38 protein-coding genes and 1 pseudogene are annotated in these 42,548 nt (G+C 70.4%); 14 read left to right on the forward strand and 25 right to left on the reverse strand.

What is annotated here, in order from left to right; all coding sequences use genetic code 11:
- Positions 1-275 precede the first annotated feature (275 nt).
- From ACY34I_RS31905 to ACY34I_RS31925, 5 genes are all read left to right on the forward strand, one after another.
- Entirely contained in the window at positions 276-428 is a 153-nt protein-coding gene (locus ACY34I_RS31905; protein ID WP_462758895.1) for a hypothetical protein, read from the forward strand.
- Positions 429-498: 70 nt separating this feature from the next.
- A complete protein-coding gene (locus ACY34I_RS31910) occupies positions 499-3,594 on the forward strand; it encodes an FAD-binding and (Fe-S)-binding domain-containing protein (protein WP_462758896.1) in 3,096 nt (1,031 codons plus the stop codon).
- Positions 3,587-5,449, forward strand: coding sequence for a thiamine pyrophosphate-dependent enzyme (locus ACY34I_RS31915; RefSeq protein ID WP_462758897.1), 1,863 nt, complete (start codon positions 3,587-3,589; stop codon positions 5,447-5,449). Before ACY34I_RS31910 ends, ACY34I_RS31915 begins: the two co-directional genes overlap by 8 nt.
- Before the next feature lie 28 nt (positions 5,450-5,477).
- The gene (locus ACY34I_RS31920; protein ID WP_462758930.1) at positions 5,478-5,666 is read left to right on the forward strand and encodes a DUF1275 family protein; all 189 of its coding nucleotides are present in this window, start codon (positions 5,478-5,480) and stop codon (positions 5,664-5,666) included.
- A gap of 255 nt (positions 5,667-5,921) precedes the next feature.
- Positions 5,922-6,569, forward strand: coding sequence for a class I SAM-dependent methyltransferase (locus ACY34I_RS31925; RefSeq protein ID WP_462758898.1), 648 nt, complete (start codon positions 5,922-5,924; stop codon positions 6,567-6,569).
- On the opposite strand, the gene ACY34I_RS31930 is transcribed toward ACY34I_RS31925, so the two are convergent.
- Positions 6,556-6,909, reverse strand: a complete 354-nt coding sequence (locus ACY34I_RS31930; RefSeq protein ID WP_462758899.1) for a hypothetical protein — start codon at positions 6,907-6,909, stop codon at positions 6,556-6,558. The genes ACY34I_RS31925 and ACY34I_RS31930 overlap by 14 nt on opposite strands.
- A 67-nt stretch (positions 6,910-6,976) precedes the next feature.
- On the reverse strand, positions 6,977-7,510 hold the full coding sequence (locus tag ACY34I_RS31935; protein WP_462758900.1) for a hypothetical protein: 534 nt from the start codon (positions 7,508-7,510) through the stop codon (positions 6,977-6,979).
- Positions 7,511-7,673: 163 nt separating this feature from the next.
- Between ACY34I_RS31935 and ACY34I_RS31940 the strand changes: the two genes are divergently transcribed.
- Positions 7,674-8,420: a hypothetical protein gene (locus tag ACY34I_RS31940; protein ID WP_462758901.1), complete on the forward strand. Its 747-nt coding sequence runs from the start codon at positions 7,674-7,676 to the stop codon at positions 8,418-8,420.
- Positions 8,421-8,680: 260 nt separating this feature from the next.
- Here ACY34I_RS31940 and ACY34I_RS31945 read toward each other — a convergent pair whose 3' ends face one another.
- From ACY34I_RS31945 to ACY34I_RS31970, 6 genes are all read right to left on the reverse strand, one after another.
- Positions 8,681-11,686 carry a 3-keto-alpha-glucoside-1,2-lyase-like domain-containing protein gene (locus ACY34I_RS31945; RefSeq protein ID WP_462758902.1) on the reverse strand — a complete coding sequence of 1,002 codons (3,006 nt, stop codon included), beginning with the start codon at positions 11,684-11,686 and terminating at the stop codon, positions 8,681-8,683.
- Positions 11,687-12,139: 453 nt separating this feature from the next.
- A complete protein-coding gene (locus ACY34I_RS31950) occupies positions 12,140-12,394 on the reverse strand; it encodes a hypothetical protein (RefSeq protein WP_462758903.1) in 255 nt (84 codons plus the stop codon).
- An 86-nt stretch (positions 12,395-12,480) separates the two neighbouring features.
- Positions 12,481-13,056: a Dps family protein gene (locus ACY34I_RS31955; RefSeq protein ID WP_462758904.1), complete on the reverse strand. Its 576-nt coding sequence runs from the start codon at positions 13,054-13,056 to the stop codon at positions 12,481-12,483.
- Positions 13,057-13,367: 311 nt separating this feature from the next.
- Positions 13,368-13,847, reverse strand: a complete 480-nt coding sequence (locus tag ACY34I_RS31960) for a YcxB family protein (RefSeq protein WP_462758905.1) — start codon at positions 13,845-13,847, stop codon at positions 13,368-13,370.
- Positions 13,848-13,921: 74 nt separating this feature from the next.
- Positions 13,922-14,608 carry a response regulator transcription factor gene (locus ACY34I_RS31965; RefSeq protein WP_187413516.1) on the reverse strand — a complete coding sequence of 229 codons (687 nt, stop codon included), beginning with the start codon at positions 14,606-14,608 and terminating at the stop codon, positions 13,922-13,924.
- Positions 14,609-14,628: 20 nt separating this feature from the next.
- Positions 14,629-15,873 carry a sensor histidine kinase gene (locus tag ACY34I_RS31970; RefSeq protein ID WP_462758906.1) on the reverse strand — a complete coding sequence of 415 codons (1,245 nt, stop codon included), beginning with the start codon at positions 15,871-15,873 and terminating at the stop codon, positions 14,629-14,631.
- A gap of 201 nt (positions 15,874-16,074) precedes the next feature.
- Between ACY34I_RS31970 and ACY34I_RS31975 the strand changes: the two genes are divergently transcribed.
- The 4 genes from ACY34I_RS31975 to ACY34I_RS31990 are packed head-to-tail and all read left to right on the forward strand — an operon-like array spanning position 16,075 to position 20,970.
- Positions 16,075-16,488 (forward strand): DUF6220 domain-containing protein, encoded by a 414-nt coding sequence (locus ACY34I_RS31975; protein WP_462758907.1) that lies wholly within the window; start codon positions 16,075-16,077, stop codon positions 16,486-16,488.
- A complete protein-coding gene (locus ACY34I_RS31980; RefSeq protein WP_462758908.1) occupies positions 16,485-18,482 on the forward strand; it encodes a multicopper oxidase family protein in 1,998 nt (665 codons plus the stop codon). Before ACY34I_RS31975 ends, ACY34I_RS31980 begins: the two co-directional genes overlap by 4 nt.
- The gene (locus ACY34I_RS31985; protein WP_462758909.1) at positions 18,472-18,759 is read left to right on the forward strand and encodes a hypothetical protein; all 288 of its coding nucleotides are present in this window, start codon (positions 18,472-18,474) and stop codon (positions 18,757-18,759) included. The genes ACY34I_RS31980 and ACY34I_RS31985 overlap by 11 nt, the downstream gene beginning before the upstream one ends.
- 45 nt (positions 18,760-18,804) lie before the next feature.
- Entirely contained in the window at positions 18,805-20,970 is a 2,166-nt protein-coding gene (locus tag ACY34I_RS31990; protein ID WP_462758910.1) for an MMPL family transporter, read from the forward strand.
- Positions 20,971-21,109: 139 nt separating this feature from the next.
- On the opposite strand, the gene ACY34I_RS31995 is transcribed toward ACY34I_RS31990, so the two are convergent.
- Together ACY34I_RS31995 and ACY34I_RS32000 are read right to left on the reverse strand one after the other, a co-directional pair.
- Positions 21,110-21,490 carry a VOC family protein gene (locus tag ACY34I_RS31995; protein ID WP_462758911.1) on the reverse strand — a complete coding sequence of 127 codons (381 nt, stop codon included), beginning with the start codon at positions 21,488-21,490 and terminating at the stop codon, positions 21,110-21,112.
- Positions 21,487-22,263, reverse strand: coding sequence for an arsenate reductase/protein-tyrosine-phosphatase family protein (locus ACY34I_RS32000; RefSeq protein WP_462758912.1), 777 nt, complete (start codon positions 22,261-22,263; stop codon positions 21,487-21,489). Before ACY34I_RS32000 ends, ACY34I_RS31995 begins: the two co-directional genes overlap by 4 nt.
- Positions 22,264-22,677: 414 nt before the next feature.
- Between ACY34I_RS32000 and ACY34I_RS32005 the strand changes: the two genes are divergently transcribed.
- A complete protein-coding gene (locus ACY34I_RS32005; protein WP_462758913.1) occupies positions 22,678-24,945 on the forward strand; it encodes a phage holin family protein in 2,268 nt (755 codons plus the stop codon).
- A gap of 17 nt (positions 24,946-24,962) precedes the next feature.
- On the opposite strand, the gene ACY34I_RS32010 is transcribed toward ACY34I_RS32005, so the two are convergent.
- From ACY34I_RS32010 to ACY34I_RS32025, 4 genes are all read right to left on the reverse strand, one after another.
- Positions 24,963-25,541 (reverse strand): DedA family protein, encoded by a 579-nt coding sequence (locus tag ACY34I_RS32010; RefSeq protein WP_462758914.1) that lies wholly within the window; start codon positions 25,539-25,541, stop codon positions 24,963-24,965.
- Positions 25,538-26,302: an MBL fold metallo-hydrolase gene (locus ACY34I_RS32015; RefSeq protein ID WP_462758915.1), complete on the reverse strand. Its 765-nt coding sequence runs from the start codon at positions 26,300-26,302 to the stop codon at positions 25,538-25,540. The genes ACY34I_RS32010 and ACY34I_RS32015 overlap by 4 nt, the downstream gene beginning before the upstream one ends.
- Before the next feature lie 318 nt (positions 26,303-26,620).
- On the reverse strand, positions 26,621-27,034 hold the full coding sequence (locus ACY34I_RS32020; protein WP_462758916.1) for a VOC family protein: 414 nt from the start codon (positions 27,032-27,034) through the stop codon (positions 26,621-26,623).
- Between the two features lie 288 nt (positions 27,035-27,322).
- Positions 27,323-28,744, reverse strand: a complete 1,422-nt coding sequence (locus ACY34I_RS32025) for an MFS transporter (protein WP_462758917.1) — start codon at positions 28,742-28,744, stop codon at positions 27,323-27,325.
- Between the two features lie 244 nt (positions 28,745-28,988).
- Here ACY34I_RS32025 and ACY34I_RS32030 point away from each other — a divergent pair, with 244 nt between their 5' ends.
- Both ACY34I_RS32030 and ACY34I_RS32035 read left to right on the forward strand, forming a co-directional pair.
- Positions 28,989-29,270: a heavy-metal-associated domain-containing protein gene (locus tag ACY34I_RS32030; RefSeq protein ID WP_462758918.1), complete on the forward strand. Its 282-nt coding sequence runs from the start codon at positions 28,989-28,991 to the stop codon at positions 29,268-29,270.
- A 90-nt stretch (positions 29,271-29,360) separates the two neighbouring features.
- Entirely contained in the window at positions 29,361-29,627 is a 267-nt protein-coding gene (locus ACY34I_RS32035; protein ID WP_462758919.1) for a glutaredoxin family protein, read from the forward strand.
- Positions 29,628-29,784: 157 nt separating this feature from the next.
- Here ACY34I_RS32035 and ACY34I_RS32040 read toward each other — a convergent pair whose 3' ends face one another.
- The 11 genes from ACY34I_RS32040 to ACY34I_RS32090 form a co-directional block, all read right to left on the reverse strand.
- Complete coding sequence (locus ACY34I_RS32040) at positions 29,785-31,272, reverse strand: FGGY-family carbohydrate kinase (RefSeq protein WP_462758920.1); 1,488 nt, start codon at positions 31,270-31,272, stop codon at positions 29,785-29,787.
- 9 nt (positions 31,273-31,281) lie between these two features.
- Positions 31,282-32,394 (reverse strand): alcohol dehydrogenase catalytic domain-containing protein, encoded by a 1,113-nt coding sequence (locus tag ACY34I_RS32045; protein WP_462758921.1) that lies wholly within the window; start codon positions 32,392-32,394, stop codon positions 31,282-31,284.
- On the reverse strand, positions 32,391-33,398 hold the full coding sequence (locus tag ACY34I_RS32050; RefSeq protein ID WP_462758922.1) for an ABC transporter ATP-binding protein: 1,008 nt from the start codon (positions 33,396-33,398) through the stop codon (positions 32,391-32,393). The genes ACY34I_RS32045 and ACY34I_RS32050 overlap by 4 nt, the downstream gene beginning before the upstream one ends.
- Complete coding sequence (locus ACY34I_RS32055; RefSeq protein ID WP_462758923.1) at positions 33,391-34,455, reverse strand: ABC transporter ATP-binding protein; 1,065 nt, start codon at positions 34,453-34,455, stop codon at positions 33,391-33,393. The genes ACY34I_RS32050 and ACY34I_RS32055 overlap by 8 nt, the downstream gene beginning before the upstream one ends.
- Entirely contained in the window at positions 34,452-35,384 is a 933-nt protein-coding gene (locus ACY34I_RS32060) for an ABC transporter permease (protein WP_462758924.1), read from the reverse strand. The genes ACY34I_RS32055 and ACY34I_RS32060 overlap by 4 nt, the downstream gene beginning before the upstream one ends.
- A complete protein-coding gene (locus ACY34I_RS32065) occupies positions 35,381-36,310 on the reverse strand; it encodes an ABC transporter permease (protein ID WP_462758925.1) in 930 nt (309 codons plus the stop codon). The genes ACY34I_RS32060 and ACY34I_RS32065 overlap by 4 nt, the downstream gene beginning before the upstream one ends.
- The gene (locus tag ACY34I_RS32070) at positions 36,310-37,389 is read right to left on the reverse strand and encodes a LacI family DNA-binding transcriptional regulator (protein WP_462758926.1); all 1,080 of its coding nucleotides are present in this window, start codon (positions 37,387-37,389) and stop codon (positions 36,310-36,312) included. Before ACY34I_RS32070 ends, ACY34I_RS32065 begins: the two co-directional genes overlap by 1 nt.
- A gap of 30 nt (positions 37,390-37,419) precedes the next feature.
- Positions 37,420-38,952 (reverse strand): ABC transporter substrate-binding protein, encoded by a 1,533-nt coding sequence (locus tag ACY34I_RS32075; protein ID WP_462758927.1) that lies wholly within the window; start codon positions 38,950-38,952, stop codon positions 37,420-37,422.
- 46 nt (positions 38,953-38,998) lie between these two features.
- Positions 38,999-39,328, reverse strand: coding sequence for a hypothetical protein (locus tag ACY34I_RS32080; RefSeq protein ID WP_222870865.1), 330 nt, complete (start codon positions 39,326-39,328; stop codon positions 38,999-39,001).
- 21 nt (positions 39,329-39,349) lie between these two features.
- The gene (locus tag ACY34I_RS32085; RefSeq protein WP_462758928.1) at positions 39,350-40,312 is read right to left on the reverse strand and encodes a DUF6772 family protein; all 963 of its coding nucleotides are present in this window, start codon (positions 40,310-40,312) and stop codon (positions 39,350-39,352) included.
- Between the two features lie 337 nt (positions 40,313-40,649).
- Complete coding sequence (locus ACY34I_RS32090; protein WP_462758929.1) at positions 40,650-41,804, reverse strand: phospholipase D-like domain-containing protein; 1,155 nt, start codon at positions 41,802-41,804, stop codon at positions 40,650-40,652.
- A 375-nt stretch (positions 41,805-42,179) separates the two neighbouring features.
- Here ACY34I_RS32090 and ACY34I_RS32095 point away from each other — a divergent pair.
- A pseudogene (locus ACY34I_RS32095) lies at positions 42,180-42,548 on the forward strand (dihydrofolate reductase family protein); the annotation flags it as partial.

Below are 42,548 nucleotides of genomic sequence, written 5' to 3' on the forward strand. Positions count from 1 at the left end.
ACAAGAGACTCAGGATCACTAAGCTGATCAGGGACGCTCCGCCGCTACGGCTTTCGCTCATCCCACCCGGGCCGGCCGGGTACGAGATACCCCGCTGTCGTGGCTGAACTTGTGAGACGGCCGCACGGCGCTGCTCAACGCGCCTCCCCCGGTCCGGTGAGTGCCGCCGTCCGCTACCGGTGATGCGCACTTACGGCCGCCCGCCGCGACGGGTTAGACCAGGGTGACCGCTCGCCGGAGCGGGTTCTGCGTGCCCGGAAAGGGGGTCGAGCACCGTGCGGACCTACCGCCCCAGCCCGCGCCTCGACAACGTCGCGGCCGCGGACGCGATCCGCCGCCTCGACGTCCCGATGCCGGGCGGGGAGGACGTCGCGCCGCTGGTCGACGACCGGGGTGAGCCGGTCGATCGGGTGGTGCGCCGGCGATGAGAACGGGACCGGCCACGTGATTCGTCGCGGACCCGCGCGCCCGCATGCCGATCTTGACCGAGGTAGATCGATGAAGAGCAAGGAAGATCGGGTGCGCTCCGGACCGCCGCCCGGCTATGCGGCGGAGCTCGGGCGCGAGTTGCGCCGCGTCGTGCGCGGCGAGGTGCGTTTCGGGTCCGGTGACCGGGCCATGTACGGCTTCGACGCCTCGATCTACCGACAGCTGCCGATCGGGGTGGTGCTGCCCCGGCACGCCGAGGACGTCGAGGCGGCACTCGCGGTCTGCCAGCGGTATGGGGCGCCGGTGTTCGGCCGTGGCTGCGGTACGGCTCTGGCCGGGCAGGCGGTGAACGCCGCCGTGTGCTTCGACTTCTCGAAGTACATGAACCAACTCGTCCACCTGGACCCGCAGCGGCACCGCGCACGGCTACAACCGGGCCTGATCTGCACCCACCTGAACAGGGCGGCGCGACAGCATCGCCTCACGTTCGCGCCGGACCCGGCGACGCTGGACCACGCCACGCTGGGCGGGATGATCGGCAACAACTCCTGCGGCACGCATTCGGTGATGGGTGGCAAGACCGTGGACAACGTCCACGAGCTGGACATCATCACCTACGACGGGGTTCGTATGCGGGTCGGTGCCACCGGCGAGGACGAGATCGAGCGGATCATCGGGCTGGGCGGGCGCCGCGGTGCGATCTACGCCGGCCTGCGGCACATCCGGGACACCTACGCCGACGTGATCCGGTCCGGGATGCCGGACATCCCACGCCGGGTGTCCGGATACAACCTCGATCAACTGCTGCCGGAGAACGGCTTCCACGTCGCCCGCGCCCTGGTCGGCTCCGAGTCGACACTCGCGCTGACGCTGGAGGCGGACTGCCGGCTGGTCCCCTCGCCACCGGCACGGACACTGGTCGTCCTCGGCTATCCCGACATTCCCAGTTCGGGAGACGACGCCACGTGGCTGATGGAATTCGGGCCGATCGGGGTCGAGTTCACCAGCCGACACGTGGTGCGGAACCTACAGGCGAAGAAGATGGCCTACGGCGATCCGCGGCTGCTGCCCGCCGGCGAGGCCTGGGTGCTGGTCGAGTTCGGCGGCGACACCCAGGCGGAGGCCAACGACCGAGCCGAGCAGCTGATGGCCGCGCTGCGCCAGCGTCCCAACGCGCCCGAGCATCGGTGCTACGAGGACCCGCAGCAGCAGGAAGCGGTATGGGAGATCCGCAAGCACTCGGCAGGGACCACCCGCATGCCGATCGGGCTCGGTGGCCACGGCGGATGGCCGAACTGGGAGGACGCCGCCGTGCCACCCGAACGCCTGGGCGACTACCTGCGGGCGTACACCGATCTGCTCGACCGGTACGGCTACGACGGCGTGATCTTCGGCCACTGGGGGCAGGGCTGCATCCACTGCCGGCTGGACTTCGACCTACGCAGCGCCGACGGCGTACGCGAGTTCCGCCGGTTCATGGAGGAGGCCGCCGACCTGGTGGTGTCGTTCGGTGGCTCGCTGTCGGGAGAGCACGGGGACGGCCACGGCCGCGCCGAACTGTGGCCGAAGATGTTCCCACCCCGCCTGATGGAGGCGTTCGCCGAGTTCAAGCGAGTGTGGGATCCGCAGGGGCGGATGAACCCGCACAAGCTCATCGACCCGTACCCACTCGATTCGCACCTGCGGGAGGGCACGAGCTTCCGGCCGCGCCAGCTGGAGACGGCGTTCCGGTACCCGCAGGACGGCGGCAGCTTCGCCGAGGCCGTCGGCCGCTGCTTCGGCGTCGGGGTCTGCCGCCACACCGAGGGTGGCGTCATGTGCCCCAGCTTCATGGTGACCCGGGAGGAGAAGCACACCACGCGCGGACGGGCGCGGCTGCTGCAGGAGATGGCCGACTCCTCGGGCAGTGTCACCAGCGGATGGCGCAGCCCGGAGGTCAAGGAGGCGCTCGACCTGTGCCTGGCGTGCAAGGGGTGCAAAGGCGACTGCCCGGTCAGGGTCGACGTCGCCACCTACAAGGCCGAGTTCCTGCACCATCATTACGCCGGCAGGCTGCGGCCACGCCAGGCGTACGCCCTCGGGTTGATCAACGTGTGGGCACGGATGGCCTCGCGCGTGCCGCGGCTGGCCAATCTCGCCACGCACGCCCCGGTGCTCGGCACCGTGGTCAAGGCCGTCGGGGGGATCGCCCGCGACCGGGCGGCACCGGCGTTCGCGGCACGGACCTTCGTCTCCTGGTTCGCCGAACATCGCCCGCGGCACCCCGACGGGCCGGAAGTGCTGCTCTGGCCCGACACGTTCACGAACTACTTCGATCCTCGGGTCGGCGTCGCGGCGGTCGAGGTCCTCGAATCGGCCGGGTTCCGGGTCAAGGTGCCCAGCCGGAGGTTGTGCTGCGGCCGCCCCCTCTACGACTACGGCATGCTGAACCTCGCCCGGCGGTATCTGCGCGGGATCCTCGACGCGCTCTCCGACGACATCGAGCGTGGGGTGCCGCTCGTCGGACTGGAGCCGAGCTGCCTGGCCGTGTTCCGCGACGAGTTGACCACGATGTTCCCCGACGACGACCGTGCGCAGCGGCTCCAGGCACAGGCGTTCAGCCTCGCCGAGTTCCTCAAACGGCACGCGCCTGACTGGACACCGCCGCGGCTGCACCGGGACGCGTTCGTGCAGACCCACTGTCACCAGCACGCCGTCATCGGCTTTGACGCGGACCGCGAGCTGCTCGCGGCCATAGGCCTGAACGTGGAGATGGCTGAGCCCGGGTGCTGCGGCATGGCCGGCAGCTTCGGCTACGAAGCCGGCGAGAAGTTCGAGGTGTCGATGGCGGCCGGGGAACGGGTCCTGCTGCCCGCCATCCGGGCCCGCAGCGCCGCCACCGTGATCGTCGCCGACGGCTTCAGTTGCCGCGGTCAGATCCGTGCCGGCAGCGACCGGGAGGGGTTGCACCTTGCCGAGGTCGTCGCCATGGCTGCCCGCAGCGGCCCCCAGGGCCCGGCAGGCAGACCGGAGGAGCAGGGCATCAGCGTCCCGGCCCGCCACACCGGCGCAGGCGCACGCGTTGCCACGGCTGCGGCGCTGCTCGCCGTCGCAGGCGCCGCCGCCGTCACCCACTGGCGGACACACCACCGCCACCGCAAGAGGAGACCGAAGCGACATGGCTGAGGAACGCACGGCCGCCGACGCGCTCGTGGAGCGGCTCATCGACTGGGGCGTCGACACGATCTTCGGGCTGCCAGGCGACGGCATCAACGGGCTGGTCGACGCGCTGCGCAAGAAGACCGACCGGATCCGCTACATCCACGTCCGCCATGAAGAGGTCGCGGCCATGGCGGCGGTCGGCTACGCCAAGTTCACCGGCCGGCTCGGTGTCTGCTTCTCCACCTCCGGCCCGGGCGCCGCGCACCTGCTCAACGGGCTCCTCGACGCCCGCGTCGAACAGGCCCCGCTGCTGGCCATCACCGGCATGTCTTACCACGACCTGATCGGCACCAGCTACCTGCAGGACGTCAACACCGACTACCTGTTCAACGACGTCACCGTCTACAACCAGCGAATCATGGGCCCGGCCCATGTCATCAACGTCGTCGACTACGCCGTACGCACTGCCCTGGCCGAACGCGGACCCGCGCACCTGGCCTTCCCGATCGACTACCAGGCCGCCCCCGCCGGATCCGGCACTCGCTACATGCGCAACGTGCCCGGCCACACCTCCACCACCTGGCGCCCACCGATTCGGGTGCCGCAGGGCGAAGACCTGGAGGCCGCCGCCGCGGCCCTGGCCGGGCGGACGAAGGTCGCGATCCTGGCCGGCGCCGGCGCCCGCGGCGCGGGCGAGGAACTCGAAGCGGTGGCCGAGGTGCTCGGCGCCCCGATCACCAAAGCCCAACTGGGCAAGGACTGCGTGCCGGATGACAGCCCCTACACCACCGGCCCCATCGGGCTGGTCGGCTCCCTGCCATCCGAGGAGGCCCTCGAGCAGTGCGACGCGCCGCTCATCGTCGGTTCCACCATGCCCTACATCGAGTACTACCCCGCTCCGGGGCAGGCCGTCTGCGTGCAGATCGACGACAAGCCCGAGCGGATCGGCCTGCGCCACCCCGTCGACGTCGCCCTGGCCGGCGACGCCCGCGCCACCCTCGCCGCCCTGCGACCGCTGCTGTCCCGCAACGACAACCGGGACTTTCTGCACCAGGCACAGGCCGGGATGCGTGACTGGTGGGAGCTGATGGCCGAGCGCGGCTCGTCCCCGGACGTCCCGATGAAGCCGCAGGTCCCCGCATGGTCGCTCAACGAGGCACTCGCCCCCGACGCCATCGTCTGCGGCGACTCCGGCACCGTGACCACATGGGCTGCCCGCCAGATCAAGGTTCGCCGGGGTCAGGCCTTCAGCTTCTCCGGCACGAACTGCTCCATGGCGGCCGGTCTGCCGTACGCCATCGGGGCTCAGGCCGCCCAACCCGACCGCCAGGTCGTCGTCTTCACCGGCGACGGATCCTTGACCATGCAGCTCGGCGACGTGCTCACCGCGGTGCAGCACCAACTCCCGATCAAAATCGTCGTGGTCCGCAACGACACCCTCGGCCTGATCAAGTGGGAGCAGATGGTCTTTCTCGGCAACCCCGAATACGGCGTCGACGTCGCCCCGATGGACTTCGTCAAGTTCGCCGAGGCCTGCGGTGCCACGGGCGTCCGTATCGAGGACCCGGCCCGCTGTCCCGATCAGATGAAGCGGGCGCTGGCTGCCAGCGGCCCGGTCATCGTCGAATGCGTAGTCGACCCGCACGAACCCCCGATGCCGGCGAGGATCAAGAAGGACCAGGTCACCAAACTGGCGGCCGCGCTTCGCGCTGGTACGCCCAACCGCAACCGCATCGCCCTGCAAATGGTCAAGGACATCCTCGACGAATCCAGCTTCGACGCCAGCCCCGGCGGCTTCGTGCCCGACAGGCTCGGGCGGGCCCTGTCCGGCGCCGCGCGCCGACTGCGCGACCGCGCCGACGACGAAGACCAGGCATGAGGGAAGGCCGGGGCCGGAGAAGCGTCTCATCAGCGCGCTCACCGGCACCGCGCCGGCGCCGAGCTACCTCGCTCTCGGCCACGCCTTTCCGCCAAACATGACCGGCAACACCGTCCTGCTCGGCCTCGGCGCCGCCACCGGTGACCGGCCCGCCGTGAGTCGGTCGGCGACCGAGCCGTGCGCGTACGTCTTGGTCGCGGTGGCGCTCGTCCGCTAGGGGCCGGATCAGCCCAGGCGCCGCCGAGGCGGCGGCCGGTGCCCTGACCGGCAGATCCCGCGGCGTCGTCGCCCGGTATCCCTCCGCCGCGTCCGCCACGGCCGCCGGCGAGGTCGAAGAGTCCGCCCAGTCAATTCCTGATCATGAAGGTTCCTGATCGAATTGGTCGGCGTCTGGTTGTGTACTTGGAAAGTCGACACAGGCAGAAGTAGGACTGCACCCGCCCCACCTCGCCAACGTGGAAGGACTACCGTCATGAGCAGCACCGCCAAGGGCAGGACCGGTGAGACCCCGGCCGCGAGGCAGCGGCGGGTCTGGGACCGGACCGCACCCAGCTACGACAGGCAGATCGCGTTCCTCGATCGGACCCTGTTCAGTGGCGGCCGGGAGTGGCTGGGCGCCCGCGCGCGTGGTCGGGTGCTGGAAGTGGCCATCGGCACCGGCCGGAACCTACCGCACTACCCCGCCGACGTGACCCTCTCGGGGATCGAACTGAGCCCGGCGATGCTGGACATCGCCCGGCAGCGGGCCGCCGACCTCGGCCGTACGGTCGACCTGTACGAGGGCGACGCGGAGCGGCTGCCGTTCGACGACGCCTCGTTCGACACGGTGGTCTGCGCCCTGTCGCTGTGCACCATCCCCAACCCGGTGAAGGGGATCAGCGAGATGAAGCGGGTCCTCGTACCGGGCGGCCGGCTGCTCCTGCTGGACCACGTCCGTAGCACCTGGCCACCGGTTCACGCCGCCCAGTGGCTCCTCGAACGGTTCACCATTCGCGCGGCCGGCGAGCACTTCACCCGCCGCCAGCTACCCCTGGTACGGGCAGCGGGTTTCGAGATCGTCAAGACAGAAAGGTTGAAAGCCGGCACCGTCGAACGCGTCCACGCGGTCAAGCCCAACTGATCCACTGCCGCAACAAGGACTGCTCGGCCGGATTGGCGGTAAGGTCCAGCGCCCGCCTGTCCGCCTCGTGCGCCTCGTCCGGGCGGCCGAGATCGCGCAGCAGTTCAGCCCGCGTGGCGTGCCACAGGTGATAGCCGCCGAGGGCCTGGCGGAGTTCGTCGACTGCCGCCAACGCGGCATCGGGCCCGGCCACATACCGCAGGGCGACGGCCCGGTGCAGCATGGTGACCGGCGACGGGGCGAGCCGGTCCAGCATCGTGTAGAGAATCAGGATCTGCGGCCAGTCGGTGTCCTCCCACCGGCCGGCCTCGGCGTGCACCGCGACGATCGCGGCCTGCAACTGATACAGGCCCCGGCCATGTCGAGGTCAGCGCGCCGAGGATGCCTTCCGGTTGTGCAACCAAGGCCTACGCGAGATCCAAAAGGTGCATTTCGCCGCCGCGGATCATCCAGTCGTCCCAGTAGCCGAGTCGCCCGCACGCGACACAGCGGCTCGTGATGGCGATCGCACGGATTCCGTCCCCATCGGCGTAGAGGGAGTAGCTGACCGCAACGTTGAAGTCTTCTTCGTCGCCGTCACCGCGGCACTCGCAGACCATGATGGCGGATCTGGCGTCATCCCAGTACTGGCCGCTGTCCGCGATGAAATGCTGTGCACCGCAGTCGCGGCAGATGCGCTTCGCTGCGTGCTCCTCGAGATCACCACGAACGCCGAAGACATGTCCGCCACAGCCCGCGCAGGTGCACAGCCGTACCTCGTGCACGTCGTATCCCTCAGCGCCCTGCGCCATGGCGTACTCGGTGAGGTCCTCGACGGTTTCACCTGTCGGCCAACCGCCGACCTCGCTGATCACCACAACCGCCATCTCACCATGCCGAGGCATGTCGTCCCCGAGTCCGCACCCCAGCGGGACCCCGTTTTCCATCGGTGCGACCTGCACGCTTCCGCCGTCGACCGCGCGTTACGGTCCGTGACGAACGCGCGGTGTCACTCGTTGCGCAGCCCTGCCGATGAGCGAGTGCCGGAAGGTATGCCCGGACCTGCTCGATCGACGGCAGCCGGCCGCCTGACGGGCTGCCGCGCCGGCAGGCGATGATCGTGGGATGGGCATTCCAGCATCCCTGCGCGAATCGCTGCACGATCCTCTGTTCTGGGCGCGGTACACCTTCGCCGCGGAGGACGGACCCGGCGCCGATCGGCTCGGCGCCCTTGAGGAGCTGCTCGACGAGGAGAACGAGGATGACGAGGACGATGGCGAGCGGGACAACGCGCTCAACGTCGTCTTCGACGTCGGTGGCGGCCATCTCATCCTGCTCGACGTCAACACCCAGCTCGGCTCGTACGAACTTGGCATCACCGGACCTGGTTCCGCCGAGCCCACCGGGCTGGGCTGGGACGATTTGGCGCACTGGCACCCGTACGCGCTGCGCTGGTCGGAGCTCGATCTGATCTGCCGGGCAGTCGCCGTGCGAAATCCGCTGCTGTCGCACCCCGGGGTGCCGCTGGCCTTGCTCTGCCGGTTCGCCGCGGTCTTCGAGGACGACGACGTGGACGCTGCGGTCACCAGCGTCGACTCGGCGTACGGCGCACTGCGGCCCCAGGACTGGGACGGCTACTGGCCCAGCGGCGCCGACTGGCTCGAACGCGCCGACTTCCGCGGCCAGAAGGTGGTGTGGCACCGCGACGAGGCAGGCAACCTGTGGGCCGAACAAGACGACGACCACGACGCCGACTTCTACAGCACACGGGTAACACCACCGGCGGCGGCCGAGGAGCATTTCCCGCATACCCAGCTGAGGAAGCTGCTGGCCGCCGTCGCGACCACGGTAGCGACCGGGTCCCGGCCTTAGCCCCTGGAAGCGGCGCCTTCGCACCCCGCGGGGAATGCGAAATGTGGGTTCGGCGGTGAACGTCTCCTGGTTGTCCGCGAAGTGGGCCAGTTCGCGTCGGGCCCAGGCGAGCACTTCGGCAGAACGTGCGCGACGGTTCAAGGCCGCTGGGCCGTCGAGGATGTCTCGCCAGAACGCCGTCCGCTGCGGCAGCCGCCACGCGGCCGGCCGGGCCCGGCGTACCGGTACCCGGCCGTCCGCGTTCTGGCCGCTGGCGGAACCTACAGGTCAAGCGGCTCGATCCAGATGTTGCGGTACTGGACCGGGTTGCCGTGGTCCTGCAGCCGGATGGCGCCGGCTGCCGGGCCCTCGGGCCGGCTGCCGCCGGTCGGACCGAGGATCTCGACGTCGTCCTGCACCGTGACGCCGTTCCACACCACGGTGACGCGCGCGTTCTCGACCTTGTTGCCTGCCGCGTTGTAGCGGGCCTGCCGGTAGACGATGTCGTACGTCTGCCAGGTCTGGGGCGGCAGCGCCGCGTTCACGTCGGGGGCCTTCTGGTTGTAGATGGCCGCGGCGTCGTTGGTCTGCGGCGGGTCGATGCCGAACGAGTCCAGCACCTGGATCTCGTAACGGTCCTGCAGGTACACGCCGCTGTTGGCGCGCGCCTGCCCGGTCACGTCCGGCGGGTACAGCGGCAGGTTGAACTCGACGTGCAGGCGGAAGTCACCGAAGGCCTGCAGGGTACGCAGGTCCCCGTTCCGGACGGTCATGGCGCCGCCGGCGACCGGCCATTGGGGTTCCCGCCCGTCGCTGTGCTGCCACTCGGTGAGCTCGCCACCGTCGAACAGCGTGATGCGCTTGCCGTGCGGCCGGACGGCGAGCACGTCGAGGTTCACGTGCCCGGAGTCCGCGGCCTCCTTGCGGTACTCGACCACATTGCGGCCCTTGTTCAGGCCGACAGTGGTGGTGACCGTTCCCCACTCCTCCCAGGTGACGGTCGAGGGGAAGACCGTCTGCTCCACACGCTTGCCGTTGACGTACAGGCTCAGCTGTTTCTCACCCGAGTAGGGGTTCGGGCCGTTGCTGTAGCGCATCGCCAGGTCGTACGTCCCAGCCTCGCGGACATCGACCGAAATGCTGGTCGACGAGCCGTTCTGCGCGAACCCGGCGGCGAAGCCCGCGCCGGAGTAGGCGGCGTGGTCGGTGGCCATGCCGACAGCGACCGTCCGGCCCTCCTCGGCCTCGAAGAAGGTCTGCGGCTGCACCACGCGGCCCGGGATCTCGTTGAGCGTGTACCAGGCTTCCGTGTTCCACAGCTCCTCGCCGTCGGCGGACGAGAAGGGACGTGGGGAGCGCACGTGCACCACGCGGTTCTCCTTCAGGCCCGGGATCTGCAGCTTGACCGTGCGGCGGTCGGCCGACAGCTCGGCCTTGGTCACCTTGAGCGTCTCCAGCTCGAGCTTGGGCCCGCCGTACTGGCTCGTCGCACCGTAGCGCCACTGCGTCACCTGGTACGCGTCGGCGAGCTTCTGCGCGGTCTCGGCGGACAGCGGCTTGGTGTACTCCAGCTCAAACCCGACATGCGAGGCGCGCATCTGCTTGACCTCGAAGACCGAGGTGCCGTTGGGCGTGAGCTTCTGCAGGCCGTAGGTGAGCTTGCCCTCCTGGCCCCAGTTACCGCCGGCACCCAGGCCACCCACGTAGAGCGCGCCGTCGGGGCCGAGGGCCACCTCGTTGATGCCGGACTCCAGGCCCTGCGTGTGCCGGAACACCGCGCCCTGGTACTGGCCCTCGATCTCCTCGAGGAAGACCCGCTGTAGGCCGCCGTAGGTCACGTCACCGACGACCAGTTGTCCCGCGTACGGTCCCTGCTTCAGCAGCACGGGCGTGGACGGCGAGTTACCGATCTCGTTCTGCGGGAGCCAGACGATGGGACGGGTCACCGCCTTGTCGTCGTACGGGCCCGCGGGCGTGGTGTAGTGGTTGTAGAAGGCTCCTTGCTGGATCTGGACCAGCTTGTTCGCCGGCAGCCAGCCCCCCTGGTTGTCGGTGACGAGGACCTCCCCGCGTGGGCCCCATCCGATGCCGTTGGGGGTGCGCAGGCCGCCGGCGACATACGTGATCTCGCCGGTCGCGGCGTTCACCTTGATCGACGTACCGCGGTTGCGCGCCGGCTGGGGCACCGTGGTGGCGCCACCCAGGTTGATGGCGACTGACAGGTTGAGATAGAAGTACCCGTCCCGGTAGAGCAGGCCGAACGCGAACTCGTGGAAGTTGCGGCCCCACGGCCAGGTCGCCACCGTCCGGTAGTCATCCGCGACGCCGTCGCTGTCGGTGTCGCGCAGGGCGGTCAGCTCGTGCTTCTGGCTGACGTAGACGGTGCCGTCGACCACCGCCACCCCCTGGGGTTCGCGCAGTCCCTGGGCGAACTTGCGGTAGGTGACCTGTTCGGGGCCGGTCTTCCCGGTGGCGCCCTCGACCATGTAGACCTCGCCGGCCACGTTGTCGGTGCCGCCCCAGGTGGAGATCACCAGGTCGCCGTCGGGCATGAAGGCCATGCCGGTGACCTGCGGCTGGAAGCCTTCGGGGCGCAGGTCGGTGAGGGTGTAGCCGGGGTGCACCCGGTCGAGGGGCAGGCCGTCCCCGGCCGAGTCGGTCGCGCCCTCGCAGTACTTCCACCCGGGGGCGGTGACGCGTACGACGTCGGCGTCGGTGCTCAGCGCGGAGGTCGGCACGAGCTCGAAGCCCGTTGCGCCAGGGCGACGCCACTCGAGCCGCAGCACCTGGCCGCCGCCGTTCTCGAAGAACTCGACGAACAACGGGTGCAGGCCGGCGCTCAGGGTGACCGACCCTTCCTTGGCGGTCTCGCCGTGCAGGCCGTCGTGGTCGACGACGAGCCGGTCGTCGATCGTCAGGCGCGACCCGTCGTCGCTGGTGAGCCGGAAGGCGTAGTCGCCGTCGGTGGGCACGGCGAGGTTGGCGATGACGTGGCTGATGAATCGGTCGGACAGGCCGAACTCGTCCGTGGTGGTCCAGTTGATCTGCGGCATCAGCTTGTCGACGTTCGGCGTCTGTGCGGGCTTGAGGGTGCACAGCGCGGACAGCGGGGCGCCCATGTCGTACGAGCGCAGGGTGACGCCTGGTTCCTGCGGCGGGACCTCGGCGGTGCCGGGTGCGGCCATGGCCTGGGTGACGGGGGCTGCGGCGAGCAGGGCCGCCAGAGCGGCCCCCGCGGCCGCGAGCACGGCTCGCCGGCGCCGGTGCCGCCGGCTCGGTGCGGTCATGGTTCCTCCTGGTGGTGGCGGTGAGGCCCGGCAGGGAAGGAGTCGGGTAGCTTTTCTCCCCCTGACCGGTCGTTACGACCTCGCGAGGCAAAAGATCGATGGTCGACACCCTAATCTTTAGATTCAAATAGCTCAACTTTTAAATGGATGAACAAAAGCGACGTCCAGAAGTCGCCGTCCCCGAACGCACGGAGGCCCAGGTCGACGGGTCGACCTGGGCCTCCGGCGGATCAGGGCGTCATCACCGGGTACTGCTGCTCATCCAGCGCGTCGAGCACGTGTTGCGAAACCAGGCCGTCGCCGATCCGAGCCGAAACGCCAGCGCGGGGGCCGTTGGCCGAGGACGGCGACGGCCCGTGCGGCCTCCGCGCTCTGGTGGCGGGCTTGGCGTTACGGACGGGCGGCGAGGGCGGTGGTAGGCCGCAGCCGCGCGTCCGCGCGGCTCAGCGATCATCAGCCGCGCAGCCAGATCGAGGCCCGCCCGATGTACGCGAGCTGTGCGGCGAAGGCGACCAGTGCGCCCGCCACACCGAGCGCGATCGCGAACGTGGCGGATCCGCCGGCCGCTCCGGCCAGCAGGGTCGCGCCCAGGCCGATCAACAGTGCGACGAAGCCCAGCCCGACCAGTGAGGCGGACAGCAGCGACAGGAACACGGTCGCCCGCCCGACGGACTCGGTCATGGCGGCGCTGCGCGAGGTCTGGAGCACGAAATGCTCGGTGGTCAGGGCGGTGAGCAGCCGACGACGGGTTCGTCGGCGATGACGGCAGGCGCCGAGGTCGAGCCCGCCGTTGACTAGACCCGGACGACGGGGGTGTCGACGAGGTGCTCGGCGATGAACCACGTCTGGAGTTCGTTGGTGCGGATCACGTTCGACACCAGCAGATCGTTGCTGCCGTCGTCGCCACCGTCCGCCACCCGCGCCGCAGCATCATGTGCGTCGGTGAGGATCAGCTCGTGCGCTTCCAACAGGCGCGAGAGCATCGCCGGAACTTCCTCGGCACCGTTGGGCGGGCGCGGCACCCGGGTCAACTCAGCCACGTGCCGCGGGTCTCCAACGGCGATCCCGCCGAGCGTCTGAATGCGCTCGGCAATCATGTCGATCAATTCAAGCTGTTCGCCCGCGTGTTTGTCGAGCAGCAGGTGAAGCTGGTAGAACGTCGGCCCGCGCATGAGCCAGTGGTGCTTCTTGTAAAGCGAGTGCAGGATCCGGCTGTCGGCGAGGATCCGGTTCAGGCGTTCACACGAGTACATTCGCGCGTCGTACGAAAGACCGACCGGTAGCTGGCGCAGCGTCCCGAATGCCTGGATTTCCCGGCCATGCTGGTGCAGTCGGGGCTGGCTGTCCGAACGCTCCTGCTGTTGGGCCATGCTGTCTCCTCCGATGCCTGTCAGCCGCTCCGCACCACGCCGCCGGCCGCCGGCCGTCCGCCAGTTGCGGTCGGCAGGCGATCTGCCCCGAGCGTAGGTGGCGGGATCCCCCGAGAGGGCCATATTCCGAGGCTCGCGAGCACCCCGGACCGCAGCGGGGCCTGCGTCACCTCGGTCCGCTCGTTCCCGAATCATTCCGGTCAACCGCTCCCCCCGGCTCGCCTACGCTGGCGATGGGATTGCCGGGCCAGACGGCGGAACTGCGCGGATGGCCGTAATGGGGTTCGGTGGCATGAGCGCGATGGGGACGGTCACTTGCCGGCCGGATGCAACCCGTTGACGAACGCGCCGAACTCGGCCCGCTGCTCCTCGGTCATCGGTTCCTTCGGGACCGTGATCGCCTGGATCTTGCCGAACATGATGTACCAGACCTCGGGGGTCTCGATGACCCGGTCGAGGCCAGCCCACCGAAGCCGCGACTCGACGAGCGGGTAGGTCAGTGTGACCCACTCGTCGTCCAGCGTCAGGTGAAGCCCGTCCCTGATGACGTTGGACTGTATACGCACCGACCGAGCCACCGTGATCGGTGCGATCGCGAACACGAACAGCAGTCCGAGGACCAGGGCGACGTAGGCCAGCGACGTGGACGGGTCCAGCGCCACCAGGGCGAGGCCGAGGACGATCAACACTCCGCCCAGGATGCGGACGAGCCTCAGTTGCGGACGGAGGATGAACTGCAGTGTGCGGCGTAGCTGTTTCTCGTCATAGGGGACCCGCATGGAGATCTGCATCGCCGCATCCTAGATCCACGATCAAGGGGTGCTGCCGGCGCCGGGCACCGGCCTGATCACCGGGAGACCATCGTTCAGGGGTGCGGCGGACGATCAGCGCTGACCAGTCCTGTCTGGTAGGCGATCACCACCAGTTGCGCACGGTCGCGCGCACCCAGCTTCGCCATCGCGTGGCTGACATGGGTGCGCGCGGTGGCCGGGCTGAGAAACAACTCGGCACCAATCTCGGTGTTGCTCAGGCCCTGCCCCACCAGGGCCAACACTTCGCGCTCGCGTTGGGTCAGCACCGCGAGCCGGTCCTCGGCGGCCTGCGCGGCTGTGCGTCGCGCGGTGAACTGGCCGATGAGGCGTCGGGTGATCCGCGGCGCGAGCAGCGCGTCTCCGGCGGCGACCACCCGGATGGCGTGCAGGAGCTCGGCCGGTCCGGCGTCCTTGAGCAGGAAGCCGCTGGCGCCGGCTTGCAATGCGTCGAAGACGTACTCGTCGGTGTCGTAGGTGGTGAGGATGAGGACCCGGACCTGCTCCAAGCCGCGCATCTCGGCGATCTGGGTGGTGGCTTGAATCCCGTCCAGTTTCGGCATGCGGATGTCCATGAGGACGACGTCGGGTCGGGTGGCGCGGGCCCGCTCGACGGCTTCGGCGCCGTTGGTGGCTTCTCCCACCACCGTGATGTCGTCCTCGACGTCGAGCAGGACCTTGAACCCGGATCGCACGAGACCCTCGTCGTCGGCGAGCAGCACCTTGATCGGGGGGTTGGTCATCGGTGGCGCGGCCGCTGCGTTCACAGGCGTGACCCGGTCGGCGCGAGGGGCAGCCGGGCGGTGACTTCGAACCCTCCGCCCGGAGTGGGCTTGGCGTCGAGTTCTCCGCCCAGCAGTTGGCAGCGCTCGCGCATGCCGAGGATCCCGCGGCCGGGCTGGGCCGAGCTGCCGGTGCTGGCCGGATGCTGGGCCGGCAGCTGCGGGGCGGCGGGGTCATCGCCTGAAGCGGCACGGCGCCCCTCGTCGGTCACGCGGATCTCCAACACGTCGTCTCCCGGGTTCAGCGCCACCGTCACCCGGGTCGGGCCGACGTGGCGGATCACGTTGGTGATCGATTCCTGCAGGATGCGGTAGGCGGCGCTCCCCACCGCGCTCGGCACCGGCGCCGCGGGCGGGGTCTCCTCGAGTTTGATGTCGAGTCCGGCGTCGCGTGCCTTGGCGGTGAGTTCGTCGATCTGCCCAAGCCCGGGGTACGGCAGGCGCCCGTCGTTGTCGTCACGGAGCACCCCGAGGATGGCCCGCATCTCTCGCAGCGCCCGAGAGCTGGTCTGCTCGATGGCTTGCAGCGCCTCGCGTGCCACTTCCGGCCTCTTGTCGAGCACGTGGGCGGTGACACCGGATTGGACGTTGATGATTGCGATGGCGTGGGCGACAGTGTCGTGCACCTCGCGCGCGATCCGGAGCCGTTCGGCGTCGACCCGCGCCCGCGCTTCCTCCTCGCGGGTCCGTTCCGCAAGCTCAGCCCGCTCCTGAGCTTCGGCCGCGATGACTCGTCGAGACCGGACGGACTCGCCGAGAGCCACGCTCATGACCGACGCGCCGATCCGGAAGAACACCCAGCCGATGGCGGCTCGCGGTTCGATGTCGGCCGCGGCGACCAGCCACGCGACGGTGAGCACCGTGATACCCACGCCGGCTACCACCAGCGACCGGCGCCCGTCGCCGTAGGCGGCGAGGCTGTAGAGGGCGACGAAGAGCCCGAGCCAGCCGGGCCCGTCCGGGAAGTCGAGGCTGTAGTAGACCAGGCTGGCGAGCGCGGCGGTGACGAACACCGGGACCGGCCACCGGCGGCGGACGGCCACGACCAGACCACTCACCACCAGCAGCGCGAATCCGAGGTTTCCGAGGTCGGCGAGCGGACGCTCGGCCCCGTCGACGGCAACGCGGGCGATCGTGCCCTGCACCTGCATCACGGTGATGAAGAGCGCGAGCACCACGTCCTGCGCCACCACCCGCAGGGGGAACGACACGGCACGCTGTTCCATGCCGTGATCCTACGGTTCTCGCCCACGGACAACGCTGCGCCCAGACGCGCGACCTGCTACGCCGGCCGGCGTAGCGAGACGCGAACCGGCTACGCCCGATTGCGTAGGCGCTGCCGTCCGCTGTCCGAGGCGACGGCAGCCGCACCGGCGCGACGATCACCGCCATGAACGATCTCCCTCACCCACCTCGAGGAGCGCGCCATGCGTAGAGCCTTCGCCAGCCTGGCGACCCTGCAGCTGCTGGCCGTCGTCGCACAGTTCTTCCTGGCGGCCAGCGGTGCCTTCGACACGGCACCCAACGACGAGTCCTTCCAGCCGCACCGCGCGCTGGGCGGCGGAATTGTCCTGATCACGGTTCTGGTGACCGTCGTCGCCGCGACGGCCCGGATGCCCGGACGGCTCATCGGGATGAGCGGCCTGGTCGCCGGGCTCGCGGTTCTCCAGTTCGTGATCGCGGCGATCGCCACCGCGCTCGACGGCACCGCTGGCGGGCTCGTCTTCGGCCTGCACGCGGTCAACGGTCTCGCCATCGTGGCCGTGACCGGGAGGATCATCCGCCAGGCCCGGCAGCTGGCCAGGCCGGCCACGCCCACACCCACGCCACAGGCAGCATGACCACCGGACTCTGGATCATCCTGGACCACGTCGTCGCGCTGCTCAGCGTGGCCGCGTGGTTCGCGGCCGGCGTCAGCCTGGCGCTCCGGCGTACCCGGCTGGCGCTCGCCGCCGGAGCCGCGGCGGTGCTCGTGACGCTGGTCCGGGTGGTCACCGTGGCGATCCTGGCCGGCCGGGGCTGGTGGTTCGTACAGGAGAAGGTCCTCCTGGGGCTGCCGCTGCTGGGAGCCGCCGGGGCCGCCGCCGTGCTGCTCGCCGGCCCCCAACTGCTCGCGACAAAACGGGGGCGAGCAGCGGGAGGGTCGGCGCGCGGCGTGGTTTCGGTGCTCACCGCGGGTTACGCGGCACTGGCCGGTCTTGTGGTGACCTTGCTGGTCGGATACCCGCTCACCCTGAGCACGGCCTTGATCACAATCTCGCTCGTGGGCGTCGGCGCGTTGCTGACCGCGCGAGTGGTCGCGCTTCCCGTTGAGAACGCGGCCGATGCGGGCGTCGCGCAGGCGCCGGAGGGCCGACGCCCGATCTCGCGCCGCCGGTTCCTCGGCTGGACCGGTGGCGCGGTCGTGGTGACCGCGGCCGGCGCCGGCACCGGGCTGTCGTTCCTCCGCGCCGAATCGGTGACCACGGGAGGCGGCCGCGGACACTCGTCCCGGTCGGCCGTGTCGGTGGCCGACCTGCGAGGCTCCGGGTCGCCGGCACCGGGTGGCACCGTGCGGCGCCACGTGCTCACCGCGAAGAGGGCCACCGTACGGCTCCGGTCCGGACGGGAGGTCGACGCGTGGACCTACAACGGCGAGGTCCCGGGTCCGGCGATCACCGCGACCCAGGGTGACCTGCTCGAAGTGCGGCTGCGCAACGCGGACATCGAGGGCGGCGTGACCCTGCACTGGCACGGCTACGACGTACCGTGCGGCGAGGACGGCGCGCCCGGTGTGACCCAGCTGACCGTGGCACCCGGTGAGGACTTCGTCTACCGGTTCCGCGCCGACCAGGTGGGCACCTACTGGTACCACACCCATCACGCCTCCCACGTCGGCGTCCACAAGGGGCTGTACGGAACCCTCGTCGTGACACCGCGCGACGGACAGCGAGCCGACGTGCACTCCGCGGCGGAGCAGGTGGACCTGACCCTGCCCGTGCACACTTTCGACGGCACCGTCGTGATCGCGGGCAGCGACGGCCAGACCGAACACTCCGCACCGCCCGGTGCACCCGTACGGCTGCGACTGATCAACACCGACTCGGATCCGCACCGGATCGTCCTCGCCGGAACCCCGTTCCGGGTGGCGGCCGTCGACGGCCGAGACCTCAACCGGCCCGGCGAGGTCCGCGACGTCGGGCTGCGCCTGCCCGCAGGCGGACGATACGACCTGGTGTTCCCCATGCCGGACACGCCCGTGGCGCTGGTTGTCGACGACGATCGTGACGGCGGACTGCGCCTGCGCCCGCAGGGCGACGCCCCCGCTGAAGCGCGCCTCGAGGACACGTCCGACCTGCCGGAGCTCGACCTGCTGCGCTACGGCACCCCGGCCGCCGTCTCCTTCGACACCCGCAACGCGAACCGGCACTTCACCATGGTCCTCGACCGCGGAGTGGCCCTGGTCGACGGCCGACCGGCGTACGCGCAGACCGTCAACGGCCGGGGCCACCCCGCCATCCCCGACCAACTGGTCGTCGAAGGCGACATCGTGCGGTTCACCGTCGTCAACCGAAGCCTGGAAACGCACCCCTGGCACCTGCACGGCCATCCGGTGCTGATCCTGTCCAGGGACGGGACGCCGTCGACGGGCAGCCCGCTGTGGGTGGACACATTCGACGTCCGGCCGGGCCAGACCTGGGAGGTCGCATTCCGCGCGACCAATCCCGGAATCTGGATGAACCATTGCCACAACCTGCCCCACGCGCACCAGGGCATGATGCTGCGACTCCGCTACGACGGTGTCACGACGCCATTCGGCGGCTCGCACGGCGGAAGCCCAGGCCATGGCCACTGATCCAGCCCACGCCACTGGTCAACTCGCTGAACACGCGGACGATCCCGAGTCGAATCTCCTTGCCCTCGTCCATCGGCACACCCGGGCCGTCATCGACGCCGAACTGCATCGGCTGGCCCGTCGGGCCCCGTCCCTCTCCCCTGCCGACCTGGACGTCATCAACACGGTGCTGGAGGAGCTCGCCGAGTCGGCGTTTCTCGCCCCGCTGCGAAACGCACCAGGGGACACAGCCGGTCTGCTGGCGCACATTTTCGGCACCGAAATGAACACCGACTGAGTGAGAACGGAAGTAGATGATTCACGGCAATTTGAGGAGAAGATGATGACAACCGAGGCTCCCCGTACGGATGGAGCTCTGGCGGGACTGGCCCGATTCTGTTACCGGCGTCGCCGTCTGGTCCTGCTGACCTGGATCGTCGGCGTGATCGCCGTGGCGTTCCTCGGCTTCAACTACGCCGCCGCCTCCGACAACGACTACTCCGGTGGGGACTCCGATTCGGCCAAGGCGCAGGCTCTGATCGAGAAGCACTTCCCTGAGCAGCAAGGGGACACGCTGACTCTCGCGATCAAGGCGGACAAGGGAATCGACGACCCTGCCGCCCGGCAGAAGATCGAGAAGGTCATCGCCGAGCTGGACGCCTCGCCCATCACCGGGCCGGTGGCCTCGCCGTATCAGGACGAGAACCTGGTGACGAAGGATCGTCGTATCGCCCGTACGACCATCCCGCTGACCGACACGGATGTGCCGAAGGCCGAGGTCAAGCCGCTGGTGGACCTGGTCAAGGTCGCCTCCGGTGACGGCGTGACGCTGGGGCTGGGCGGGGACAAGGCGGAGAAGGCGGAGACACCCCCGCAGGGCCCGGCCGAGGGTGTGGGCCTCCTGACCGCAGCGGTGATCCTGTTCATCGCCTTCGGGTCACTGGTGGCGATGGGCCTGCCGATCGTGACCGGACTGATGGCGGTCCTCGGCGGCGTCGCGCTGATGAAGCTCGTGGGGCACGTGGTCCCCTCGCCGGATTTCACGGTGCTCGTCGCCGTGTTGATCGGGCTCGGTGTCGGCATCGACTACGCACTGTTCATCCTGACCCGCTACAAGGACAGCCTGCAGGACGGCGACGAGCCCGAAAGCGCCACGGTCAAGGCCATCACCACCGCGGGTCACGCGGTGCTGTTCGCCGGCACGACCGTCATGATCGCGCTGCTCGGCCTGATCGCCATGGGGCAGAAGATGATGACCGGCGTGGCCATCGGCGCGTCGGTGACTGTGCTGGTGACCATGATCGCTGCGGTGACCCTGCTGCCGGCGTTCCTGGGCTTCATCGGCCACAAGATCAACTCACTGCGCCTGCCCCGTCGCACGTCCCGCCGGTCGGGGGGCGACGGCACCCCGGCACGGAAGCGCCGCACCCCCGCCGAGCGCTGGGCCGGCGTGGTGCAGCGCAAGCCCCTCGTCGCCGCGATCCTGGCCGGGGCGGGCCTGCTGGTGCTGACCGCTCCCGTGCTGTCGATGCGGCTGAGCCTGCCCGACGCCAGCGTCCAGCCCCACGGCCGGAGCAGCTACACCTCATACAAGATCATTTCCGAGGGCTTCGGCCCTGGTTACGGCGCGCCCCTGATCTTCGCCGCCGAGGTCGACTCCAGGGACCCCGAGCTGAGTTCGGTCATCGAAGCGGTCCGGAGGACCGAGGGCATCGCCTACGCCACGCAGCCCCGGATCAGCAGGGACGGGCAGGCTGCCATCTTCATGGCCTTCCCCAAGACCGGATACCAGGAGGAGGCGACCGCGGACCTGGTGCACGAGCTCCGCGACGACGTGCTGCCCAAGGCACCCGGCGGCGAGCAGGTCTACCTCGGCGGCCCGAACGCCGGCGCGATCGACTTCGCCGAGGACACCAGCTCGCGCCTGCCGCTGATGATCACGGTCGTCATCGTGCTGTCCCTGCTGCTGCTGGTCGCGCTGGTCCGGTCGGTCACGATCGCGCTGCAGGCCGCCGTGATGAACGTGCTGTCGATCGGCGCCGCCTACGGCGTGCTGGTCGCGATCGTGCAGTGGGGATGGCTCGGCTCGGTCCTTGGTTTCCCCACCGAGATGCCGATCGTGACCTGGGTGCCGATGATGATGTTCCCGCTCCTGTTCGGCCTGTCGATGGACTACGAGGTATTCCTGATCTCGCGGGTCCGTGAGGAGTACGAGCGCACCGGCGACACCCGCAGCGCCGTCACTCACGGGCTGGCGCGGACCGCCAAGGTCATCACCGCCGCGGCCGCCATCATGATCGCCATTTTCACGACCGCCCTGCTCGGCCCCGACGTCTCGGTAAAGCAGATCGGCCTGGGCATGGCCGTCGCCGTGCTCATCGACGCCACCATCATCCGGATGGTCCTCGTCCCCGCCGTGATGGAACTGTGCGGCAAGGCCAACTGGTGGATGCCCGGACGCCGGACAGCGAAGGCGACCACGGCTGCGCAGGCCAGGGTCGAAGTCTGACCGTTCCTCGAGTCGGAGTGTGGGGAACCCTCGGGCGGGAGGTTCCCCACCTCTACGGTTGGGCGCTGGCGGGGTCGCAGGGCCCTCCTCCCCCGGGTCTCATCCAACCCGCCCAGGGCGCGACCAGCGAGGGGGCGGTCTATCGGGCGGGTTGGAACAGTTCGATGAGGTTGCCGGCGGGGTCGGCGAGCAGGATCTGTCGTCCGCCGGGGCCGGAGATCGCGTCGCTGCGGAACGACACCCCGGCGCCACGGAGCCGGTCGATCTCGGCGTCCAGACTCTGCACGATGAGGTGGATGCGGTTGTGACCGGGTGCGCTCGCGTCGGTGGGGGTGGCGCGGGCACCGGAGCTGGTGGGTCCGGACAGCAGCAGCCGCAGTGGTCCGCGGACCACATCGGCGAAGGCGGGGGCGGCGCTGATGTTGACGGTGAAACCAAGGTGGGTGGTGTAGAAGTCGACGGCTGCCTGGACGTCGTCGACAAGGTAGCGGACGCTGGCGTACTGGTCGGGAGCGATCACGGCGGAGTCTCCTTTCGCTTGCTGGTGGCCAGGACCGGCAGCAGGTACCGGATTCGGGCGTCGATGGCGGCCGCGGTACGGCCGAAGGCCGGGTAGCCGGCCTGATCGGTGGCGCCGGCTGCCGCGGGATCGGGGATGCTCCAGTGAACCCGACGAGCCTGCTCGCCGGGTTCCGGGCAGACCTCGCGGGCCTTGTCACACAAGGTGATCACGTAGTCGAACCGGCGGCCGGTGAGGGTGTTCAGGTGCCTGGGGCGCTGGCTGGAGATGTCGATGCCGTATTCATCATGCAGAACCCTCGCCGCCTCGGGGTGCAGGCGTGGTTTGGGTAGCGTGCCCGCGCTGGTCGCCTCGACCAGGCCGGCGCCGCGCCGACGGAGCAGAGCTTCGGCGATGGGTGAACGGGCGCTGTTGCCGGTGCAGACGAACAGCACCGCCACCGGCGCGGTCGGATGGGCCGCCGACGGTGCCGGGGCCAGGTGCAGCGCCGGGTGCAGGGCGGCACCGGTGGTGGCCAGCGCGTCCGCGCAGCGGTCCAGATTCAGGTGGTAGTAGCTGTCCCGGCCGTCGAAGCTGCTGCGCGTCGCGGTGACCAGGCCCCCGTCACGCAGCAGCCGCAGGTGATAGGAGACCAGGTTCTGCGGCTCGCCGGTCAGCGTGACCAGCTCGCGGACCCGCAGGTCGCTGCAGGCGAGTTCGGTCAGCAGTCGCCAGCGCAGCGGGTGGCCGGCCAGTCGGACGAACGCCGGGGCGGCTCGACTCGATGAGGTCACGGCTCCGACGATACATCAAATTGGTTTGATCGGTCTCGGAGGCGTTTCCGCATCGCTTCCAGCGATATCTGCTCACCGCCTCGGCCCTCGCCGTGCTCGCCTACGCCGGATGGCGGCTGACCCGTCTACCGGTCCGCCCCGACTGAGCCGCTCCTACCACGCCTGATTCCCGGGCCGCTGCCCACCTCGTCTCGCCCGCCGCGCCGCTTCCGCGGCTAGGCGGCCCGCGACGGCACCGCCCGGACGCTCTCGCGTCACACCGCGTCCGACCCGATGCCGACCCTCCCGCCCGCTCCAGCCTGCGGGCACTCCGGCCCTCCGGCATACGGATCTTGGCAGATCGGGTGTGGCATTGTGAGTCGAATGGAGCCGGACCCAGATGCCGGGGGGCACCGAACGCTGCTGCCCCAGCCTGTGCGCGTCGGGCTGGGGGTGCTGCGCGACTACCGGCCGACGTTCGCTCGGGTGCGCGCCCTGCTGCGCAACATGATCACCTCGTTCGTGGTGCTCAGTACGACGCTGTGGCTGCTGCCGGGCGTCACCGCGAGTGGCCTGGTCGCGACCCTGTGGCTGGTCGGGCTGATCGCCGCGATCGGCGCGGTGCTACGGCCGCTGCTGTTCGCCCTGGCCACCACGCTCGGCGGGCTCGGCGCTCTGGCCATCGGCGTGTCCGTACAGGCCGTCGTCATGTACGTCGCGTTGCGTCTGGATCCGGAAGCGGACGTGGCGGGATTCGCCGATGCCTTCGCCGCCGCCTGGCTCGCCGTGGCGCTCGCGGCGGTCGTGAACTGGCTCGCTGACGCAGGAACGGACGACGCGTTCGTCAGCGAGATGCTGTGGGTGATGACCCGGGTGCGGCGCAGGCGGGAGCGGCGCCCCACGTGGCGACACCGACGGCGGCGAGGTGGCGTCACGGTGGAGACGCCCGCCCGGCAGGCCGCCGACGGCCTGCTCATCGTCCAGCTAGACGGGGTGGCCGCGCCGCTGGTGGGGTGGGCTATCCGCGCCGGCAACCTGCCCACGGTCGGCCGGTGGCTGCGCTCGGGCAGCCACCGGATGACCCGCTGGCACACCGGACTGCCGGCCACGACGCCCGCCGCGCAGGCGGGCCTGTTGTACGGCGACACTCGACGGGTGCCGGCCTATCGCTGGTACGAGAAGGCGACAGTGGGCGACAGCAGGGCTCGCTCCGCCGGCCGCATGGTGGTGACCAGCCGGCCACGCGACGCCGCCGAGATCGAGCAGCGCCTGTCCACCGGACAGGGTCTGCTGCGGGACGGCGGCGTCAGTATCAGCACCGCCTTCACCGGCGACGCCCCCACCAGCCTGCTCACGGTGAGCCGCGCGGGACTGCCCGGACCGTCCACCCGGGGTTACGCGGTGTTCATGGCCAGCCCGTACGGTTTCGCGCGCGCCGTGGTGCGCGGGGCCGGGCAGGTGCTTCGCGAGCTGTACGAGGCGCGGCGGCAGCGGCTGCGCGACATCCAGCCAAGGGGACGGCGCCGGGGCTCGTACCTGGCGCTGCGCCCGATGGCGAGCCTGCTCAGCGACCTGAACGTGTCGCTCATCGCCGAGCAGATGGCCGCCGGGGCACCGGTCATCTTCTGCGACTTCCTGGACTACGACGAGGTGGCCCACCACGCCGGGCCGGCTCGCCCGCAGGCGATGGCGGTCCTCGAGGCGCTCGATCAGACGCTCGGCGTCCTGCAGCGGCTGGCGGCTGAGGCGACGCGGCGTTACCACATCGTGGTGTTGAGCGACCACGGGCAGAGCCAGGGCGCCACGTTCCGCCAGCGATACGGCGAGTCGCTGGCGGAGCTGACTGCCCGCCTTGCCGCGCACCCGGTGCGGACGGTCGCGTCCGGCCCCCGGCTGGCGCCCACCGTCCCGGCCCAACCCGCGGCGACCGTCGAGGCCGCCGGTCCCGTCGAGTCGTGGGGCCGGGTGAACGCGCTGCTCGCCGAGGTCGGTGGCCGGGGCGGGGCGACCGGCACGGCGGCTCGGCTGGCCATGCGGTCGCGAGCGGACGGGGGCGAGGTCAGCCTGGGGCCGGCCGACCGGGAGGAGGCGGCCACCGCCGCCGATCCGGAGGCCGTGGTGGTGGCATCGGGCAACCTGGCGATGATCTACCTGCCCCATCATCCGGGCCGGCTGACCCGCGAGCGGATCGACGCCGCCGTCCCGGGGCTGATCGACGGCCTGGCCGCGCACCCCGGCATCGGGCTGGTCGTGGTCGACTCCGCCGCCGGACCGGTGGCGATCGGGGGCCGCGGCTGCCACTGGCTGCGGGACGGGCAGATCGAGGGTGATGATCCGCTGGCCCCGTACGGCCCCCGGGCCCGCCATGACCTGCTTCGCCACCAGGCGATGGACCACGTCGGCGACCTCGTGGTGATCAGCGCCGTGGAGCCGGGCCTGGAGGAGGTCGCGGCCTTCGAGGAGTTGGTGGGGTGCCACGGCGGGCTCGGCGGCTGGCAGACCGAGGCCCTGCTCATCCATCCCGCCGACTGGCCGCAGGAGGGCGAACTGGTCGGCCCGGACGACGTACACCGGCAGTTGCTCGGCTGGATGCGGCGGCTCGGCCTGCGGCGGGCCGACGACCACGCCGGCACGCAGGATGGCACGGGCAACGAGCCGGACGTCGACCGGGACCACGACCGGCGCCGCGAGCCGGCCGCGTAGCGCAGGCGCTGACCGGCCTACGGGGCCAGCGGATCATCCGGCAGCCGCCGACGCCGGCTGAGCCAGCCCAGTCCCTGGGTGACCAGGACGACGAGCAGGATCGCGGCGACGACGCTCTGCCACGGCTCCGGAAAGACCGCCCGCCCGAGGACCCCGATCGAGGCGTAGAGCACCGACCACAGCAGGCTGGCCGGCGCGTTGGCGACGGCGAACCGCCGCCAGGCCAGCCCTGCCACGGCTGCGGCCAGCAGCACCGGGACCCGGCCACCGGGGATGAGCCGGGACACCAGCAGCGTCGAGACGTGCCCCTCGCGCACGCGGGCCGGAACCCGGCCGACCCGCTGCCGTCCGCGCAGGCCGGGTAGCCGCTGGGCGACCCGCTCGCCACCCCATCCGAGGATGCCGTACGTCGCGAGGTCGCCGATGTACGCGCCGACGGCACCGGCGATCACGACCAGCACCACGGTCACCGGATGCTGGTGGGCGGCGAGTGCCGCGGCGCCGCTGACCGCCGCGCCGGTCGGCACCACCGGGAGCACGGAGCCGAAGAGCACCACCAGGATCAGCGAGCCCAGCGCACCGAGCGTGGCCGTCACCGTGGGTCCGCTAGGAACGACTCGCCCGGCCGCAGCACGCGCACCTGCGTGGCCGGCGCGACCGTCTCCACCTGACGAGCGAAGTCGTCGCCCGGCCGAAAGAACCGGTCCGGCCGGATCCGGTCGCACCCGACCGGCCAGAAGGTGCCGAAGTGGATGGGTACGGCCCACGCCGGCGCCGCGCGTCGTACCGCTTCGGCGGCCCCCGACGGGTCGAGGTGGCCGGGGCCGAGCGTCGGGCCCCAGCCACCCACCGGGATCAGCGCGAGATCGAGCGGCCCCAGCTCGGCCATCTCGTCGAAGAGACCCGTGTCCCCGGCGAACCAGGTTCGCGCGCGGCCTTCGATCAGGTAACCGACGGCGGCGGCCCGGTGCCGGGACCAGGGACCCCGGCCGGCGTGGTGGGCAGCGGGGACGGCGGCGACGTCGAGGCCGCCGATCGTGAGCCGGTCACCGACCGCGAGTTCCGTGCAGCGCCCGGCGGCCGCCGCGCCGAGCGCCCGCCGGACCAGCCGTGCGGCGCCCGCCGGCACCACCAGCGCGGTGTGCTCGGGCAGCCGGCGCAGTGACGCGAAGTCCAGGTGGTCGGCGTGCAGGTGCGACACGAGTACGGCGTCCGGAGCGGACGGTAGTCGCGGGGTGGGCCCGCGTCGACGGCGCAGATGGGCGAGCCGGTCACGCAGCAGCGGGTCGGTCAGCAGCCGCGTTCCCGAGTCCTCGATCCACACGGTGCTGTGCCCGCACCAGGTCAGCTGCACCACGCCGACACCCGCACCGCGTTGGTCACGCCTGCCACCGTATCCGGCCGCGCCGCCGAGCGACACGGAGGCTGTGGCGGGCGCGGTTGGCCGGGACCCTCACCTGCTGAAACAGGGTGGCGGGCCGATCTTGTGTCGTTCAGCTCGGTCCGGCCAGGCGTGGACGGGCAGCTGCGCCGAGGGATGCGGGCGGGGCGTGTGCCCACGGTCGCACTGGTGGGATCCGGAACCGAGAGCACCGGGGGCCGCGACGCGGTCGCACTGGCGGAAGCGTGTCGGTCGTCGTGATCGGCCGGAGAGGGCGGATGGCGACTACGAGGGTCACCCTTGGCGGGGCTGAGTCACGCCGAGAATGTTGCCTTCGCTGTCCTTGAACCAGGCGGCGCGCATGGTCGCGACCTCTGCGACGCCGTTGACGGTCTTCAGGCCAGGGACGTCGTACTCTTCGAACGTCACGCCGCGCCCCCGGAGGTCCGCCATCTCGGCGTCGAGGTCGGCGACCAACCAGGCCGCCAACGTGTGGGGCGCCTGCCCGGCGTTGGAGGTGGGATAGATGAAGAAGTGCGTTCCACCGGATTCGAAATGGACGGCGTCCTCGGCCTCCCGGGAGATCGTCAGGCCCAGGGTGTCGCGATAGAAGCGCTTCGCCCGTTCCATGTCGCTCGCTGGTATGGCCGCCTGCACCGGTGCGTCTCTCAACACGTGGCTCACCTCCTGCGACAGCGTAACCAGCACCAGGCCGGCATGGTCCCGCTTTGTCCCACTCTGGGTGCCGGGCCGACCTGGAGGCGATGGCAAGGCACGCGGGTGCCCTCGCTGATGATCGAGGTCAAGCGGATCGCGCCGGGCCGGGACATCTGCCGCCGGCCGACGCCGGTGGGGTGAGTCAGGACCTGACTCACCCCACGCGTCCTACGGTCGGTCTCGTAACGAGCGGCGAGGCGACGTGGGCGGAAGGGTGCGTCCACCCCCGGCAACCGAGCCGGTGACCTACGAAGCCAGGATTGCCCTGGCTGGATCAGGTCACCCCGCGCGTACCGGCTCTGCGTCGTTGGCGGGCTGTGGCTTTGCGGTGTGCAGGGTGAGGCCGGCGATGACGGCTCCTACGGCGGCGACGATCCCGGCGCCGACGAAAGCGGCGGAGTAGCCATCGGTGAGGGCGGGCAGGTCGCCGAGCCGGTCGGCTCCGGCGGAGGCGGCGACCGCGGTCATGGCGGCCAGGCCGAGCGCCGAGCCGATCTGGTAGCTGGTGTTGACGATGCCGGAGGCGAGGCCGCCCTCCTCCGGCCGGGCGCTGGAGATGGCCGTACCGAGTGACGGGATGAACGCCAGGGACATGCCTAGCGCCGCGACCAGCGAGGCGGGCAGGACGTCCACGGCGAAGCTGCCGTCGGGGCGGACCAGGGCGAGCCAGCCGAGTCCGACGGCCAGGACGGCGAGGCCGGTGACCACCATGCGGGCAGGCCCGAACCGGGCGATGGCCCGCGGCGCGAGGAAGATCATCCCGATCATGATGAGAATCGTCATCGGCAGCAGGGCGGCCCCGCTGGGGAAGGCGCGGTAGCCGAGGACCTGCTGCAGGTAGAGGTTGAGGAAGAACCACATCGGGATCCACGCCGCGCCGAGCATTATCTGGGCGACGTTGGCGGCGGCGAGGTTGGGCGCGCGGAAGATGGACAACCGCATCAGCGGCTCCCGGCGGGCCGCCTGGATGGCGACGAACGCACCCAGGGCGACGACGGCTCCGGCGAGGACCAGCCAGGTCTGCCCGGAGGCCCAGCCGATTTCGGGAGCGCGGACGATGCCGTACACCGCCGCGCCGAGGCCGACGGTCACGGTGAGCGCGCCGACGACGTCCAGCGACCCACGGCGCGTGCCGCCGGCGGGCATCAGCGACGGAGCAGCCACAAGGGCGAGCACCGCGACCGGGATGTTGATGTAGAACACCCACGGCCAGCTGATGTATTCGGTGATGACGCCGCCGAGGAAGACCCCGGCGGTGCCACCGGCGGGCGCGGCGGCGCCGTAGAGGGCCAGCGCCTTCGTGAGTTCTCGGGGCTCGGCGCCGAAGAGCATCATCAGCAGCGTCAGGGCCGACGGGGCGATCAGCGCGGCCCCGGCGCCCTGCACGGCGCGGGCAGCCAGCTCGACCGCGACGCTGTCGGCGAGGCCGGCGGCCGCCGAACCGATGAGCAGGACAAGCCAGCCGGCGGCGAACATGCGCTTGGCGCCGAAGAGGTCGGACAGCCGGCCGCCGAGCAGCAGCAGGCCGCCGAAGGCCACCACGTAGGCGTTGAAGACCCAGGACAGGTTCTGTGGTGAGAAGCCGAGGTCGGCCTGCATGCGCGGTAGCGCGACGCCGATGATCGAGGTGTCCATGATGACCACGAACTGGGCGAGGGCGATGAGCCCGAGCGCCCACCACCGCTTGGAACCGGATGACACTGCGACCACTCCTTCGGTTACCCATAGGGGGTACTGGTAACGCGGATTGTCTACCCCCTACCCGTATCCGGCGTCAAGTGTCCGCAGGCGTTTGCCCGCTTCCAGGCGGAAGTTCGGTGAGGTCTTGAGCCGGATACCCAGGGGGGTATTGTCAGACCGCCAGCCGGCGGGATGCTGGCCCGTTCATCGCCGACGGGGACGCGTTGTCGGCGAGCCGGTCGCGGGAGCTATCCGAGGAGTCTTGATGTGCGCGAATGAATCCAGCTGCGGCTGCGCCACCGGCACGGCCGACAGCGCGGCTGCGGCCACCGTCAGCACGGACGGAGCCCGCACGTACACCGTGTCGGGAATGACCTGCGGTGGCTGCGCCAGCAACGTGAGCCGTCACGTCAGCAAGGTCGCCGGCGTGACCGATGTGCGGATCGACGTGGCCAGCGGAAAGGTGACCGTCGTCAGCGACGCACCGCTGCAGACCGTCGACATCCGGGAAGCCGTGGAGCGGGCCGGATACCAACTCGTGGTCTGATCACCGGCTCGCCGCGTCCGCCGTCGGCAGTCGCGCGGCGCGCGGACGCGGCGTCCCCACTGTCCCCTCTATTCGCCACAGGAGACCGACATGACCGGCGACGACCTCCTCCATCCAAACGCGGCCGAGCCCCGGTTGGTGGTGTACGGCACCGGCTGGTGCCCTGATGTCCGCCGCAGCCGTGCACTGCTGGATACCGCTGGAATCGCTTATCACTACGTGGACGTCGAGGAGGACCCCGCCGCGACGAAACTTGTCCGCCGGCTGCAGCGAGGTCAACGTCGGATTCCCACCCTGGTGTGGCCCGACGTAACTTCCTGGTGGAGCCCACGGATGACCAACTGCGGGCACACCTGATCGATATCGCCGCGAAGCCCGGCGACGTCAGCGACTGAGGGCCGGCCATCCGCGCCAACCCCGGCTGGTTGGCCCGGGCCCGGGCGTCACGCGGGTTCCTCCGTGCGGGCGTTCTCGGGATGATCGGTCTGTTCCGCGCCCGGTGCACGGCCCTGACTCACTCCCCCTGCTGCACCGCGGCCAGCTCGTGCACCACCTCCCGGGTCGTCCGGTACAGCGACTGGAAGTTCCCGAACAGCCGGTCGTACAGCTGCGACGTGCTCCCGTCCGGCGTCACCGTCCGCGCCACCCGCGACCAGTCGGTCTCCGGCGGGACGAGGCCGGTGCCGATCGCGGCGAGCAGGGCGTCGCCGTAGCTGGCGCCGATGGTCTGGGCCGGCAGGATCTGCTCCCGGCCGGTGATGTCGCTGACCACCTGGGTCCACAGCCCGGCCCGCGCGCCCCCGCCGACCGCGACGATCCGGCCGGCCGCACCGCCCGCGATGTCGAGCAGGTCGATGATCTGCCGGACGCCGTAGCCGATGCCCTCGTACACCGCGCGGAACAGGTGTCCCCGGCCGTGGCGCAGGCTCAGCCCGGCCACCACCCCCCGGGCGGACGGGTCGAAGATCGGGGTCCGTTCGCCGGCGAAGTACGGCAGCAGGAGCAGCCCGTCGGCGCCGGGCGGGGTCGCCTCGGCCTCGGCGATCAGCTCCTCGAAGGGCGCTCCCCCGGTCAGGCGCTGCACCCACTCGGTGAGCAGGCCGGAGGTGGACATCCCGGCGGCCAGCGTGTACGAGTCGGGTTCGACCCCCGACGTGGTCCAGAGCAACGGATGCGTGCGGGGCTGCGACAGCACCTGGACGAAGAACATCGTGGAGCCGTACATCAGCATCAGGTCACCGGGGTTACGGACGCCGGCGCTGAACGCCTCCGCCCAGGCGTCCACCGTGCCGGCGCAGACGGGGGTGCCGTCCGGCAGTCCGGTCTCGGCGGCGGCCGCCGCGTGGATCGTGCCGGCCACCTGCGCCGGCCAGAGCAGTTCCGGGAAGCGCAGCTCGGGGGCGAGGTCGGCGATCCGGTCCGCGCTCCACCGGCGGGCCGCGATGTCGTACAGCGGGTCGCACTGGCTGGCGCTGTGCTGGTCGAGCACGTACTCGCCGGTGAGCCGGGCCACCACGAACGAGTTGGAGTTATACCAGCGAGTGGCCCGCGCCCACGCCTCGGGCTCGTGCCTGCGGACCCAGAGCATCTTCGGGCCGACTGCCTGCGACGACAGGGCCGAGCCGCCCCGGGCGACGATCTCCTCGGCGCCGTACCGCTCGGTCAGCTCGGCGATCTCGGCGGTGGCGCGCATGTCGATGCCGTACAGGATGGCCGGTCGCACCGGCCGGACCTGTTCGTCGCAGAGCAGCAGGCAGGGGCCGACGCCGCTGACGCACACTCCGGCGATGCGTCCGCCCGCCGCGGCCGCGGTCAGCTCGCGGCTGATCGCCACCACGTCGGCCCACCAGACCGCGTCGGCGTCCACCTCGGCCCAGCCGGGGCGGGGGTAGGAGACGGTGTGCGGCCGGGTGGCGGTGGCCACAATCGTGCCGTCCGGCCGGGCGAGGACCCCCTTGCTGCTGGCGGTGCCGAGGTCGATGCCGATCAGGTAGTCGCTCACGGGCCGCACCTACTGCCCGGGAATCAGGGACACCTTGACCGACCGGGTGCCGTCGGCGACCAGGTCGAGTCCCTGCTGGAAGTCGGTGAGCGGGAGCTGGTGGGTGCAGATCCGGTCCATCGGCAGCACGCCGGACTCCAGCATCCGGATCGCCGCCGGCCAACAGTGCGGGCCGAGGTGGGCGCCGCGCACGTCCAGCTCCTTGTCGTCGCTGATGATGCTCCAGTCGACCGTGACGTCCGAGCCGAAGACGCCGTACTCCACGTAGGTGCCGAGCTTGCGCAGCAGGTTCAGGCCCTGGAGCACGGCGGCCGGGTGGCCACTGCCCTCCAGGTAGACGTCGGCGCCGTACCCGTCGGTCAGCGCGCGGACCACCTCCAGCGGGTCCTCCCGGGCGATGTTCACGGTGACGTCGGCGCCGCACGCGGCGGCGAGCTCGAGCCGCTCGTCGGACATGTCCAGGGCCACCACGTGCGCCGGTGACTTCGCCCGCGCCCCGGCCACCATGCCCAGGCCGATCGGCCCGCATCCGGCGACCACCACCACGTCGTCGAAGGTGATGCCGCCGCGTTCCACGGCGTGCAGCGCGCAGGACAGCGGCTCGGCGAACGCGGCGTGCGCCGGCGGAAGGTCGCGGGAGACCTTGTGCACCAGGGCGCCGGCCGGGAACACCATGTAGGACGCCATCGCCCCCGGGGTACGGCGCTTGAAGCCGTAGATGTCGTGCGGGGCGCACATCCAGTACTGGCCGCGCCGGCAGTACCGGCACTCCCAGCAGGGCACGATCTGCTCGGAGACCACCCGGTCACCGACCTCGACGCCCCACCGGGCGCGGGCGGCGTCGTCCAGTTGGACGATCTCGCCGACGAACTCGTGGCCCGGGACGACCTCCGTCTGCGCCCACGCCGGGCGGCTCTGGTCGCCCCAGAACTTGGTCGCGCCGTGGTAGCACTTCAGGTCGCTGGCGCAGATGCCAACGGCCTCGACCCGGACCAGCGCCTCGCCGGGGCCGGGCACCGGGACGGGCACCTCCTCCAGCCGGTAGTCCTTCGGTCCGTGACAGACCACCGCTCGCATTGTCTCGGGCACGCGTCCTCCTCGGGGTGGTGGGGTGGGGGTCATCCGACGATTCCGTACCGCGCGTCGGCCTCGGCGAAATGGCAGGCGACATGGTGTCCGGCCGCCCGGTCGGTGAGTTCCGGCTCGATCTGGGCGCAGCTTTCCCGCGCCTTGAAGCAGCGGGTCCGGAACCGGCAGCCGCTGGGCGGTGCGAGCGGTGAGGGCACCTCACCGCCGAGCACGATCTCCTCGGGCCGGTCGTGCCGCCAGTCGTCCACCGCCGGGGCGGCGGACAGCAACGCCTGGGTGTACGGGTGGGCCGGCGCGCCGAACACCTCGTCGGTGCGGCCCTGCTCGACGAAGCGGCCCAGGTACATGACCGCCACGGTGTCGGCGACGTGCCGCACCACGCCCAGGTCGTGCGAGACGAAGACGTACGACACGCCGGTCTCGGCCTGCACGTCGCGCAGCAGGTTGAGGATCTGCGCCCGGATCGACACGTCGAGCGCGGAGACGGCCTCGTCGCAGACGATCACCTTCGGTCGCACGGCGAGGGCCCGAGCGATGCAGATGCGCTGCCGCTGGCCGCCGGAGAACTGGTGGGGTCGCAGCCCCCGTTGGCTGGACCGCAATCCGACCAGTTCGAGCAGTCGGTCGACCTCGGCGTCCCACCGCTCGCGCGGCACGATCCCGGGGTGGATCTGCCAGGGCTCGCTGATCAGGTCGCGGACGGTCATCCAGGGGTTCAACGACGCGTACGGGTCCTGGAAGACCATCTGCACGTCGGGGCGCAGCCGGCGGCGGGTGGCCCGGGAGGCGGTGGCCAGGTCAACGTCGCCGAGCAGCACCTGGCCACTGGCCGCCGGGAGCAGTCCCACGATGGTCCGGGCCAGGGTGGACTTGCCGCAGCCGGACTCGCCCACGATCCCGACGGTGCTGCCGGCCGGGACGACCAGGTCCACCCCGGCGACGGCCCGTACCCGCCGGCCCCGGGAGAACAGCCCGCCGGAGAGCCGGTAGTCGACGTGCAGGTCCTTGACCCGCAGGACCGGCGTGGACTCAGGCATGTCCGCTCACCTCGCTGGCGTCGTTGGTCTCGGGCAGGTTCGCGCCGTCCCCGACGACCTCGTCGGCGAAGTGGCACGCGCTGGCCCGGGCCGGACCGACGGGTCGCAGCGCGGGCACCTCGGTCCGGCACCGGTCCCGAGCCATCGGGCACCGGGGGTGGAAGGCGCACCCGGACAGCACGGTGCGGGGATCCGGCGGCTGGCCGGGGATGGCCTCCAGGGCCGCGCCCGGCCGCCGGCGGTCGGGCACCGAGCGCATCAGCCCGACGGTGTACGGGTGGGCGGGCCGGGTGAGGACCTCGCGGCTCGGCCCGGACTCGACGACCCGGCCGGCGTACATGACGACCACCGAGTCGGCGGAACGGGACACCACGCCGAGGTCGTGGCTGATCAGGATCATGGTGAGCCCGCGGGCCTGCTTGCGGGCGACCAGCAGCCGCATGATCTGCGCCTGCACGGTGACGTCCAGCGCCGTGGTGGGCTCGTCGGCGATGAGCAGCCGCGGTTGCAGCGACAGCGCCATGGCGATCATGACGCGTTGCCGCATGCCGCCGGAGAACTCGTGCGGGTACGAGCGGGCACGCCGTTCGGCGTCGGGGATGCCGACCTCGACCATCGACTCCACGGCCCGGTCGCGGGCCTCCCGCCGGCCCAGACCGGCCCGGAGCCGGAACATCTCGGCGATCTGGTCGCCGACCCGGATGCACGGGTTCAACGCCGACAGCGGGTCCTGGAAGATCATGCCGAGCTGCCGGCCGCGCAGCGGCTGCCATTCGCGTTCGGTCAGCCGGGCCACCGGTGTGCCGTCGAAGACGATGTCGCCGCCGCCGACGGTGACGCCGGGCGGGAGCAGGCCCATCATCGACAGCGCGGTGAGGCTCTTGCCGCTGCCGGACTCGCCGACGATGGCCACCGTCGTGCCCTGCGGCACGTCGAGGCTGACGCCGCGGACCAGGTCCACCGCGCCGGCGCCACGGCCGAGGGTCAGGCGCAGGTCGGTGAGGCTGATCAGTGGTGCGGTCGGGGTGCCGCCGTGCGGCGGTCGAGTGTCGGTCACAGTGCCGCCCTCGGGTCGGTGTGGTCGCGGTAGGCGTCGCTGACCAGGCCCACCGCCACGACCACCAGGGCGAGGGCCACGCCGGGCAGGGTCGAGATCCACCAGGCCGAGGAGAGATAGTCACGGCCGTCGGAGATCGTCGCGCCCCAGGAGGCCTGGGTGACCGGGACGCCGAGGCCGAGGAAGCTCAGCGACGCCTCGGCCACCATGGCGAGCCCGATCTGGGCGGTGCCTGCCACCAGCAGCGGCGCCCAGCAGGACGGGAGGATGTAGCGGACGAGGATCCGCAGGTGACCGGCGCCCACGACCCGGGCGGACTCCACGTACTCCAGGCCCTGGACGGTGAGCGCGGACGCCCGGACCACCCGGGCGAAGATCACCCACCGGGTCACCGCCAGGGCGATGATGATGTTGGTCAGGCTGGGCCCGAGCACACCGGCGATGAGGATGGCCAACAGCACGCTGGGGAACGCGAGCTGGGCGTCGCCGAGGCGGGAGATCAGGGTGTCGATCCAGCCGCCGAAGTACCCGGCCAGCAGCCCCAGGACCAGGCCGGCGAAGCCGCCGATCAGCACGGTGGCCAGGCCGACGATCACGGAGACCCGGCTGCCGGCGAGGATCTGGGCGAGCAGGTCGCGGCCGAGCTGGTCGGTGCCGAGCAGCGTGACGCCCCCGTCCGAGAGCCGCGCTCCCGGTGGCAACAGCCGGTTGGGCAGGTCGGTGTCGGTGGCCGAGTACGGCAGCAGCAGCGGGCCGACCGCGGCGCCCAGCACGACGAGGGCGAGGAAGCCCACGGCGACCCAGGCGCGCGGCGGCATCCGGCGGCGGGCCGGGGCCGGTACGGCCGGATTCGCGTCGGGGGCGGGGGTTCCGGGGCCGGCGGCGGCGCGCTCGGGGGCTTCCGCCGGGGATGCGGGGTTGAGGGTCATGACATGTGCTCCGGATTCAGCCGCGGGTCCAGCTTGACGTAAAGGAAGTCGACCAGCAGGTTCAGCAGGACGTACGCGACGGTGATCGTCATGATGGCCGCCTGGACCACGGAGTAGTCCCGGTTGGTGATCGAGTCGATCATCAGTGAGCCGACGCCGGGCCAGGCGAAGACGACCTCGATGATCACGGCGTTGGCGATGAAGTTGCCGACCAGGAGCCCGAGCAGGGTCACCACCGGGATCATCATGTTGCGGACGACGTGCCGGTAGAAGACCACCCGGCTATCGACGCCCTTGGAGCGGGCGGTGCGGACGTAGTCCTTGCCCAGTTCCTCGAGGACACCGTTGCGAACCAGCCGGGCGAGCCAGCCGAGGAACGGCAGCGCCAGCGTCACCGACGGCAGCACGAGGGAGGCGACGGTGCCGTCGGCAGTCGCCGGCAGCACGTCCAGGGTGCGGGAGAAGATCAGGATCAGCATCACGCCGACCCAGAACGACGGCAGTGCCTGGCCGAGCAGCGTTGGCACGGAAATCAGCCGGTCGATCCAGGAGCCGGCCCGGCGCGCGCTGACGACACCGAGCGGGAAGCCGACCACGAGGGTGACCACCAGCGCGCAGGCGGACAACTGGAGGGTGGCCGGCAGCCGGTCCAGCACGTTGGCGAGGGCGTCGCCGCCGAGCCGCCAGGAGCTTCCGAAGTCGCCTTGCAGGACGCCGTGCAGGAAGGTGGCGTACTGGCTCAGCAGTGGCTCGTCGAGCCCGAGCTCCCGGCGCAGGTCGGCCAGGTCGCTCGGGCTGGCCGACGTGCCGAGGATCAGCGCGGCGGGGTCGCCGGGGGCCACCCGGACCACGAGGAAGACCACCGTCAGCGAGGCCAGAATGATCAGCAGGGCCTGCGCGAGGCGTTTCAGGACGAACCTGAGCATCAGCTGCTCCCGGGGTCGGCGGCAGTGGGCTGCCGGTGGGTGGAGGAGTCGCGGACGATCAGCTCGCCGGGAAAACTGATCCGGGTCCGGGGCGCGGCGGCCCCGCGCTGGCCGATCCGGGCGACGAGCTGGTCGACGGCGGCGGCGCCGACCTGTTCGGCGGGGAGTCGGACGCTGGTCAGGCCCGGGGTGAGGTACGCGGCGAAGGGATGGTCGCCGAAGCCGACGACCGCGACCTCCTCGCCGATCACCCGCCCCGCCTCGTTGAACGCGCGGTAGACGCCGAGGGCGAAGGAGTCGTTGCCGACCAGGATGCCCGAGCGGGGCGGGACGTCGGCGACCAGGTGCTGGGCCAGCTCGTACGCCTCGGCCGGCTCCCACGGCAGGGTGTTGGCGGCGCGCCGCCGGGTCGGTACGCGCAGCTCGCGCACCGACTCCGGCGGCACCCCCCGTTCGGCCAGCGCCCGGTGGAACCCGTCCACCCGCGCGCGCACCGTGGAGATCTGCAGGTCTTCCTCCAGGAGGTAGACCTGCTCGACGCCGGTGTCGAGCAGGTGCAGAGTCGCCTCGTAGGCGCTGCGCTCGTAGTCGATCCCGACCAGGTCGCAGTCGAGTTCGGGCAGGTCCCGGTTGACCAGCACCAGTTCCGTGCCGGCGGCCATCAACCGCTGCCAGTGCTCGGCCCCCGGCTGCACCGGCACGACGAGGGCGCCGTCGACGCCCCAGCGCCGCATCGAGTCCACGGCCCGCAGCTCGTTGGTGTGGTTCTCCTCGGAGACCACCAGCAGCACCGAGTAGCCCAACACGCTGCCGCGCTGCTCGATCGCGCTGATCATGCGGGAATAGAACGGGTTCGAGGGGTTGGTGATGACCACCCCGATGGTCATGGCCTGGCCGAGGACCAGTGACCGGGCCATGGTGTTCGGGACGTAGCCGAGCCGGTCGGCCTCGGCCTTGATCATCGCCCGGGTCGCTTCGTTCACCGCGCTCTTGCCGGCGAGCGCACGGGAGACGGTGTTGACCGACAGCCCGACCGAGGTGGCGATGTCTTGCAGCGTGACGCGTCGAGGTGGAGTCATGGTGACGTCGAGCGGCTTGCGGGCAACCGCTCAGCCTCCCATCAGCACTGTGGACAGATCTGGTTGGTTACTGGGTACCGGCGTGAAGCCCTGCACCGTGTCCCGCACCGCGTAGGCGGTGGTGATGGTCGCCGGGAAGATCCCGACCGCATCGTCCCAGATCGTTTTGCACGCCTGCGCGTACAGGGTCTTCCGCTCCGCCTGGTCGGACGAGCCGCGCGCCTTGGCCAGCAGCTCGTCCAGCGCCGGGTTGTGGTAGCCCATCCGGTTGGCCTTGGAGGTGTAGAGCCGGCCCAGGGTGAAGTCGGCGTCGCCGGTCGTGACGGTGTTCGTCTGCAGGTCCATGTCCCAGTCGAGCTTGTTGAGCCGCTCCAGCCAGGTCGCCTTCTCGACCTGCTGGGCCTCGACCTTGATGCCCACCTTGGCCCAGCTGGCGATCATCGACTGGGCGAGCTGGGAGATCAGCGGTCCGCTGGTCGCGAACCACATCATCGAGGTGGTGAATCCGCCGGCCAGGCCGGCCTCGGCGAGCAGCTGCCGGGCCCGGGCCGGGTCGTAGGCGTACGGCTGCTGCGGCGCGGCGCCGAAGACGGTGGACGGGATGGGCGCGTCCATCACCTTCGCCGACTCCCCGTACAGGTCGCGCACGATGCTCTCGATGTCCACGGCGTGCCACATCGCCCGGCGGACTCGCGGGTCGGTGAAGGGCTTGCGGGAGCAGTTGAACCAGTTGAGGAAGTACACGTAGCTGGGCACCCGCTCGACCTTGACGCCGCTCTTGCCGGCCACGTCGCGCACCTGGTCCGGCGGCACCGGCCAGAAGGCGTCCACGTCGCCGGTCAGCAGCGAGGTGATCGCCGTGGAGGTCTCCGGGATGTACGGCAGGTCGATCGCCGGGCTCTTCGCGGCCTCGCCCCAGTACTTGTCGGCCTTGACCAGCCTGAGCTTGGACGACGGGGCGAAGGAGTCCACCCGGAAGGGCCCGCTGCCGATCGGCTTGCGGAAGAACTCCGGATCGTCGAGCCGCTTTCCGGGCGGGATGAACAGCAGGGTGAGGTTGACCAGCAGGGTGCCCAGCGGCCCGTCGGTACGGATGGTGACGGCGGTCGGGCTGGTCGCCTCGGCCGACTTCACCGACCCCCACAGGGCGGAGAGATTGGTGGTCTTGCTGATCGCCTTCTTGAGCGAGGCGACCACGTCGTCCGCGGTCAGCTTGGTGCCGTCGTGGAAGGTCACGTCGTCGCGGAGTTCGAAGACCCAGGTCTGCGGGTCCGGCCGGGTCCAGGACTTGGCCAACGCCGGGGCGTACGTGTCGCCCTGACGACGCACCAGGGTGTCGAAGATGAGCCGGCGCGCCATGAGCGCCGGCTCATCGACGGTGGTGTTGGCGCTGAGCGGGTCCAGGTCGGTGATCGGCTGCGCGAAACAGACCTGGAGGGCCTTCTTCGCCTTCTCCGCGTCGCCGCCGGCCACCCCACAGGATGCCAGGAAGGCGCTCGCCGCTCCGATGCCGGCGATGCTCATGAAGCGCCGGCGGTTGATGGTGGTGGTGTGGTTGTCCATCGCCTTCTCCTCAAGGGGTAGGCCGTCGGCGACGCGGAGGGCGTCGTCAGGCCTTCAGCGCGAGATAGATGAGGGTGGGAACCTGGGTGTCGGCGGCGTCGCCGTGGACGGTGACGCGCAGCCGCAGCCAGCCGCCGAACTCACGGGTGACCCAGGTGAACACCCCGGTCGTGTCGACGGTCGTCGCCGGCTCGTCGAGGTCGCACCAGTACAGCCCGTCCGGGGAGACCTGGACGGTGCAGTCGAACTGCCGCACGCCGGCCGGCAGGTCGAGCACCCGCAGGAACCAGCGGGCCTCCCGGGCCCAGGCCACTTCGTACGGTTCGGTGGTGTAGTGCGGTCCGGTGATGCCGTCGCGCTCGAGGACCGCGGTCATGGAATTGTGCATGGAATTGGCCTACCAATCCGTCGAGATGACGACGGAGTCGAGGTACACGAAATTGCGGACGTTGGTGTGCGTGCGCACACTCACGTAGAAGTTCAGAAGATTGTTGAGCGAACCGTAGGTCTCGCCGTACGGCGGCACGGGGACATCGGACAGATCCATGACCCGGTCATTGACCTGAAGTTCCACGTTCTTGCGGGTGCTGGTGTCGATCACCCAGCGCAGGTAATGCCAGTTGACCTTTGTCGGCACCTCGTTGTAGCACAGTTCCTGCGGCTCGCCGACCGGGCTCCAGTCCTCCGGGTTCGGGGCGGTGAAGTCGGCCAGTCGCGGAAGCTTGAGCTTGCCCTCGAAATGCTCTCGCGGGGTCGGCTCGGGAACCGTCGGGTACACCCACTGCCGCTTCAGGTTGTTGTCCAGGTCGGTGTTCAGGTAGCGCATCACGGTGTGGTACCGGGTGCCGTCGCAGATGTCGGTGGCGACGGTCAGCGCGCCGAACTGCGTCTCCGACGGGTGGAAGTTGGCGTCCCACCCGGCGCTGCCGGCCTGCTCATCGGCCCGGTTCTCGGTCGACGCCGCCTCGGCGTTGTAGGAGAAGTACGTCTCGAACTGGACCTTTCCGCGACCGGCCATGGTCAGCCGACGGATGGCCACACCGGTGTGGCCGGCCAACGGCTTGCTGGCCACCTTCAGCGCGTAGGTGCCGGACATGGCGCCGTGCGTGCCGATGTCGAAGAAGTTGCACGCGCTCAACTGCGGCGGGCGGAAGTCGCGCATGTGGTCGTCGACAACCGACAGGTCACCCTTGTGATCGTGGTTGCCGATCAGTTCGGTCCAGCCATGGGTGCCGGTGTTGAAGTCGTCGTAACAGAGAATTCTCGGCAGCGGGTTGAATCGGGACAGCCGCACATCCGAGGCCAGATTGGCCCGGCGGATCTGCTCACCGATGTCAACGGTTTCAGGTGCCTGGGTCACACTAACTCCGCTCGTCACCATTAACGTTAATGTAGCTCCTCGCGTCGGAGGACGCATTAACGTTGAGATTGCCCGTAGGTTACGACTGCCGAACAGGGGTGTCAAGGGTCGGAAAATCCTGCCCGAGACCACCGGCGGGGCGTGCGGTCACGGTCCATGACACCACCGGGGACGGTGCGTGAAAAATCAGCCCGACTCATCGCCGGGTGTCGGATTCGCCCGCCCGTCGGACCCACCTGAAAGTGGTCGGTCACAGCCCCTGAGCGCCGGCCGGAAGCCCGGGATCCGGGACCGGCACACGGCCCCGGACCCGGACGAGGCCGACACTCCCCGGCACCTAGCCGGCGACGGCGTACATCGCCTCGAAGCTGGCCCGGTACTGCTCGTACACCGACTTGATGTTGGTCTTCACCATCGCCTCGTCGTTGCGACGCAGCGAGGTCCGGTTGAAGTTGGGGCTACCCGTGATCACCCAGTGCCCGCCCTGCCCGCTCTCCAGCAGCAGGTACTTGGAGTGGATGCGGCCGGGCAGCGTCGCGCCGTTGAGCTCACGCAGGGAGATGTTCGGGTGGGCCGAGAGCAGGGCGTAGACCTCGTCGTCCATCAGGCCGTGCACGATACGGACCTGGCAGCCCTGGTCGGCCAACTCCACGATCCGCTCGGCGATCCCGATCCGGTAGCTGTCCCACTCCGACATGCCGATCCGGATGGTCGCACCCGCGCCACACGCGACGCCGGCCAACTGCTCCACGATCGGGTCGCCCTCGGCGCGAGGGTAGAAGAACGCGGTGACTGAGCCACCCGGCATGCCGGTGGCAACCGTGCGGTAGTAGTCGTCGTCGCGCAGCTCGGCCGCCAGGTCCTCGAAGTACGCGTTGTAGGCGGCGTACAGGCGGTGGTTGCCGACCAGCGTCATCGCGTTGTTCCAGTAGGTGGCCGAGTTGACGTCGGTGAAGTTCGCCGAGGACTGCACGACGACGTCGGACCGGCCGCCGGTCTCGGAGAACAGGTAGAACTTGTTGTGGTTGCCCTTGGTGCCGATGCACGCTGCGGTGTTCCCCTCCGGGGAAAGGTTGCTGCAGACGTGCAGCCACGACCCCCGCGACCGGTCGCCGCCGAACTCGTCCCGCAGCATCCGCACCGCCGGGTTGGTCACCTGCCACCCGTCGAGCACGACCTGCACGTCAACGCCCCGCCGGCGGGCCGCGACCAGCTCGCCGGCGAAGTCGAGACCGGCGGCGCCGGAGATGACGAATTGGGCGATCCGGATCCGGGAACCCGCGGGCGCCTGCCGGACAAGACCGCAGATCTGGCGTACGACGGCGGTGGGGTCACCGGCCGCCGGGTTGTTGAACACCGCCCCGGTGCTCACCGGATTGATCGGCGCCTCGCGGCAGGCCGAGTCGGCGGTCGCCGCGGAAGCGGGGGCCACGGGCAGCGCCGACAGCAGCACCGCGGACAGGGTGGCCGCGACCATTGTCTTGGTTCGCACAGCGTCTCTCCATTCGGGAAGCAGAACGGAAGGCTCGGCAACGACGGCACGAGCCGGGGACGGGCACCTGACCGGTGCTCACGTCCGGATCTTGCGACAGCTAACCACGCCCGGGAGACGCCGCCGTTAACGTTAATGTAACGACTTGTCCGAGTAGCGGGGCGATGGGCCAGAGTTGGGCATCTGCGCCTGAGGGCCAAACCTGGCCTGGCCTTGAGCAACCGCCCGCTGACCGCGATCGCGGAAGTGCGGCTGGAAAAGGCTGTCGAAAAAATCCGGCCGCCGATGTCGAACTCGGCGTCGCCAGGTTCGACCCCTGGGCAGAGACGGACCGGCCCGGTCACCGGCGGGCCGAGGCAACCAAGGAGCGGATCGATGACGAAGGTTACGACCGGGGCGACCATGTCGCTGGACGGCTACATCGCCGACGCGTCGCACGGCGGGTTCGAATACCTCTTCCAGTGGTACAACAACGGCGACGTCGAGACGCCGACGGCCACGCCCGGCATGACACTGCGCACCTCGGCGGCGAGCGCGAAACACCTGCGCGACCTGAACGAGCGGACGGGTGCGCTGGTGGTCGGCCGGCGGCTGTTCGACATGACCCACGGCTGGGGCGGCCGGCACCCCATGGACGTGCCCGTGGTCGTCGTCACGCACACCGTCCCCGAGGGCTGGGAGCGGGAGAGCGACTCGTTCGTGTTCGTCACCGACGGCATCGAGCACGCGATCGACACCGCCAAG

The organism is Micromonospora sp. RTBAU3-60, assembly GCF_054963695.1.

What these genes read in the sequence shown, in the direction of transcription:
- ACY34I_RS31955 (WP_462758904.1), bottom strand. Translation starts at nt 13,056, where the DNA reads ATGGCCCAACAGCAGGAGCGTTCGGACAGCCAGCCCCGACTGCACCAG.
- ACY34I_RS32050 (WP_462758922.1), bottom strand. Translation starts at nt 33,398, where the DNA reads ATGCCTGAGTCCACGCCGGTCCTGCGGGTCAAGGACCTGCACGTCGAC.
- ACY34I_RS31925 (WP_462758898.1), top strand. Translation starts at nt 5,922, where the DNA reads ATGAGCAGCACCGCCAAGGGCAGGACCGGTGAGACCCCGGCCGCGAGG.
- ACY34I_RS31945 (WP_462758902.1), bottom strand. Translation starts at nt 11,686, where the DNA reads ATGACCGCACCGAGCCGGCGGCACCGGCGCCGGCGAGCCGTGCTCGCG.
- ACY34I_RS32075 (WP_462758927.1), bottom strand. Translation starts at nt 38,952, where the DNA reads ATGGACAACCACACCACCACCATCAACCGCCGGCGCTTCATGAGCATC.
- ACY34I_RS32070 (WP_462758926.1), bottom strand. Translation starts at nt 37,389, where the DNA reads ATGACTCCACCTCGACGCGTCACGCTGCAAGACATCGCCACCTCGGTC.
- ACY34I_RS31910 (WP_462758896.1), top strand. Translation starts at nt 499, where the DNA reads ATGAAGAGCAAGGAAGATCGGGTGCGCTCCGGACCGCCGCCCGGCTAT.
- ACY34I_RS32065 (WP_462758925.1), bottom strand. Translation starts at nt 36,310, where the DNA reads ATGCTCAGGTTCGTCCTGAAACGCCTCGCGCAGGCCCTGCTGATCATT.
- ACY34I_RS31980 (WP_462758908.1), top strand. Translation starts at nt 16,485, where the DNA reads ATGACCACCGGACTCTGGATCATCCTGGACCACGTCGTCGCGCTGCTC.
- ACY34I_RS31970 (WP_462758906.1), bottom strand. Translation starts at nt 15,873, where the DNA reads ATGGAACAGCGTGCCGTGTCGTTCCCCCTGCGGGTGGTGGCGCAGGAC.
- ACY34I_RS31940 (WP_462758901.1), top strand. Translation starts at nt 7,674, where the DNA reads ATGGGCATTCCAGCATCCCTGCGCGAATCGCTGCACGATCCTCTGTTC.
- ACY34I_RS31915 (WP_462758897.1), top strand. Translation starts at nt 3,587, where the DNA reads ATGGCTGAGGAACGCACGGCCGCCGACGCGCTCGTGGAGCGGCTCATC.
- ACY34I_RS31990 (WP_462758910.1), top strand. Translation starts at nt 18,805, where the DNA reads ATGACAACCGAGGCTCCCCGTACGGATGGAGCTCTGGCGGGACTGGCC.
- ACY34I_RS32080 (WP_222870865.1), bottom strand. Translation starts at nt 39,328, where the DNA reads ATGACCGCGGTCCTCGAGCGCGACGGCATCACCGGACCGCACTACACC.
- ACY34I_RS31985 (WP_462758909.1), top strand. Translation starts at nt 18,472, where the DNA reads ATGGCCACTGATCCAGCCCACGCCACTGGTCAACTCGCTGAACACGCG.
- ACY34I_RS32060 (WP_462758924.1), bottom strand. Translation starts at nt 35,384, where the DNA reads ATGACCCTCAACCCCGCATCCCCGGCGGAAGCCCCCGAGCGCGCCGCC.
- ACY34I_RS31960 (WP_462758905.1), bottom strand. Translation starts at nt 13,847, where the DNA reads ATGCAGATCTCCATGCGGGTCCCCTATGACGAGAAACAGCTACGCCGC.
- ACY34I_RS31965 (WP_187413516.1), bottom strand. Translation starts at nt 14,608, where the DNA reads ATGACCAACCCCCCGATCAAGGTGCTGCTCGCCGACGACGAGGGTCTC.
- ACY34I_RS31975 (WP_462758907.1), top strand. Translation starts at nt 16,075, where the DNA reads ATGCGTAGAGCCTTCGCCAGCCTGGCGACCCTGCAGCTGCTGGCCGTC.
- ACY34I_RS32035 (WP_462758919.1), top strand. Translation starts at nt 29,361, where the DNA reads ATGACCGGCGACGACCTCCTCCATCCAAACGCGGCCGAGCCCCGGTTG.
- ACY34I_RS32030 (WP_462758918.1), top strand. Translation starts at nt 28,989, where the DNA reads ATGTGCGCGAATGAATCCAGCTGCGGCTGCGCCACCGGCACGGCCGAC.
- ACY34I_RS32045 (WP_462758921.1), bottom strand. Translation starts at nt 32,394, where the DNA reads ATGACCCCCACCCCACCACCCCGAGGAGGACGCGTGCCCGAGACAATG.